The sequence below is a fragment of the Desulforapulum autotrophicum HRM2 genome (assembly GCF_000020365.1).
Taxonomy (GTDB): domain Bacteria; phylum Desulfobacterota; class Desulfobacteria; order Desulfobacterales; family Desulfobacteraceae; genus Desulforapulum; species Desulforapulum autotrophicum.
This window is the reverse complement of sequence record NC_012108.1, coordinates 2,421,355-2,479,025: the sequence shown is the minus strand read 5'-3', so window position 1 is coordinate 2,479,025 and position 57,671 is coordinate 2,421,355. Positions and strand designations below refer to the sequence as shown.

Annotated in this window: 51 protein-coding genes (1 of these 51 running past the window's edge); 15 read left to right on the top strand and 36 right to left on the bottom strand. The window is 50.4% G+C overall.

Annotated features, from left to right (window positions below):
• A protein-coding gene (locus tag HRM2_RS10870; RefSeq protein ID WP_015904063.1) for an acyl-CoA dehydratase activase crosses the window boundary here: on the top strand, positions 1–925 show its 3' end. It extends 3,290 nt beyond the left edge of the window; the window shows 925 of its 4,215 coding nt (coding positions 3,291–4,215); its start codon lies off the left edge, out of view; it ends in the stop codon at positions 923–925.
• Here the strand turns inward: HRM2_RS10870 and HRM2_RS10865 are convergent.
• From HRM2_RS10865 to HRM2_RS10850, 4 genes are all read right to left on the bottom strand, one after another.
• Positions 895–1,677, bottom strand: a complete 783-nt coding sequence (locus HRM2_RS10865; protein ID WP_015904062.1) for a hypothetical protein — start codon at positions 1,675–1,677, stop codon at positions 895–897. The two genes, HRM2_RS10870 and HRM2_RS10865, sit on opposite strands and share 31 nt — an antisense overlap.
• 110 nt (positions 1,678–1,787) lie before the next feature.
• Positions 1,788–4,271: a DNA internalization-related competence protein ComEC/Rec2 gene (locus tag HRM2_RS10860; RefSeq protein WP_049770436.1), complete on the bottom strand. Its 2,484-nt coding sequence runs from the start codon at positions 4,269–4,271 to the stop codon at positions 1,788–1,790.
• Between the two features lie 171 nt (positions 4,272–4,442).
• A complete protein-coding gene (murA, locus tag HRM2_RS10855; RefSeq protein WP_015904060.1) occupies positions 4,443–5,696 on the bottom strand; it encodes a UDP-N-acetylglucosamine 1-carboxyvinyltransferase in 1,254 nt (417 codons plus the stop codon).
• Between the two features lie 496 nt (positions 5,697–6,192).
• Positions 6,193–6,534, bottom strand: a complete 342-nt coding sequence (locus HRM2_RS10850; protein WP_015904059.1) for a hypothetical protein — start codon at positions 6,532–6,534, stop codon at positions 6,193–6,195.
• A 281-nt stretch (positions 6,535–6,815) separates the two neighbouring features.
• On the opposite strand from HRM2_RS10850, the gene HRM2_RS10845 reads away from it, so the two are divergent.
• The gene (locus HRM2_RS10845) at positions 6,816–7,493 is read left to right on the top strand and encodes an acetate--CoA ligase family protein (protein ID WP_015904058.1); all 678 of its coding nucleotides are present in this window, start codon (positions 6,816–6,818) and stop codon (positions 7,491–7,493) included.
• 1 nt (position 7,494) lies between these two features.
• Entirely contained in the window at positions 7,495–8,958 is a 1,464-nt protein-coding gene (locus HRM2_RS10840) for an acetate--CoA ligase family protein (RefSeq protein WP_015904057.1), read from the top strand.
• 22 nt (positions 8,959–8,980) lie between these two features.
• Here HRM2_RS10840 and glpX read toward each other — a convergent pair whose 3' ends face one another.
• From glpX to HRM2_RS10825, 3 genes are all read right to left on the bottom strand, one after another.
• Positions 8,981–9,967: a class II fructose-bisphosphatase gene (glpX, locus tag HRM2_RS10835; protein WP_015904056.1), complete on the bottom strand. Its 987-nt coding sequence runs from the start codon at positions 9,965–9,967 to the stop codon at positions 8,981–8,983.
• Positions 9,928–10,284 (bottom strand): hypothetical protein, encoded by a 357-nt coding sequence (locus HRM2_RS10830; RefSeq protein WP_041273204.1) that lies wholly within the window; start codon positions 10,282–10,284, stop codon positions 9,928–9,930. The genes glpX and HRM2_RS10830 overlap by 40 nt, the downstream gene beginning before the upstream one ends.
• Before the next feature lie 71 nt (positions 10,285–10,355).
• Positions 10,356–11,006: a LexA family transcriptional regulator gene (locus tag HRM2_RS10825; RefSeq protein WP_015904054.1), complete on the bottom strand. Its 651-nt coding sequence runs from the start codon at positions 11,004–11,006 to the stop codon at positions 10,356–10,358.
• Positions 11,007–11,056: 50 nt separating this feature from the next.
• Between HRM2_RS10825 and HRM2_RS10820 the strand changes: the two genes are divergently transcribed.
• Entirely contained in the window at positions 11,057–11,812 is a 756-nt protein-coding gene (locus HRM2_RS10820) for a flagellar basal body-associated FliL family protein (protein WP_015904053.1), read from the top strand.
• A gap of 58 nt (positions 11,813–11,870) precedes the next feature.
• On the opposite strand, the gene HRM2_RS10815 is transcribed toward HRM2_RS10820, so the two are convergent.
• Positions 11,871–13,274, bottom strand: a complete 1,404-nt coding sequence (locus tag HRM2_RS10815) for a GTPase/DUF3482 domain-containing protein (protein WP_015904052.1) — start codon at positions 13,272–13,274, stop codon at positions 11,871–11,873.
• Positions 13,271–14,926, bottom strand: coding sequence for a DUF2868 domain-containing protein (locus HRM2_RS10810; protein ID WP_015904051.1), 1,656 nt, complete (start codon positions 14,924–14,926; stop codon positions 13,271–13,273). Before HRM2_RS10810 ends, HRM2_RS10815 begins: the two co-directional genes overlap by 4 nt.
• Positions 14,927–15,245: 319 nt before the next feature.
• Here HRM2_RS10810 and HRM2_RS10805 point away from each other — a divergent pair, with 319 nt between their 5' ends.
• The gene (locus tag HRM2_RS10805; RefSeq protein WP_015904050.1) at positions 15,246–16,889 is read left to right on the top strand and encodes a fatty acid CoA ligase family protein; all 1,644 of its coding nucleotides are present in this window, start codon (positions 15,246–15,248) and stop codon (positions 16,887–16,889) included.
• A 75-nt stretch (positions 16,890–16,964) separates the two neighbouring features.
• Here HRM2_RS10805 and HRM2_RS10800 read toward each other — a convergent pair whose 3' ends face one another.
• Together HRM2_RS10800 and HRM2_RS10795 are read right to left on the bottom strand one after the other, a co-directional pair.
• Complete coding sequence (locus HRM2_RS10800; protein WP_015904049.1) at positions 16,965–18,263, bottom strand: CBS domain-containing protein; 1,299 nt, start codon at positions 18,261–18,263, stop codon at positions 16,965–16,967.
• Positions 18,260–19,096: a hypothetical protein gene (locus HRM2_RS10795; protein WP_015904048.1), complete on the bottom strand. Its 837-nt coding sequence runs from the start codon at positions 19,094–19,096 to the stop codon at positions 18,260–18,262. Before HRM2_RS10795 ends, HRM2_RS10800 begins: the two co-directional genes overlap by 4 nt.
• Positions 19,097–19,289: 193 nt before the next feature.
• On the opposite strand from HRM2_RS10795, the gene HRM2_RS10790 reads away from it, so the two are divergent.
• The 4 genes from HRM2_RS10790 to HRM2_RS10775 all read left to right on the top strand — a co-directional run bounded on the left by HRM2_RS10790 (position 19,290) and on the right by HRM2_RS10775 (position 24,404).
• Positions 19,290–19,844, top strand: coding sequence for a glycine cleavage system protein R (locus HRM2_RS10790; protein ID WP_015904047.1), 555 nt, complete (start codon positions 19,290–19,292; stop codon positions 19,842–19,844).
• A 15-nt stretch (positions 19,845–19,859) separates the two neighbouring features.
• Positions 19,860–21,233: a PFL family protein gene (locus HRM2_RS10785; protein WP_015904046.1), complete on the top strand. Its 1,374-nt coding sequence runs from the start codon at positions 19,860–19,862 to the stop codon at positions 21,231–21,233.
• 72 nt (positions 21,234–21,305) lie between these two features.
• The gene (locus HRM2_RS10780) at positions 21,306–22,472 is read left to right on the top strand and encodes an MFS transporter (protein ID WP_015904045.1); all 1,167 of its coding nucleotides are present in this window, start codon (positions 21,306–21,308) and stop codon (positions 22,470–22,472) included.
• A gap of 255 nt (positions 22,473–22,727) precedes the next feature.
• Positions 22,728–24,404 carry an IS1634 family transposase gene (locus HRM2_RS10775; protein WP_015902846.1) on the top strand — a complete coding sequence of 559 codons (1,677 nt, stop codon included), beginning with the start codon at positions 22,728–22,730 and terminating at the stop codon, positions 24,402–24,404.
• Between the two features lie 320 nt (positions 24,405–24,724).
• On the opposite strand, the gene HRM2_RS10770 is transcribed toward HRM2_RS10775, so the two are convergent.
• The 7 genes from HRM2_RS10770 to HRM2_RS10740 form a co-directional block, all read right to left on the bottom strand.
• Complete coding sequence (locus HRM2_RS10770; RefSeq protein WP_015904044.1) at positions 24,725–25,651, bottom strand: ArsA family ATPase; 927 nt, start codon at positions 25,649–25,651, stop codon at positions 24,725–24,727.
• 9 nt (positions 25,652–25,660) lie between these two features.
• Positions 25,661–25,963, bottom strand: coding sequence for a hypothetical protein (locus HRM2_RS10765; protein ID WP_015904043.1), 303 nt, complete (start codon positions 25,961–25,963; stop codon positions 25,661–25,663).
• 1 nt (position 25,964) lies between these two features.
• On the bottom strand, positions 25,965–26,396 hold the full coding sequence (locus tag HRM2_RS10760) for a hypothetical protein (protein ID WP_015904042.1): 432 nt from the start codon (positions 26,394–26,396) through the stop codon (positions 25,965–25,967).
• Positions 26,397–28,166 carry a carbon starvation CstA family protein gene (locus HRM2_RS10755; protein ID WP_015904041.1) on the bottom strand — a complete coding sequence of 590 codons (1,770 nt, stop codon included), beginning with the start codon at positions 28,164–28,166 and terminating at the stop codon, positions 26,397–26,399.
• A gap of 216 nt (positions 28,167–28,382) precedes the next feature.
• Positions 28,383–29,264: a type I methionyl aminopeptidase gene (gene map, locus HRM2_RS10750; protein ID WP_015904040.1), complete on the bottom strand. Its 882-nt coding sequence runs from the start codon at positions 29,262–29,264 to the stop codon at positions 28,383–28,385.
• Positions 29,265–29,268: 4 nt separating this feature from the next.
• A complete protein-coding gene (gene miaB, locus HRM2_RS10745) occupies positions 29,269–30,651 on the bottom strand; it encodes a tRNA (N6-isopentenyl adenosine(37)-C2)-methylthiotransferase MiaB (protein ID WP_015904039.1) in 1,383 nt (460 codons plus the stop codon).
• The gene (locus HRM2_RS10740; protein WP_015904038.1) at positions 30,641–30,850 is read right to left on the bottom strand and encodes a DUF4911 domain-containing protein; all 210 of its coding nucleotides are present in this window, start codon (positions 30,848–30,850) and stop codon (positions 30,641–30,643) included. The genes miaB and HRM2_RS10740 overlap by 11 nt, the downstream gene beginning before the upstream one ends.
• Before the next feature lie 169 nt (positions 30,851–31,019).
• Between HRM2_RS10740 and recJ the strand changes: the two genes are divergently transcribed.
• From recJ to HRM2_RS10725, 3 genes are all read left to right on the top strand, one after another.
• Positions 31,020–32,738, top strand: a complete 1,719-nt coding sequence (gene recJ / locus HRM2_RS10735; protein WP_015904037.1) for a single-stranded-DNA-specific exonuclease RecJ — start codon at positions 31,020–31,022, stop codon at positions 32,736–32,738.
• A 111-nt stretch (positions 32,739–32,849) separates the two neighbouring features.
• On the top strand, positions 32,850–33,278 hold the full coding sequence (locus tag HRM2_RS10730; RefSeq protein ID WP_015904036.1) for a hypothetical protein: 429 nt from the start codon (positions 32,850–32,852) through the stop codon (positions 33,276–33,278).
• Positions 33,279–33,595: 317 nt separating this feature from the next.
• Positions 33,596–34,171 carry a hypothetical protein gene (locus HRM2_RS10725; RefSeq protein ID WP_015904035.1) on the top strand — a complete coding sequence of 192 codons (576 nt, stop codon included), beginning with the start codon at positions 33,596–33,598 and terminating at the stop codon, positions 34,169–34,171.
• Here the strand turns inward: HRM2_RS10725 and HRM2_RS10720 are convergent.
• The 3 genes from HRM2_RS10720 to rfbD all read right to left on the bottom strand — a co-directional run bounded on the left by HRM2_RS10720 (position 34,166) and on the right by rfbD (position 38,320).
• Positions 34,166–34,798 (bottom strand): TetR/AcrR family transcriptional regulator, encoded by a 633-nt coding sequence (locus HRM2_RS10720; RefSeq protein WP_015904034.1) that lies wholly within the window; start codon positions 34,796–34,798, stop codon positions 34,166–34,168. The genes HRM2_RS10725 and HRM2_RS10720 overlap by 6 nt on opposite strands.
• Positions 34,799–34,948: 150 nt before the next feature.
• A complete protein-coding gene (locus HRM2_RS10715) occupies positions 34,949–37,381 on the bottom strand; it encodes a glycogen/starch/alpha-glucan phosphorylase (protein ID WP_015904033.1) in 2,433 nt (810 codons plus the stop codon).
• Between the two features lie 63 nt (positions 37,382–37,444).
• Positions 37,445–38,320, bottom strand: a complete 876-nt coding sequence (rfbD, locus tag HRM2_RS10710; RefSeq protein WP_015904032.1) for a dTDP-4-dehydrorhamnose reductase — start codon at positions 38,318–38,320, stop codon at positions 37,445–37,447.
• Positions 38,321–38,460: 140 nt separating this feature from the next.
• Here rfbD and HRM2_RS10705 point away from each other — a divergent pair, with 140 nt between their 5' ends.
• The 3 genes from HRM2_RS10705 (at position 38,461) to HRM2_RS10695 (ending at position 41,267) form a co-directional block, all read left to right on the top strand.
• A complete protein-coding gene (locus HRM2_RS10705; protein WP_015904031.1) occupies positions 38,461–40,350 on the top strand; it encodes a bifunctional acetyl-CoA hydrolase/transferase family protein/GNAT family N-acetyltransferase in 1,890 nt (629 codons plus the stop codon).
• A gap of 99 nt (positions 40,351–40,449) precedes the next feature.
• Positions 40,450–40,830, top strand: a complete 381-nt coding sequence (locus HRM2_RS10700; RefSeq protein WP_015904030.1) for a NifB/NifX family molybdenum-iron cluster-binding protein — start codon at positions 40,450–40,452, stop codon at positions 40,828–40,830.
• 17 nt (positions 40,831–40,847) lie between these two features.
• A complete protein-coding gene (locus HRM2_RS10695) occupies positions 40,848–41,267 on the top strand; it encodes an iron-sulfur cluster assembly scaffold protein (protein ID WP_015904029.1) in 420 nt (139 codons plus the stop codon).
• 75 nt (positions 41,268–41,342) lie between these two features.
• Here HRM2_RS10695 and HRM2_RS10690 read toward each other — a convergent pair whose 3' ends face one another.
• From HRM2_RS10690 to HRM2_RS10620, 15 genes are all read right to left on the bottom strand, one after another.
• Positions 41,343–41,888 (bottom strand): 1-acyl-sn-glycerol-3-phosphate acyltransferase, encoded by a 546-nt coding sequence (locus HRM2_RS10690; RefSeq protein ID WP_015904028.1) that lies wholly within the window; start codon positions 41,886–41,888, stop codon positions 41,343–41,345.
• A 45-nt stretch (positions 41,889–41,933) separates the two neighbouring features.
• Positions 41,934–42,797, bottom strand: coding sequence for an aminotransferase class IV (locus HRM2_RS10685; RefSeq protein WP_015904027.1), 864 nt, complete (start codon positions 42,795–42,797; stop codon positions 41,934–41,936).
• Positions 42,798–42,864: 67 nt separating this feature from the next.
• Positions 42,865–43,575: a gamma-glutamyl-gamma-aminobutyrate hydrolase family protein gene (locus HRM2_RS10680; RefSeq protein WP_015904026.1), complete on the bottom strand. Its 711-nt coding sequence runs from the start codon at positions 43,573–43,575 to the stop codon at positions 42,865–42,867.
• Between the two features lie 34 nt (positions 43,576–43,609).
• The gene (locus HRM2_RS10675) at positions 43,610–44,458 is read right to left on the bottom strand and encodes an ABC transporter permease subunit (protein ID WP_015904025.1); all 849 of its coding nucleotides are present in this window, start codon (positions 44,456–44,458) and stop codon (positions 43,610–43,612) included.
• Between the two features lie 9 nt (positions 44,459–44,467).
• A complete protein-coding gene (locus HRM2_RS10670; RefSeq protein ID WP_041273203.1) occupies positions 44,468–45,391 on the bottom strand; it encodes an ABC transporter permease subunit in 924 nt (307 codons plus the stop codon).
• Positions 45,392–45,628: 237 nt separating this feature from the next.
• Positions 45,629–47,149 carry a glutathione ABC transporter substrate-binding protein gene (locus tag HRM2_RS10665; protein ID WP_015904023.1) on the bottom strand — a complete coding sequence of 507 codons (1,521 nt, stop codon included), beginning with the start codon at positions 47,147–47,149 and terminating at the stop codon, positions 45,629–45,631.
• Positions 47,150–47,190: 41 nt separating this feature from the next.
• Entirely contained in the window at positions 47,191–49,110 is a 1,920-nt protein-coding gene (locus HRM2_RS10660) for an ABC transporter ATP-binding protein (protein ID WP_202944697.1), read from the bottom strand.
• Entirely contained in the window at positions 49,103–50,290 is a 1,188-nt protein-coding gene (iadA, locus tag HRM2_RS10655) for a beta-aspartyl-peptidase (protein ID WP_015904021.1), read from the bottom strand. Before iadA ends, HRM2_RS10660 begins: the two co-directional genes overlap by 8 nt.
• A 228-nt stretch (positions 50,291–50,518) precedes the next feature.
• Positions 50,519–51,823: a TRAP transporter large permease gene (locus HRM2_RS10650; protein WP_015904020.1), complete on the bottom strand. Its 1,305-nt coding sequence runs from the start codon at positions 51,821–51,823 to the stop codon at positions 50,519–50,521.
• Positions 51,820–52,290 (bottom strand): TRAP transporter small permease, encoded by a 471-nt coding sequence (locus HRM2_RS10645; protein WP_015904019.1) that lies wholly within the window; start codon positions 52,288–52,290, stop codon positions 51,820–51,822. The genes HRM2_RS10650 and HRM2_RS10645 overlap by 4 nt, the downstream gene beginning before the upstream one ends.
• Positions 52,290–53,339 carry a TRAP transporter substrate-binding protein gene (locus HRM2_RS10640; RefSeq protein ID WP_015904018.1) on the bottom strand — a complete coding sequence of 350 codons (1,050 nt, stop codon included), beginning with the start codon at positions 53,337–53,339 and terminating at the stop codon, positions 52,290–52,292. The genes HRM2_RS10645 and HRM2_RS10640 overlap by 1 nt, the downstream gene beginning before the upstream one ends.
• A 10-nt stretch (positions 53,340–53,349) precedes the next feature.
• Positions 53,350–54,645, bottom strand: coding sequence for a phenylacetate--CoA ligase family protein (locus HRM2_RS10635; RefSeq protein ID WP_015904017.1), 1,296 nt, complete (start codon positions 54,643–54,645; stop codon positions 53,350–53,352).
• Positions 54,645–55,205, bottom strand: a complete 561-nt coding sequence (locus HRM2_RS10630) for a 2-oxoacid:acceptor oxidoreductase family protein (RefSeq protein WP_015904016.1) — start codon at positions 55,203–55,205, stop codon at positions 54,645–54,647. Before HRM2_RS10630 ends, HRM2_RS10635 begins: the two co-directional genes overlap by 1 nt.
• Positions 55,195–57,018 (bottom strand): thiamine pyrophosphate-dependent enzyme, encoded by a 1,824-nt coding sequence (locus HRM2_RS10625; protein ID WP_015904015.1) that lies wholly within the window; start codon positions 57,016–57,018, stop codon positions 55,195–55,197. Before HRM2_RS10625 ends, HRM2_RS10630 begins: the two co-directional genes overlap by 11 nt.
• Positions 57,002–57,319 carry a DNA-binding transcriptional regulator gene (locus tag HRM2_RS10620; RefSeq protein WP_041273202.1) on the bottom strand — a complete coding sequence of 106 codons (318 nt, stop codon included), beginning with the start codon at positions 57,317–57,319 and terminating at the stop codon, positions 57,002–57,004. Before HRM2_RS10620 ends, HRM2_RS10625 begins: the two co-directional genes overlap by 17 nt.
• Positions 57,320–57,671 lie beyond the last annotated feature (352 nt).

Here is a 57,671-nt window from a genome sequence, read left to right as displayed (position 1 = left end):
GTATGCCCACCACATCAAAACCATCGTGAACCGGGCAGGCAACGGTATGGAAAAAGCCGGAATCTACAGGGGAGAACTCTCGTTCATTGATGTCAGCATAAAGGCTGGGATCAACTGCTACTTTGCGCACATGTTCGCAGGCCTCCTAAGAAGCGCAGGGTGCAAGATAAGACCCTATGAAACAGTCAAAGGTGCTACGGACAAGGCCCTTTCAAAGGCCATTGAAATACTGGTCCCTGCCTTTGAAGGCAAACGCACAAAGGAGGACGCCCTTGCCGAGGCAGTGAGCCTTCTTGCCTGGGTGGACGTAAAAAAAGAGCAACGGCCAAAGGTTGCCGTTTTTGGTGATTTCTACGTCCGGGACAACAATGTAATGAACCAGGATCTTGTCCATTACATTGAGGCAAACGGCGGAGAAGTTGTCACCACCCCCTACTACAGGTTTGCCAAGATGATCGCAGAGCCCTATTTTAAAAAATGGTTTAACGAGGGCAAATACATGAGTCTGATTTCAACGCGGGCACTTCTTGCAACAATGAAAAAAATGGAGAAACGCTATTACCGCTACTTTCAGCCCCTTTTAAATGAGCCTGAAATCGAGTATACCGACAATTTTAAACAGGTGCTTGAGGACTATGGTGTTCTGCCCGAGCACACGGGTGAATCCATGGACAACCTGCTCAAGATCCATTACATCACAAAGGAGCACCCAGATCTTGCCCTGTTTGTCCAAACCAACCCCTCCTACTGCTGTCCCGGCCTTGTCACCGAAGCCATGGCCGCAGCCATTGAGAGGAAAACAGGCGTTCCGGTTCTGAGCCTCACCTACGATGCCCTTGGCGGAAACAAGAATCGGGTCATCATCCCCTTTCTTGCCTATTCCGGGAAACGGGACTACTCCCAGACCTTGAGAAAATCAGTCTGAATCATGGTGGGCAGGTATCGTTCAAGACCGGGGTGCTTTTCAAGAAGGCTTCTCTGAAACTTGATGCGCTGGGTACAAAGAAGACTATACCTGTCCACCGACCGTCTGTAATTCAAGTAATAGGCATCATAGTTCTTAAGTTCCAGGGGACTTTTCGCATCAATGTATTCAAAATTGTCAAAGGTATAATTCAAAAGACTCTTAAAATCGGCAAGATATTCTTCGAGCCCCTTTAGATAGGCCGTTACAATGGGATTGATAAAAAAGTCCTCAATAAAAAGAAAATCCCTGAACCCTTCTTTTTCAAGGCTCGCTTTGTAATACTGAATAAAGGAGGTGAATCGTTCAACATCGTTTTTGTTCCTAATTATCTTCACCTGGACGATACCGATGAAAGAGAGGGCCTCCCCAATGGCCGTGCGTTTTGATATCACCTTGCTCATGGACTCAAGTTCCTTGATGGCCTCGTCAAGGGCAATGGTAGATGCCATGAGTTCTTCGCTCATCTGGATCATCTGTCGTTCCTCAGGCGTATGGCGGGCCATGGCAAGGTAGGCCTTTTCCTTGGAAAAAAGATAAAACTCACCCGTGCAGACAATAAAGAAACAAAGATAAAAAACCGTTACTAATACAATTTTCTTTTTAAGGCTTGATTCTGAATTCGCCCGAATAAAGAAATATGGTGCTGTAACCGGAGCAAACAAAACAACAATAACCGCCCACAGCTGGCCCTTATTTTGAATAACCGGCATGGCCGGATCATGGTCTCTGCCCTTGCCAGAACAAAATTTAAAACTCTCCAGCGGGTGATGCTTTGGTGGGCATTTCACATATAAAGATATGAGCAACAATAATGATGCTGTCAGGGAGAACAGGAAGTAGAGATAAAACAAAATTTATTTCCTTTTGAGGTCATGATTTCACAACAACTGCCCGTGGAGATGATCTGAACGGCACCTGCAAGGCCTGTTTCAAACAAACGGTACCCACGCCTTGTGTAGCGTTCAATAACCGCGGCATGGGGAAAACCATACCGGTTTTTAAAACCACAGGATATGATTACACTCTTGGGCCGGACTTGATCAAGGAAAAAACCACCACTGGAACTTGAACTTCCATGGTGGGGAGATACAAGAACGGTGGATAAAAGCCTTTTCCCCCTTACCCTGACAATTTCTTTTTCAGCATCATTCATGATATCCCCGGGAAAAAGAACGGATATATTACCATGGGTTAATTTTGACACAATGGAGTTATTATTGGCATTTTCTGATCTTTGGCCCAGTGGGTATAAAAATTCCAACTGTGCATCACCAAGGTTGAGGCGCTCAAGCCCAGGCACAATTTCGACCCTGATTCTGCGGTGCTCGACCACAGCCATGAGATCCCGATAATTGTCCTTCTTTCCCGCTTCTGAATTTTTAATAAACCGACCGACCTTAAAATTGTCCATGATGTAAATCAGACCGTTCATGTGGTCTGACTCAGGATGGGTGAGCACAACGGCATCCAGGGTTAATATCTTTCGAAACCATAGAAACGGTGCAACAATGCGTTCGCCGGTATCAAAGGTTGAAAACCTGGAAAAACCGCCGCCGTCGATCAGCACCCTCTTTCCTTGGGGCGCTTCGATCAGCGCGGCACTCCCCTGTCCCACATCAAGGACAAAGACATTTACATTTTTATTGAAAAAACGGTCCAATATCAGGAAATATTCCCTGGCAGAAAAGATAACAAAGGCCGCAACCACAAGCAAAACCCCTCTTTTCTTCATATTTTTGAACACCATGAAAAGTCCGAAACAAAACAGATAGTAACATGAAATTTCAACAAAATCCGGCGTCACTGCATGGGACCAGGCCATGGAAAGGGCAGAAACCCACCCTAAAAAATCAATGCAAAACCCGAGAATAAAACCTGCCAGGGCCACCAGAAGGGCTGACAACCCCACGAAAAAAGGGTAGACAAAAAGAGCAAGCAGCCCAAGGGGTAGAGCCAGAAAGCCTGCCCCTGGAATGAGAATCAGGTTGGTGAAAATGCCTGCAAACGAAATTTGGTTAAAATAATGCATCACCAGGGGTTGGGTGCCAAGAATGGCAAACAAGGAGACCGCCATGAACATTCCAACCCTCTTGATTGCCCTGTTGAAAAAAGAACCACCTGTGTCTGTATCTGCGGTCAGTTTCTTCACAACGGCCATTCCCCCCAGGATAAAGAGAACCGCAAAAAAAGAAAGTTGAAAGGATATGGAAAAAAGCGCACCCGGCCAAATTATCAGGATAGCGATGAAGGCAGCTGCAAGGGCATTTACCGTATCAGCCTCCTTTTCAACGGCAAGGCAGACCATCACCATGGCGACCATGGTGAACGCCCTCTGGGTGGAGGGAGAAAACCCTGAAAGCAGCGCATAAAAGATCAGGGGTACCAGGGTAAAGACTGCGGCAAGTTTCCGGGCAACCCCTGAAATCACGAGCAAAGGAAAAACAGAGAACAGGCGGTTGAAAAGATTAAACGAGACAAGGGCAACAATCGAGAGGTGAAGACCTGAAATAGCAAGAATATGATTGGCCCCGGCCCGTGAAAAGAGATTTCCCAGGTCCTGATCGATCCATTGCCGATTCCCTGTAACAAGGGCCGTTAAAACTGCTGCCGCGTTCTGATTTTCAACATTTTGTCTGATATGACGGCCAAACTGCCTGCGACACGCTTGAATCAGATTGACGGCAAGGCAGATGGGCTGAAACTTGCGTGACTGGGGCAACCGGACAAGGGCATTACCCTTTACCCAACCCGTACAGTAAATGCCCTTTAACCCCATATATCCCCTGTAATCAAACCCACCGGGGTTGTTAAAATTACGGATTTCCCTTAGAGGTGAACTGCACCCTATGCAGTCATTGAACGCCAGGGCAGTTAAAAGATCCGGGCATGGGGAATAGACCGAAAGCCGCAGTTTTCCCACAGCTGCTTTTGCCGTTGACCGGGTCGTTCCGGCTTGTTCAACCCTGAGCTCAAACCGGATACGACGGTTTGAAGATACTGGAACCGAAGCGATCCGGCCTTGGACCCACACTGCTTTTTGATCACAAAAATTTACAATATGATTTTCTGAAAAAACCGGCCACACGGTGAATTGAATCAGACAATGGCCCACTGCAAAAAAAAGAACCGCTGGAACGATTCCCAGGGGCAGTTCGTGTAACACACGCATCACAAGAACCGTGAAAAGAAGGGCACAGCAGAAAATTTCCACACCCTTGCTTCCAGGAATTAGCCTGCCAATTGCAATACCACAGCCAAGGGCAAGGCCAACTGGCACAAGCGGGGGAAGGGAGAAGGGTGTCAAGGGTTTGCCATGAGTTCCTCCCGGGCCTATTGTTTAAACAAAAACCATCCCATCTGCGGCGTTACTGCAAAAGGCTGGGACCTTATATACAGTAGAACACTCCGGTTTTAGAATTTATAGCGCCTTGTATATGGGCAAGGTTTCGCCCAAACACAGATTCTCAGGCAGCCTTTATTTAACCCGTTTGATATCTGCTCCCAAGGCTGAAAATTTTTTCTCCAGAGCCTCATACCCCCGGTCAATGTGATACACCCGGTGGATGGTGGTCACCCCCCTGGCAACCAGCCCTGCAATAACAAGGGAAGCACTGGCCCTCAGGTCCGATGCCATGACTTCAGCCCCACTAAGGGCATTCACACCACGGACCATGGCATAGTTTCCCCCGGATATGGAGATGTCTGCGCCCATTCGCTGGAGTTCGTTGACATGCATGAACCGATTTTCAAAAATCGTCTCATGGATCACGCTGTTGCCCTGGGAAATGGCCATAAGCACCATGAACTGGGCCTGCATATCCGTGGGAAAGCCTGGATAGGGAAGGGTTTTTATGTCTGTGCTCAATATTGACTTTCCCCCTGACACCTTCACCCCATGGTCTATAATCTCCACAAGGGCACCGGTCTGGCGAAGTTTGTTGATTATGCCCCCCATGTTTTCCGGCTCACACCCGGTGACAAGGACATCACCGCCCGTTGCCGCGGCAGCCACCATAAACGTTCCCGCCTCTATTCTGTCGGGAATCACATGGATGGTTGCAGGGCTCAGCCCATCAACCCCGTTGATCCGTATAACGGCCGTTCCTGCACCGGTCACCCTTGCCCCCATGAGATTGAGGGCATTGGCCAGGGCTGTAATTTCAGGCTCCCTTGCACAATTTCTCAAAACGGTGGTCCCCTTTGCAAGGGTTGCCGCCATCATAAGATTTTCAGTTCCGGTTACCGTTGGAATATCAAAATAAATTTCATTGCCCTTAAGCCGGTCTGCCTTGGCCTCAATATAACCGTTTTCTATGGTTATGGTCGCCCCAAGGGCTTTTAGCCCCTTTAGGTGCATGTCCACGGGTCTTGCGCCAATGGCACAACCGCCCGGGAGGGAAACCCTGGCATGGCCGAATCGAGCAACAAGGGGCCCCAGCACAAGGATGGAGGCACGCATCTTCCTGACAAGTTCGTAGGCCGCCTCAATTTTATGGATGCCTGAGCCGTCAATAAGGACCGTTCCCTCGCCTTCCTCACATCCTGCACCCAGATCCCTCAAAAGCATCTTGATACTTCTAACATCCACAAGGTCCGGCACATTGGTGAACGTCATTGCACCATCCACCAGGATAGATGAGGCAAGCAGGGGAAGCGCTGCATTTTTTGCACCGCTGATCCTTACCTCTCCTGTCAGGCGCTTTCCGCCTCGAATCTCTATTTTATCCATCTATAAATCAACATTCCATCATTATTTTAAAGGTTGAAAACTCAGCTTTCGAAATTGGCTGTTCACATGGGGGCACCCTTTCATTATTGTACTTTTGTAAAGCTTGGAAAGGGAGCAAGTTATTATCAAAAGCACACTATCACACGCCTGACCTCAAGCATCAAAGTTGAAGTTTGAAAGTTGAGTTAAAATTTTCATCCATGCTTGCCAAGCATATATCATCTCACCTGAAAAAATGATAGGAATCCCTGAAAATTTTATGTTTTTCATTATTTTCCGGATTAGAAAAAACGTACTTTGGCCATGCCGGGAATCCTAATTAGTGCCTGACCGAAAACCTGTGTTTGAGCGAAAAATTGCCCATATGCAAGGCGCAAGAAATTTTGAAACCGGAGCGTACTACTGTACGTGAGGATTTCAGGATTTTGCAGCAACGCCGCAGATGGGTGAGTTTTCGTTCAAACACTAATTAAAAATTGCTGTTGTTGCCATACCGTTAAATGGACATGGAAAATCCAACACAATACCCCCCCTTGTACGGGCCTGAAATAAGCGGGGTGATATGGCGAAATTCAACCTTAATTCCAAGGACCCCCTTGGGATTGATATAATCCATGTCCATGATTGATCCAGATTTCAAAAGGGGCAGCACCTCTTTCTGGGCCTTGATCACAAGCATGCCTATTCCTCCCCGGCAGATATTCAACACCTTAAACTGATATTTCCTGCCCTGGATAAGGGCTTCTAACAGATGTCCGGTATCCGAAGGTTCAATCAAACTTCTTGTACTGGTTCTCTTTTGCAACGGTTGTTTGTTTGCCGACTTTTCCAATCCCATACCCTCGTTTTAATTGTATTGCAACCCGTTTTTACCTGTCATTGATCAGGCAACCATAACATATCCATATATGGAATCTCAAAAAGAGTAAACATCCAGTTGAAATCAACACCGAGTCATTCAACAGAACATCGTTTAATTGCCCTTGACAAGGAAATGTTCCTCTGCTACCCCAAAGGGTAAAAACAAAGATCAACCGGGCACCTGTTCGTTATCATATTCCCACAGGCCGGTGGGACTGAAATCCCGACGAAGGACAGATTAAGGGAGAATCACAATCCATGGAGATCATTCAAACCGCATTAGAAGAAGGCCTTCCCGCACTTTCAGAGCATCAGTCAAAAAAAGTATTGGAAGCCTTTGGTATACCAACAACACGTGAAACCCTTGTCCACGGTTGCAAAGAGGCCGTTGTCACCGCAGAAACCATGGGTTATCCCGTTGTCTTAAAGGCATGCGCTGCCCATCTGATGCACAAGAGCGAAAAAAACTGTGTTCGGCTGAACCTGACAGGCCCGGACCAGGTCAGGGATGCCTATGATTCGATTATGGATAGCATTGACGTTGAGATTGACGGCATCCTTGTGCAGGAGGCCATCCATGGTCAGCGTGAACTGATCATGGGCATGACCCGGGATCCCCAGTTTGGGGCCTGCATCATGCTGGGAATGGGCGGAATCGCAACCGAGATCTTCAAGGATTCCGTGTTCCGGGTCGCCCCATTTGACCGTGGAGAAGCGACTGACATGGCCCGGGAATTAAAAGCTGCGGCCATGCTTGGCCGGTTTCGAGGCCAGGCCCGGGCCGACATGGACACCATCTGCAACTGCCTCATGGCCCTTGCAGCCATTGCCCTTGACCACCCTGAAATCTCAGAAATAGATATTAATCCACTGATCATCGATCCCCAGGGTAAAGTTACAGCCGTTGACGCCCTGGTGGTTTTGGGAAATCGATAAAATGATACCTTCATCCATTGAAAACAGTGAAATTTATCCCATTGCAAACCCTGGAAGCATTGCATTTTTCGGGGCCTCGAACAACCTGGCCGCCATGGGCACAACCGTACTGGGCTGCATCTGCGCCATGGGATACGCCGGAAAAATCTACCCGGTTCATCCAAAGGATCGTGAGATCAAAGGGTTTCAGGCCTTTCAAAGGGTGTCAGACCTGCCGGAGATACCGGATCTGGCATATATCGTGCTCCCCACCCCAGTTGTCGTTGAAACCCTCGAGGCCTGCGGTCAATTGGGAATTCGCCACGCAGTGATTGTTTCTGCAGGATTTAACGAGGTGGGCGGACAAGGAAAACAGCTGCAGAGCGAACTCACGGCCGTTGCAGAAAAGTATGGAATCCGGTTCCTCGGACCCAACTGCATCGGTGTGATCAACACCCACCTCAACCTCAACGCCACCTTTCTTCCCTATGAAGCGGGTAGGGGGTATATCGGCATGGCATCCCAGAGCGGCAGTTTCATCACCCAGATGTCACCCCACATGAGCCGCCTGGGCATGGGGTTCAGCACAGGATTCAGTATTGGGAATGAGGCCAATGTGGACATTGTGGACTGCATGGCATACCTGGGCGCATGTCCCAATACACGGGTGATCGCCCTTTACATTGAATCCATCCGCCGGGGAAGGGCCTTTATCGACACGGCAAGGGCCATTGTCCCGAAAAAACCCATTGTGGCATTTTATGTGGGGGGATCGGATGAAGGCAGACGGGCCGGTTTTTCCCACACGGGCGCCCTTGCCGGACCAGACCCCCTTTACAACGGCGTGTTTCGCCAAAGCGGGGTGATCCGGGCAAGCTCCATTGAAGAGCTGTTTGATTTCTGCTATGTCCTTGGGGCCTCTCCCCCGATACAGGGCAACCGGGTGATCGTTCAGACCCATTCAGGCGGTCCTGGGGCTGCGGCAGCAGATGCCTGCGGACGAAACGGTCTTCATCTTCCAGCCCTGACCGCTGCAACCCTTGAACGGTTAAAACCCCATGTGCCCCATACGGCCAGTGTGGCAAACCCTGTGGATTTAACCTTTACCAAGACACCCCTTGATTTCTTCCAGACCATTCCCCAGATACTGACGGCCGATGAAAATGCAGATGCACTGCTCATCTATTTTCTGGCAACGAGCCGGATGATCCAGGTGGTATTAGAGGCCCTTGGTGTTTCAGATGACATGTCCGGGGACAAGGCGGAAGAGATCATCATTCAGCAGGCAGATGCCATTGCTGCACTGGGCGAACAGATCAAAAAGCCGATTGTGGGATTCTCGTTCCTGGCCCGGAAGGAATCAAGCCTGATCAGGGCGCTCCAGGACCGGGGGATACCTGTACTGCCAAGCCCTGAACGGGGAGCCAGGGCCTTGGCGGCCCTGGTGAAGTACAAAAACCTCAGGGAAAAACTGACCCAGGGTTAAGGGACATGGAAATTTTTACCGGTCAGGAATCGTATTTGACCGAACTGAAACCCATGAGTTTCTCCCAGTTGTGCCTGGATTCGAGGATGCGCACGGTGCCCGTCTTTCCCCGCATGCCAATGGAATGGGTCGTGGCGCCGCCGCCCGTATATCTAACGCCGCGCAAGAAAGTGCCGCCCGAAATCCCGGTTGCGGCAAAATAGACATCATCGCCCTTTACCAGGGTGTCAGCCGTTAAAACAGTCTTCAGGTCCAGGCCAAAATCCAGAACAGCCCTTTTTTCCGATTCAAGCTGGGGATCAAACCGGCAGAGCATCTCGCCGCCAAGGGCCTTGATGGCGCAGGCGGCAAGCACGCCTTCGGGGGTGCCGCCGGTACCCATCATCAGATCCACCCCAGAATCGGGATTCACGGCCATGAGGGCGCCTGCCACATCCCCGTCTGTGTGGAGCTGTATCCTGGCACCGGTCTCCCGAATTTTCTGAATAAGCCCCTGGTGCCTGGGCTTTTCAAGGACAAAAACCACAAGATCTGAAACATCCTTGTCAAGGGCCCGGGCAATCTTGATCAGGTTTTCACCCACCGGTGCATCAAGGTCCACACACCCCTTTGCCTGGGCCGGGACAACGAGTTTTCGCATGTAGAAACTGGGACCGGGATCGAGCATGGCACCTGCCGGGGCCGCACTGACAACGGCAATGGCATTGGGTCTTCCCAGGGCAAGCAGATTGGTTCCCTCAACCGGATCAACGGCAAGATCCACCTTGAGTCCCTTGCCATTGCCGAGCCTCTCCCCGTTGTATAGCATGGGGGCCTTGTCCTTTTCCCCTTCGCCTATGATCACGGTGGCATCCATATCAAGGGTCTTGAACGAAATGCGCATGGCCTCAACCGCTGCCCTGTCCCCGTTCTCCTTATCTCCCTTGCCAAGCCAACGTCCCGAAGCAAGGGCTGCCGCTTCAGTTGCCCTTACAAGGTCAAGGGCAAGATTTCTCTGGGGTGCTTCCATTTATTTCTCCTATCTTTGAAAGGTGGTGTCATCTTTGAATTCAAGGCATGAATACCATTTTTAGTTTCTTGTGGGAACAGGATATTTTCACAGGTGTCAAAAGTTTCACCAGAAGGGTCCTTCACAGGTTCTCGTTCAAACCGGGCCCCTGCCCTTGCCATCAGGACCGTTGCCGCTAAAAAGATCACGAGGCCCACAAGGTTGGTCCATGGCATGAAGGGATTGTCACTGCCGGCCAGCAGCAACCCTGTGACCCATAAAAAACCCGTCGATGCAATTGTGGCCTGGGCTTTAATCCTTTGTCTGTCAAGTTGCATTGTCTCCTCCATATGTATTGTTTTTAACCCAATTGATGAAAAAACTAAACAAGGCGGATAAAATTTTTTAGTTACCGATACTCCCGGCAGCTCCACACCACCTTGCCGATGATCCTCACCTTTTCAACCTCGTCAAGGGATAGAAAAATCGGCTGATAATCCCTATTTTCACTGGTAAGCACCAGCTTGTTGGGATGTTTTTCAATTCTTTTTACAAGGATGGTATCCTCAATACCAAGGGCATAAATGGCACCGGCCAGGATTTCTGTCTGGGACTGGTCGATCAACACCGTGTCTCCGGCCCTTAATTCCGGCTCCATGCTGTTTCCAAAAACCTCCATGGCAACCATGGCGTTTGCCGACCCCTTCCTTGTCAGCCAGCGTGACTGAAAGGACAGATAGTCCGTCACATCCGACAGGGTTTCAAACGACCCGGAGCCGGCGGAAAGCCTTGCCTTGACCTTGGGAATGGTTTTAAATTCAATATCCTGGCTTGTCTCCACATTAAGAAAGACCCTGCCAGCCCCGGTTTCGATCCAAACGGGGTTTAAACCGAATTTGCGGTAAAGTTTTACAATCCAGCGGTCTGGAATCTCATTTTTCCTGCGGGCGTGGGTAATGCCCGACCGGTTGATGCCAAGGGCATCGGCAAGTTCCGTCTGGGACCGAATCCCGGTCACCTCAAGAATACGTGCGATTAAACCGTCAATTTTATTCATCATGAATTTCCTTTGGTTCTGTTGTTTCCTTCCATCCCACAGGTGGTGAAAAAATGCAACAAGTTTTTTTTGACTTTTTTCAGGCACTCGGGTATGAACGGTGTATGTTTGGTAAAAAAAAAGAAAAAACCGTTGAATCGGACAAAGGGCCTGACCTGAAAAAAACGGCTGAAAAAAAATCTTCAGCACCGGGGGAATCACCTGTGACAAGGGGACCCTCACCCAGGTCTCTGAAATTTCGAAAACGCCTCAAATACATCATCATTGCGATGCTTGTTCTGTGTGTCCTGGTCGGGGGCGGATTTGCCGGGTATACCTTTTTCCTGAACAAGGAAACGGGCCGGCATTATGTTGAAAAAGAGCTCGCCCATATTACCCTGCCCCCGGAAATGATGAAATTCTGCTTTCAGAACCTGCCCGACCTTTTTGATGAATTTCAGCGATTCAGTCTTGAAATGACGCGCCTTGACCGTGAAATACAGCGCATAGAAGCCATTGCCGCAGCCTATCCTGACCAGTCTTCCATTGCAGACAAGGAAAAAAAAATCTGGACCAGCGCAAGAACCCGAAGCCTTAAAAATTTTGAAAAGATTGAAAGCCGAGTCAGGCAGATATATGTAACCTTCCAGATCAATCTGGAAACCGGAACGACAAGACTTGACCAGGAACGGCCGGAACTTTTACAACAAACAACCGAAATTATAAAACCAATTCTGGCCCTGACGGACCGAATTAAAACCACCGGACAGCCCCCTGACGGTGGATGGGTCAAAAAAACCATTTATAAGATCAAACATCTGTTCATCTAACCGGCATTTTCCATGGGATTCGACTTGTGTAATTGAATCATGCCTGCCCCGTTTTATATTAGATCACCTGCCTTAACCGCCGGGCAATGGCATCAACCATGGCAATCTTGGTCTGATTCTTCTTCCCGGGTTCCCGGGTTGCCACCCTTGAATAAAATGCGTTGCAGATCTTCTTTGTTTCCTTGTCCCAGGGGGGGATGTTGACCCCAGGAGAAGAAGCCTCTTCGTTTTCTACATCCGGATAGTCCCTGCGGCCATGGGCCCAGTTGATAACGGAGCTGTAAAAGAGAAAGGCCCGGTCCAGAAGTACATACACGAGCTGGTCAGAGTTCATGGGCCGAATGGTGATCTGATCCCTGCCTAACCGTATTCCCTTGAACTTCAGCCCGGCCATGCGGCTGCCACCAAGCATTGCCGAGGCAGCACCAGCCACTCCCCCAAGGGCGGAAAAAATCCCAAAGGTCAGTCCAGCAGCAGCCGTGTCCACAATGGCTCCGGCGCCCATGCCTGCCACACCTGCCGCAACAATAACCTCCCTTGGGGTCAGACCCAGGAATTGCCATGTTTTCTCGCTGAAAAGGTCATTGTTGAGAATGGAATTTCGGGAAAGAGCCAAATTGAAAATATTATGTTTAAAGAGCTTTCGGATGTCATCGTGGGCTTTTTGTTCGATCTGCCTGACCTTGTCCAGAAATTTCTTTTCAAGGGCAACCCGCAAATCCTCGGGGCTTACCGACGGATTCAAGGTGCCGGTTATGGTGGTCGACAAAATTTCCTGGACCATGACAACCATGATCAGGGCCGTCAGATTAATACGATGGTCCCAATCCTGTTTAAATGCCTGGATCACCCTGGAAAGGCTCTCCTGCCAATCCTGGTCCACGCTTTTTAAACATTCGAGCAACTCGATGCGTTCCCGGTAGGTGACCCTGTGGGCGTTGAATTCCCGTATACTGTTAAAGGTTCGCCTGAATTCGTTTTTCCAAGACTCAAGGTAGGTGGTGTCTCCGCCCTTGCAATTGATGATAGACATGCGCGGCCGACCGGTCAGGCGCAAAATTTCCATCTCGGCCCTGTCATCTCCCCTTACCGGCCTTGACCCGTCAACCACATAGATGATACCGGCCCCCCTTGCAACAGGGCCCAGAAGTTCACACTCGTCTCTGAAATCAGGATTCTCACCATGGGCCGCAATAAAAGCCTGGACCAGCCTGTCCTGGGGACCGGTATACTTTTGGAACCAGCCAAGTGTCTGGCGCGGATTTTGAAAACCGGGGGTATCTGTAAAACGAATCACCTCGGTCTTATCGATGGTCACAGGAAAGGTCTGGCAGACAACCGTTTCTCCGGGATAGGGTCCGATCCTGACCCGGTCGTTTTCAGCCAAGGTCGACACCACCGAGGATTTTCCCTCGTTGGGATGGCCCAGGATGGCAAATTCAGGAATCTGATTTTCTTTCATGGTTGTACAAGGTCCTCCACATGGATAAGGGGGTCTCCCAGGCCATTGATCTTCATGGTCCAGATTTTCCGGTCCTGGGAATCCGGGACAGTAAAAAGATTATCCGGTCCGGGTTTTCCTATCAGCACCACCACCAGGGGTATTCTTTCGCCGCCGGCGCGAACCTTGACGATAAAGTTAAGGATCTCACGGATGGGCGGCATCCAGGCCTCCTGGAGCATGACTATTCCTGCAACGCAGTCTGCAACGGAAATGATGGCAGCGACTTCAGCGTTTGTATCAAGTCCAAAGCGCAGGATGGTGTCAACACTACGATTCAGGCGGTCTTGTACCTTTTCTTTAAATTCTTCCGTGTTGCAAACATCAAAAATATCGTCATGGACAAGGGCAAGGAAGGGCTCCGGCATCTCCTGGTTTCCAGGGGTCAGGGGTATATCCCCATCCAGGCCCCGGTCCTTGTTCATTATCGGCACCCGGTCCGAATCTTGCGGCACTTCCCGGTCAAATTCAAGCCTTGACACCTGGGAGTCAGCGGATGCCATGGCACCCCTGGGGTGCCCATGCCCCCCCCCTGAAGTTCGGAGCTCGGGGTCATCAGCAGGGGCCATGGTGACCCTGGGAGTGACCAGGCGACGGACCAGTTTCTGGACGGCCCAGCCATCAAAGGAATATTGTTTCAAACATCGCCCCTGGACCATACCTCCCATCACCAGAAGCAGAATTCGGGGCAAAAGGGCATAAAACACAACAGTCAAGCAGAGAAAAGGCCACCAGGATACAAGATCTGACGTGGCAAGATCGTAGATACCGTCCTTGAGAATCAACCGGGTGCCCTGGATCTGTTCGGCAGAGGGAAACCCCACCCCTTCAGGCACTGCCCAGGACCAGGGAAGCGCTACCATGGAAACCACCCGATGGACAAAATCAGCGCTCAAATTCAAGGTGGACTGCCAACCAAAGGCTGTATCAAAAAAAGCAACTCTCCCTAAGGTTGCCCCCAGTGCACCCAGGTTAAACCCCACCCCAAAAATCTGCATCAGAACAAACAACGGCCACAGGAACAGATGACCGTGGGCACGCCGGGATCGCCTGAAACTGCCCAAGGCTGACATCAGTGCATCCTGCTTCATCCGTGAAAGCCTGCCAAGGGTTTTCTGGAAAAGCCTGATAAGCGCCCGCTCCACAGCAAGGCCAAGCACCGGGTATATCCCGAACCCTACCCCTTTGTCCGGCCGGACGACCATCACCAAAAGTCCTGCCAGGGTAAGGAACAGAAGCAGGGTCTGGGGAACCAGAATCACCCCGAAAAAATAACTGATGTTCAACGGCATCCTTCCTGTATAGGAAAACAACGACAGACAAGCCAGGAAACCCGTCATCACTCCCCCGACAAGGAACCCACCCCGTAAAAGTCTGAATCCGCCATCAACCAGAACACCTGGAAGAGTGCCGGTATTCTGCCCCATGAAAAAAAGCCATAGACGGACAAGGGTCCGGGGCAAAGGTCGGGTTTGGGCGACAAGAGGTCCAATCTTTTCAAGGTAGAGACGCCGGTCCCTCTCTGCCAGAATCTTTTCATCCTCAATCCTGCTGTCCTGACCAAGGAGATATTCAAGATCAATGACATCACCGATTGTCCACTTTTTTTTCATATGCCTGCACTTGTGTTAAGGTTAAGCCTGATGTGATTTAATTTTTTGATCAATCTACCGTTCAATGGCCCATCGGTCAAGCCCTTAAACGCCACTGTCAGAGCCTGGCCATGTAAATCCATTGCACATGGCTGTATGCCATCCTCATCTCTTCCTTGTTTTCAATTGCAGCCTGTGTTAACAAGGTTCCTTAATAATAATCTTCCCATAGCCGGCACGGCCGAAGCAGGGTATCTGCCCTGGCCTCAACGAATTTTGAAACGCCGTCATTGACAATGCTTTGGCAAGTGTTTCATATAAAAACAGGTAAGGTAATCCCATGAATGACCATATCAACATCTCATCCTGGCTGAAACAAAGCACGGCAAGGCATCCATACAAAAGGGCCGTGGTCTATCCCGCATCAAGGGACAGCAAGGGCCGGGTTCTCTACAGTCAGCTCACCTTTTTGCAGCTGGAACAGCAGAGCGATCAACTCGCCTTTGGCCTTGAACAACGGGGCATTACCCGGGGCACCCGGACCATTCTCATGGTACCGCCCGGTATTGCGTTCTTCACCCTGATCTTTGCCATGTTCAAGGTTGGGGCAATTCCCGTTGTTGTGGATCCAGGCATGGGAATCGACCGGATGCTGTCCTGTTTTGAGCAGGGCAGGCCCGAGGCATTCATCGGCATTGAAAAGGCCCATGTCCTGAGAATCCTTAAACGCGGTTTTTTTAAAACCGTCAAGGTGTGGGTCACGGTTGGCCACAGGTGGTTCTGGAACGGCGCCACCCTGGATCAGCTCATGGTCAAGGGGAACGATCCATTTCCCGTGGCCCAGACCACGACCGACGAAACAGCAGCCATTCTCTTTACCACGGGAAGCACGGGGCCTGCCAAGGGGGTGGTTTACACCCACGGCAATTTCCACGCCCAGCTGGTCCAGATACAAGAGCACTTTAAAATCGGACCCGATGAGATCGACCTGCCCACCTTTCCCCTGTTTGCCCTGTTTGACCCGGCCCTTGGCATGACGGCCGTTATCCCCGACATGGACCCGACCAAGCCTGCCTTTGTCAACCCGGAACGGATCATTGAAGCTATCTTCAACCAGGGTGTAACCAATATGTTTGCCTCCCCAGCCCTGCTCAACCGGGTGGGCAAATTCGGCAAGGCCAATGGTATCAAACTACCATCCTTGCGCCGGGTGATCTCGGCCGGTGCCCCTGTTACTCCGGCGAACATCGAACAGTTTTCATCGATGCTTGAACCAACCGCGCAGATTCACACCCCCTATGGCGCAACCGAGTCCGTACCCATTTTATCCATTGAAAGTAACGAGATTCTCACCGAGACAAGGGCCCTTTCCGAACAGGGTTTTGGCATCTGTATCGGACGCCCCATCTGCGACACAGAAATTGCCGTCATCCAGCTCAGCGATGATCCCATCAAACACTTTTCCGAAGATCTTGTTGTGGACAACAACGAGGTGGGTGAAATCATTGTAAAGGCACCCCTTGTCACCCGCCGCTACCACAACAACCCCGAAGCCGACATGCTGTCTAAAATCAAGGATGGGGATGGGTTCTGGCATCGCATGGGAGACCTCGGGTGGAAGGATTCCAAGCAGAGGATCTGGTTCTGCGGCAGAAAGAGTCACAGGGTAGTCATGGGAAAAGACAACCTGTTTACGATTCCCTGCGAGGCGATCTTCAACAACCACGAGTCCGTATTCAGGAGCGCCCTTGTGGGCGTCGGCCCCAAACAGATGCAGACCCCCGTAATCATCATCGAGCCGATTCCAGGATTGAAAGACAAAAAACATCTTATCCAGGAACTTGAAACCCTTGCCCTGTCCCATGACCTGACAAAAGGAATCAAACATATCCTGATCCACCCGTCATTCCCCGTGGATATCCGGCACAATGCAAAAATTTTCAGGGAAAAACTTGCCGTGTGGGCCACAAAAAAACTCAGCTGACAGGGGTCCACAGTCGAGTCAAAAATTGTAAGACAACCCCATCTTGCAACGTGTGGCTCTGTCGGTGGGCACCTCTCAATCGGGCAGGAGATCGTAAAAATACATCATGACATCCGACCGGGTGACAATGCCGATAATCCTGTCGTTGTCCATGACCGGGATTCGGCCGATGTCATGCCGAATCATCAGCCTTGCCGCATCAATTGCACTTCGCTCGGCCGTGATCGAAACCACGTCCCGGCTCATGAAGGCCTTGACCGGGGATCTCATGTGGTTGGCCTTTCTGATCTTTCTAAAATCCCGGCGAGAAATCACCCCAACCATGTTATCCTGGTCGTCCACAACCGGAAGTCCTGAACAGCCAAGTTCCCGGAGAAACATGGCAACCTGGCCCACCTCGGTGTTCTGGTTAACCGTTTTAACCGGGTAGGACATGATATCGCTGAGCATCACCGAGGTCTGTTGATTGCCCTTTATCATCTCAATGAGCATCTCTTCAATCACAGCGGGATTGGTGGATTTCAGCAGGGCCGAACCTGCCCCGGGATGGCCACCGCCTCCCATGCTCCGCATGATGACACCGATATTCAGCTCATCCAGGTTGCTCCGGCCAATGACCATGCAGCGGTCCCGTTCAAGGTCACGGAAGATGCCAAAGGCTGCGTCCACATTGACGATTTCCCGATACATCTGAACCACCACCGAAAGGTTCTGCACGTGGCCTTGAATGTCCATATTTGAAATCGAAATGTTAAAATGGGAAATTTCCCTTCGCTCGGCGTTCTGAATCATTTTAAACAGGATATCCTTCTGCTTCTTGCCATAGGCCTGGCGCAAAAAGGTACCAAGGATATTCAAGTCCGCTTTTCGGTCAAGAAGGTAACCCGCAGCCCTTGCATCTTCTGCCAGGGTGGAGGGAAAGGTCAGGTTTCCCGTATCCTCATAAAGCCCCATGAGAAACAAGGTGGCCTGGATGGGTGTGATGATTTTTCTCAACCTTAAAAGTTCCCGAATCAGAAGGGTAATGGCTGCACCCATCTCTTCCCTGACCACCTCACTCGCCTTAATATCGCCCTTTACATGGTGATCCCAGAGGATTATGTGCAGGTCCTTTCGTCCCTTTAACGGCTTCATTCCCTCAAGCCGGGACCAGGAATTGGTGTCAACCACAATAAGGGTGTTGACCTCATCAAGGTCAATCTCTTTGATTGAATAAAAATTAAACAGATCCTTGTGGATGGATAGAAACGCCTTGAGATTGGGATTTATGGTTTTGGGTAGCACGGGCAACGCCCCGGGATAGATCATGCTTGCCGCCACAAGGCAGGCAAGGGCGTCAAAGTCCGTTCCCTTGTGTGTGGTGATGATTTTCATGGTTCATCCTTTTTATCATTGGGCCGAATTTCAGGTTCAGTCCCCTCCTCCACATACCCAAGCATCCGCTGCCCTCGTGTATCATCATAACCAAGGCTGTTAACGGTTCCTTCCGCTCTTTTATACTCAAGCTCAAGCTCATACTTTCTCAGTTCAGTCTGGACTTCCATGCTCTTGTGGGCAAGCCGGTACTTCATGTACATGAACCAGGCAAAGAGAACAAAAACAGCGGAAACGGCAGCCACGAAAAACCACTTGAAATCAACAATGGTTTCAATTCCCGTGCGGGCAAGAAAGGTGATGAGGTTGGGAATGATCCAGTAGAGGAACACAGCGGCAAACACCAGAAAACCAATGACAAAAATGTTAAACCGGCTGATTCTAAAAAAAAGTGCTTCAATTTTATTGCCACCTTTAGGGTGGTCCTTGTCACCAGACGCCTCCCCTGGCAATTCTTCCCCCCCCAGAAAAGCCATCACGGCCTTGAGAACAAATCCAAGGAGCAGAATCATTCCCACCGGAATACCCACAGCCCCAGAGAACCATGCCCTGAAGGGAAAGGGGATATCCTTTGACACAAGTTTTACCCGATAGTTTTCAAAGGGACCAAAGGTATTTTCAAAGTAATATTTATTAAAATTAGTCATGGTCGCCCCCTTGACCTCGTAAACCACCTCATTGTTTGCATCAATAACCTGCATATAGGATTGATGGCCCGAACGCATGGTGGCAAGGACAAAAACTTCAAGTTCCACAACAAAAAAAGCAACAATGACAATCACCAGCAACACTTTGTGCTCCTGGAGAAGCTCTGTCCAGCTCTTAAATCCCATTGATTTTTTTCGTCCCCCTCTATATTCATACAATTGGAGTCCAACGCAAAAACGCTGGTATTATAATCACTGCCTGCTGAAACATCAATATTTTAATGGGTCCCGTCAGGGACTAAACCATGATTTTGGTTTACCTTCACCATGAAATATACTATGAACACCCTTTTAAATGAAGAATCAGGAGTATACATTTATGGACAAATTAATCATCACAGTCCTTGGAAAGGACAGACCAGGAATTATTGCGGCCACGGCAAAGAGCCTCTTCGACCTTAACTGCAACCTTGAAAACGTAAACCAGGTCATTCTCCAGAACCAGTTTTCCGGCATTTTCATTGTTCTGCCCCCACCGGAACTTAGCCTAAATACCGTCAAAACAACCCTTGAAAAGGACCTGGCAGACACAGGGATTTATATCCATGTGAATCTTGCCGACACGGCCCCCAACGGTAATGGAAAAGGTGAGGGAGAAAATTTTATCATAACCACCATCGGACCGGACCAGAAGGGACTTGTGGCAAAATTCACAAGAATTATTGCCGATGCAAATGTGAATGTCACAAACCTCAGGGCCGTATTCAAGGGAGGTGACACTCCCGGGGCCAACATCATGGTCTACGAAGTGCTGATCACCCCTGATACCGATCAGAAGGCCCTTTTTTCCGCTCTAAGGGACAAGGCCGCAGGTCTTGGGCTGGACGTCAGTATTCAGCACAAGAACATCTTCCAGGCCATTAACAAAATTTAGGATAAGGTGCGAACCATGTTTAACGAACAAGAGATCCTTTCCACCATTGAAATGGTCAAGAACGAACATCTTGACGTCCGGGCAGTGACCCTTGGCATTAACCTCTTTGACTGCGTGAGCCACGACCTTTCAGTGTTTAAACACAAAATCAGAGAAAAAATCGTCACCCGGGCCGAAGCCCTTGTACCTGTGTGCAACACCATTGGTGAAAAGTATGGCATACAGGTGGTAAATAAGCGCATCTCCACAAGCCCCATCGCCCTTGTGGGCGCCCCATTCAATGCCGAGCAGATGGTTGAGATCGCCATCTGCCTCAACGACATTGCCAAGGAGGTCGACATCGACTTCATGGGCGGATTCTCAGCCCTTGTGGAAAAAGGAATCGCAACCGGAGACCGATCCCTCATGGATGCCCTGCCCCGGGCCCTGGCCGAAACCCAGCGCATCTGCGCTTCGGTCAACGTTGCCACATCAAGGAGCGGCATCAACATGGATGCCGTGCTGGACATGGCAAAGGTTATTAAAAAGGCAGCGACACTAACGGCCCAGGATGACGGCATTGCCTGCGCAAAGCTGTGCGTGTTTGCCAACATCCCCCAGGATATGCCGTTCATGGCGGGCGCCTACCTGGGTGTTGGTGTTGCAGATTCCGTTATCAACGTGGGGGTCAGTGGCCCGGGGGTTGTTAAGAAAGCCATTGAAAGAGCCCTTGAGGCACGACCAAATCTCACCCTGGGCCGCATCGCCGAGGTGATAAAAACCACGGCCTGCAAGGTGACACGGGTTGGAGAACTCATCGGCCGGGAGGTTGCGGACAACCTTGGCACCCGGTTCGGGGTGGTGGACCTCTCCCTTGCCCCTACGCCAACAGTGGGTGACAGCATCGGCGAAATATTCCAGGCCCTGGGACTCACCAGCATCGGTGTTCCAGGCTCAACAGCGGCCCTTGCCATGCTCAACGATGCCGTGAAAAAAGGCGGGGCCTTTGCAAGTTCCCATGTGGGCGGCTTGAGCGGTGCCTTTATTCCAGTGTGCGAAGATCTCAACATTGCCGAGGCCGCAGAAAAAGGATACCTCACCATTGAAAAACTTGAAGCCATGACCTGTGTATGCTCGGTAGGGCTTGACATGGTACCGGTTCCCGGGGATATTTCAGAAGAAACCCTGGCCGGCATTATGGCCGATGAAATGGCCATCGGCATGATCAACAACAAGACCACGGCCACCCGGATCATTCCTGTTCCCGGAAAAAAGGCAGGGGATAGCGTCTTTTTTGGCGGACTTCTGGGTGCGGCAAAAATAATGAAAGTACCCCATGCCACAAACCAGGACTCGTTTGTTCGCCACGGGGGAAGAATTCCCGCCCCCATCCACAGCCTGAAAAATTAGACAGGGCTTAAAATTACCGGGATTGAAAAAAGATCCAGCCCCAAGGCCGGAGGAACAAGAGATGAACAAAAAATGACCGAAAACACAAAACTGAACGTCAAGGTGGTTGCAGCCCTGACACTTGTCCACTTTACCGGGGACTTTTACAGCTCGTTCACAAGTCCCCTTCTTCCAGTGTATGTGGACAAGCTTGCCCTGTCCATGGCCCAGGTGGGATTATTAACAGGAATGATACGACTCCTGGCCTTTGTGGTCCAACCCTGCGTGGGATACCTGGCTGACCGTTACCAGACCCGAGCGTTTATTCTCTGGGGAGTGTTCCTGACAGTTACCTGTATCCCCTTTTCCGGCATCGCCCCTAACTTTTATGTGTTGATGGCGGTTCTGGCGGCAGGTTCAGCCGGGTCATCCATGTTTCACCCTTCGGTCACGGGCATGCTTCCCCTTTATTCCGGCCCGAGAAGGGGGTTGTGCATGTCCATATTCAACACAGGTGGTACCCTGTCCTTTGCCATCGGCCCCGTGTTCATCTCCTGGTATGTGGGTCGATTCAGCCTTGAGGCCATGCCCTGGACAATGGTATTGGGATTGATGAGCATTCTCTTCTGCCTCCGGGCCATCCCCATGCCCGTGAGCGAAGGAATGCAGAATTCAGGTTTCTGGGGTTCGCTCAACGAAAGCCTGGGCCATGTTTGGAAACCCATTTCCTTGATCTGGATCGTCATGGTACTCAGGGCCGTTGCAGGCCAGTCGTTTATAACGTTTATGCCAATTTTTCTGGTGCAGAAAGGATATGATCTCATCTCGGTGGGGTTTATCGTTTCCCTGTTTATTCTTGCCGGTACAGTGAGCGGCCTTCTTTCAGGCTCCCTGTCGGACAGCATGGGTTTCAAACGGATTTTCTTTGTCACCCATCTGCTCATGACCCCGGCACTGCTGGCCTACCTCTTTATGCCGGGGGCCTTTGTCTATGCCGGCGCGTTCATCGGCGGTTTTTTTGCCCTGGCAACCATGCCCCTGGGGGTGCTCATGGCCCAGAGGCTTGCGCCCAAAGGAAGATCCATGGTTTCAAGCCTGATGATGGGGCTTGCCTACGGCCTTGGCGGTCTTTTCTCACCCCTGGTGGGCAAGCTTGCCGATATCTACTCCATTGAGACCGTCCTGTTCTGGACCGCCTTTGTGCCGCTCATCACCCTCATCCCCATTGTCAAATTTCCACAACTTGAAAAAGAGGCCTAAAACAGGTGGTGCCTCTCCCCATCTCCGGGCGGACACAACAAAGCACAAAACTCGACAGTAGTAGCTCACATTCGACACCCCCAACAGAAAAAAAGGACTATTTTTTGATGACTGTTTTTCTACATGATAAAAGTAAGTTATTCAAATCGCCCTAAGATAAATAATTTTTATTTACTGAATGTAATTTACCCTAGATTTTTCTAATTTGTTTTATTATAATTTGCCAAAATGAAAAACAATACATTGAGGCAATGCATGAAAGAATTACCAGAAATAGATGGGTTTACCGTTCAACATCTTCCAATCATTTCTTCATATGCCCGGAAAATAGGGATAATTGATATAATAAACACCCTGGTCCCCACTGAAATGGGGATTGATGCCGGGACAGTTATTCTTGGAATGGTACTCGATACCTTGACCGGAAGAAGCCCCTTGTACAGACTGAATACATTTTTTAAAAATCAGGACACCGAGCTTCTTTTGGGAAAAAAGACAGACCCCCGAAAATTTTCTGATTATACCGTTGGACGTGTATTGGACAGGATATACGAATACGGTGCAATGAAGGTTTTTTCAGAGATTTCCCTACGAGCCTTAGATTATTTCAACATAGACCGTAGCCATGTAAGTTTTGATACAACCTCGGTAACTGTCCAGGGGGACTACCCTTTGTATTCCAAAGATGCCGATAACAGTAAGACCATGACGATCACCTACGGCCACAGCAAGGACCACAGGCCTGATTTGAAGCAGTTCTTGGTTAAAATGCTCTGTGTTGATCGCACCATTCCGGTATTTGGTCAAACTGAAGATGGAAATGCATCAGACAAAACCATCAACAACGAGGTGCTTTCATCCATATCAAAATACATGGCGGAAAATGGAATCAAGAAAGAAGGATTTATTTACATTGCTGATTCCGCAATGGTTACCCGAAAAAACATGGAAAAGATCGGAGACGGAATTCGGTTTATCAGCCGTCTGCCTGCAACCTACAAGGAGTGTTCCCGCCTGATCCAAAAAAGCATCGTTGAGGACAATTGGACTGATCTTGGGAAATTGTCTGATACCACGGAAACCCAAAACCGACCGGCCGCTGTGTATAAAGCATGTGAATCGGAAGCGATCTTGTATGGTCGATCATACAGGGCGGTTGTGGTTCATTCAAGCGCCCACGATAAAAGACGGCAAAATCGAATTGATCGAGAGCTGAAGAATGAGCATACAGAACTTTCGAAAAGAATCAAAATCTTGTCAAAGCAGGAGTTCTTCTGCCATGCGGATGCTGAGAAAGCTGCTATAGAGATGAGCGAAGCAAAACATGTTTTTTATAAACCCGTCACCCAGGTTGTTGAAATCCCGAAATATAAACGGGGACGGCCCAAAAAAGACGGCTCCCGGGCATTGGACAAAATGATGTACAGTATCTCTTGTGAATTGGCCGAGACCGATGCTGTGGAAAATCTCAAAAAAGAAACTGGATGTTTTGTCCTGTTGTGCAATGTGGACAGGGACGGCCAGAAAGGATACAGTTCCTACGATATCCTCCGGACGTACAAAGATCAATATGGGATCGAGCAAAACTTTGGTTTCATAAAGAACACACCGATCGTGAATTCGATTTTTCTAAAAAAAGCTGAACGTATAGAGGTGCTGGCCCTTGTTCTTCTCCTGTCTCTTTTGATCTGGCGTCTTATCGAATATAACATGAGACGATATGCGAAAAAAGAGAACAAGGATCTTCCCGGCTGGAATAAAAGAAGAACTTTCAAACCCACCTCGTTTATGCTGATGATAAGTTTTCAGTATCTGATGATTTTAAAAATCGGGAATCACAGACGACTGAACAGACCCTTATCCACGAAGCAATTAGAATATTTAAAGGCGTTGGGCCTGAAGTCTCAAATATTCACAACTCCCGGCGGATAATCAATACCCCAAAAAAATGGTGGAGATTTATACTCTATGGTGCGGAATGTGAGGTAGTAGGTAGGCGGGAACGGGTGTTACTCTGAACGGGTTAAATGGCAACGGTGGGCATGGACGCCCAAGGAGTTGCCATTTTCCTCGGAGCAGGCCATGGACGGTCTGCGAGAATGAGAGAAGGGTAACACCCGTTCCCGCCTGCCGGTCGAAACGAGTTTCATATAAAAACCGGCACGGCCGGAGAGAGGGATCTGCTCTGGCAACAACGAAAGATGAAACGCCTTTGTTTGCTGTGTTTTGGAGGTGTTACATATAAAAAAAGGTTACAGCAATTTTGACCCGGTTACCCTTTCAACAAGGGTGGATGCGTCAACTTCCCAGGAATCAACAAATTGATTCAGGGTGTCAATCCCGGTGAGGGAGTCCGCCGAACTGGGTAGAGACAGCGGCCTTGAACCGGCAATGGAAAACCCGGGCAAGCCCCTGGTGTCATCAACCCTGTTCCACACAACACTCTTGACTGGGATGTTGTTTTTGCCAAGATCACTGACGATGCGCTCTGTTTCGGAAATTGAAAGACTGTCATTGTTCAGCACCACGGAAAGGGTTGTGGTGGCAGGATTCCGAAACAAGGCTTCAAGGTCCATGTACTCCTGTTTAAGGGTCATGATGCGATTCAGGATCTTATCCCGCCCATGTTCTTTGTTCCCATAACGAACTGTTGAAACGATCTTCTTTTTTTTGTTGATCTCGTTTCGCAGCTTTTCAAGCTCCTGGATCCAGATCCGGGAAAGGGTCGGCAGGAGAAAAAATTTCACGGAAATGGCCGTTGGAGGCATATCAATGATGAGGTAATCAAGGTCGGGAAAGCCCTGCATGATCTCGGTCAAGGCCCGGACAAGGGCGTGTTCCTCAAGGCCCGGGGAAAATTTTAAAACATTGAAATACCCGTCAAGGTTAAAGGCCGTGAGATAGGAATAGTTTCTTTTCAGGGAATCCCTTGTTTCCTTTAAAAAAAGCTGAATCATACGTTCACGGTCAATCTCGGCGGCAAGCAGTCCCGGCAAGATCGCCCGGGGCGTGTGGCCCAGGCGTGTCTTAAAAATATCTGAAAGGTTGTGGGCCGCATCAAAGCTTGCCACCATCACCTTTTTCCCGACCCTTGCCAGCACCATGGCAGAGATGGCCGAAACCGTTGATTTGCCGGTTCCACCCTTGCCCATGTAAAACACAAGTGAGGTTTTATTCACAGGACACCATCATGATACGTCAAAGGTGGAAAAAAGATGGGACAAGGGTTCGTTGGCCGTGTCTATCTTTTCGGTCATCAGGAGAATCTCTCTTTCCATGAGGGGTAAAAGTGACAGGGAAATCTGCATGGGAGGGGAAGGAATGCCCACAAAGGCTCCCTGGACAAGAAGGGCAAAAACGTGCTCAAGCTCTTCAAGCTCTGCCTCAATGGCATCAACGGCCTTGCCCCTTGCCACCTCGTCTGCAATTTTATAAATTGAGACAAGGTTTTTTTTCGCTTTCAAGACAAGGTCTTTAAACGGTATTTTCATCTCATTTCACCCTGAAAATTCTTTGATCAAAGGCGATACGCCTTTGGGAAGGATAGTAGTAATAAACCGCGTAGAGCCCCATGAGAATAATTGCAGAACCATGGAATTTTTCGAACTCCGCCACCACGACAAACATAGTCCACCAAGGGGTCAACTGGGATACCAGCAACAGGCGCTGTTGAAACTTGAAAAATCGGTCCGCCTGGGCGCCATGGCGATCCTTGAGGGAATGGGCAAACAGGGTTCTCATCATCAAGGGAGCGGCAAAACAAGTCACGGCACAAATGACCAGCAACAAAACCTGACCCCCTTTCTCCATATGCCACAAAGGGATAATTTCCTTTGTCCTGGCCATCCCGGAAACAACAAGCCCGGCCAGGGCCGGACCTGTCATAAGGTAGTAGGTTTTCTTCAATCCATCAACCTGTGTCATTTAACTGGCATCGCCATCAACCGACGTTAATTCCAGATCCTCGGTTTCCAGATCCTCAATTTCACCGTTGATGCTGAAAAACTTCAGGGTGCCCTCAATGGAAATCCACACGGCAATAACAAGAATGATGGCGTTGACCGTCTGGAGAAGCAGATTGTGCTGGGTACCAAATTTTGTCTGGTTGAGAACCAATGCCCAGATGGTCATGAATACCATGAAAACAGAAGGTATTCCAGCGACAACCCACTTGATTCCGCCCCTGCCCTTGAGATAAACCGTGATGATGATCAAGGCCAGGGCCGCCAGGGTCTGGTTGACTGCGCCAAAAAGAGGCCACAGTTTTAAGGCGCCTTTGCCGCCGGCACCCGTTGCAAAGGCAAGGGCCAGGGCCGTTATAACTGCGATAAAAGTGGCGATATATTTACCCGTGAGAAAATCCATGCGGACGCTGGTGAAAAGTTCGGAAATGATGTAACGCTGGATCCGTGTTGCCGTGTCAAGGGTTGTTCCTGCAAAGGATGCCACAAACACACCCATTACCACCAGGGCAATTTTAAAAGAGATACCGGTTGCAGCAATCATGTTGGCTGCGCCATTGACAAAGGCGGCAACTTTAGAACCCAGACCTGCGGCTGCAGCCCAGGACGAATAATGGGTTGACCAGGCGGCGATTCCCGTGAGGGTCTCACCGGTTTTGGTGGTATACCCCATGCCGATGCCGGCGGCTACAGCAATGATTACAAGGGTGGCAAGGGATCCTTCCATGAGCATGGAACCATACCCCACAAACAGCGAGTCTGTCTCGCTTCTCACCTGCTTGGACGAGGTACCGCTGGATACCAGGGAGTGAAATCCAGAGATGGCGCCGCAGGCAATGGTGATAAACAAAAAGGGCCACATGGGTGGAGCCTGGGCAGGTGACATCTGGACTGCCGGGGCAACGATTTCAAGATTTCCGGAGAATGCCGAGGCAAATACGCCTGCAATCAATAATGCCATGGCCACAAGGAGTTGGTGTGAATTGATGAAATCCCTGGGCTGGAGAAGGGTGGTCACGGGCAGGGTTGATGCAATAAAGGCATAGATCAAAAGAAGGATGGTCCATACGCCCGTGGCTGGAATTCCGGCCACGTCGGGCATCGTAATAGGCAGGTAGGCCCCTATGGCAACGGTCACATACATGGCAACCACGGCAATGATCGACCAGAGGACAATGCCCTTTCCCTTTTGATAGATCAGATAGCCAAGGTAGACGGCAATGGGGATTTCAAACCATACGGGCAGGACGGCTGCAGGGTACATGGCAAATACAACGGCAATGACAAGGCCGAAAATGGCTATCACAATCCATAATTCCAGGAACACCAGGATAAAAAAGAGGAATTTGGTTCGGTTATTGACATATTTGGCAGTGTAATCGGCAATGGATTTACCCTGGTTACGCATGGAAATGATCAGCGAACCAAAATCATGGACAGCACCCATGAAAATGCTGCCCACAAACACCCAGATAAGGGCCGGGACCCACCCCCATATGATGGCAACCGCGGGTCCCACAATGGGTCCAGTGCCTGCGATGGAGGTAAAATGATGACCGAAGATCACCTCCTTGTTGGTGGGAACATAGTCAATCCCGTCCTCCATGGAAACTGAAGGCGCAGACGAAGTCCCAGACAGCTTAAAAATTTTTTCGCCAATAAACCGTCCATAGAGCTTGTACATCAACAGATAACCGGCAAATGATGCGACCATGATCAACAAAGCACTCATTTAACACCCCTCTTTTTGTCATCCGCGGCACTTGGGCCGCATGGGTTATATTAGTTATCGCAACTATTATAAGGATAGTCAGCTGCTTTTAATAACTACCTGAAATCAAAAAAGTCAAGTGCTAAGGGGCCAGGTTTTATAATTTAAACTAAATTACTTGCCTTTTGGTCCATCAATCGCAACAAATCCACCAAACCCAAGCAAATGTCAATCGCACTAGTAAGGCGTAAGGCTTTCCCAACCGGTTTCAGTGACAACAATGGTCTGCTCAAACTGGGCCGACAGGGAACCGTCGTTGGTTACTGCCGTCCAATTGTCATCAAGGATATGCAGATCCCTTGCCCCAAGGTTGATCATGGGTTCAATGGTAAAGACCATGCCCGGCACAAGTTCGATACCCTGGTTCTTTCGGCCGAAATGGAGCACCTGGGGATGTTCATGGAAATCAAGACCCACGCCGTGGCCGACAAACTCGCGAACGACCGAGCATCCCTGGGATTCGGCATGGGTCTGAATGGCATAGCCGATATCGCCCAGATGGGAACCCGGCCGTACAGTATCAATGGATCGCCTTAAACACTCCAGGGCAACAGATACCACCTTTTTTGCATCAGGTCCCGGGGTACCGACGAAAAAGGTCTTGTTTGCATCGGCATAATAGCCGTCGAGGATGGGGGTGATGTCCACATTCACGATATCCCCGTCCCTGAGCACCCGATCCCCGGGAATGCCATGGCAGATAACCTCATTGACCGATACGCAAACACTCTTTGGAAATCCACGATAGTTGAGGGGAGCGGCAATGGCCCCACCCTTTCTGGTTTCGTCCTCAACCAGGGTATTGATTTCGTCCGTGGTGATGCCCGGGGCAATCATGGCGGCAACCTTGTCCATGATAGACAAAAGAAGAACTCCAGACTTACGGATGCCTTCGATCTGGTTGGGCTCTTTGAGAATAATGCCGTACCTGCGTTTGTAGGACTCTTTCAGGGTCAGCACCTGATCCTTGTCCATGCAGCAGTTTTTATACTTTTTTCCGCTTCCGCAGGGACAGGGAGCGTTCCTGCCGATCCGCCTGCTTTTTCCTTGGGTCTTCATCTATTTATCTCCCTTGCACTGCCCACAGGGAATGGGGGTAGGCATACTTTATTTTGACATCCAGGATCTCTCCAGGACAAACATTGTTTCCATAAAAATGGACAATTTTTCCCGATTCGGTTCTACCCGTCATCTGGGGAAAATCAGACGGATTTTCACCCTCATCGTGTCTCTTTTTCTGACTTAGTCCCTCCACAAGGACCTGCTCCCAGGCACCGACCAGGGCCTGGTTCTTTTGATGGGTCATCTCGTCCTGGAATTGGATGAGCTCGTTGAGTCGCTCCATCTTTTCAGCATCTTCGACCCCATCTGAAAATTTTGAGGCAGGTGCCTGGGGCCTGTCCGAGTAGGCAAAGGCAAATATGCCGTCAAACTCAACCCGTCGCACAAGGTCCATTGTTTCGTCAAAATCAGCCCGGGTTTCAGAGGGAAACCCAATAATCATGTCTGAAGAAAGGGCAATTGACGGACAATTTTTCCTGAGTTTTCCAACCCGTTCAAGATATTGTTCCTTTGTATACCCACGGTTCATTTTTTTCAATATCCGATTTGATCCAGACTGAACAGGAAGGTGAAGCTGATTGCACACCTTGTCAATATCCCTGATGGCATAAATCAAATCGTCTGAAAGATCCTTGGGATGGGAGGTGGCAAATCGAATTCTTTCAATGCCTGAAACCCGGGAAATCTGTTCGAGCAGATCCGAAAAAGAACAAATCTGCTCTTTTTGGCCGTAGGAGTTGACATTCTGACCGAGCAGGGTCACCTCTTTTACCCCGGCATCGGCAAGAATACTGATCTCCTCAACAATGCTCTCCGGGGTACGGCTTCGCTCCCGTCCCCTTACATAGGGGACCACGCAATAGGTGCAGAAATTGTCACACCCCTGCATGATGGTGACAAACCGTGACACCTTATCGTTGTCAATAAATGAAAAATCAGGCATGGCCTCGTAAATGGCCGGTGAATCTTCAACGTCCGTGATCTGCCCCCTGCCATTGAGGACGTTCATAATATGGCCTCCCAGCCGGGAAAAGGCCTGGGTCCCGAGAACAATATCAATGCAGGCGTTGCGCTTGAATACCTCTTCCGCTTCCTGCTGGGCCACGCACCCGGTCATGATGGTTATCAAATGGGGCTTTGCTTTTTTCAGGGGAGGCACCCGGCCCAGAAAGCTGAAGGCCTTTTCCTGGGCCTTCTCACGGATCGAACAGGTATTGCAGACAATGATGTCAGCCCTGTGCAGATCATTGGTCTTCACATATCCAAGGCCGCCGAGTATGAAAAAAAGCCTTTCAGTATCATAGGTATTCATCTGACACCCGATGGTGTATATGTAGGCATATCCCTTGGGATTTTCCGTATGGATCTTTTCTTTAAACGTCACTGATCATGATATCCTTTTTCAAATCTTCCATCACGGCAAACGCCTCGGAAGAACAGCCGGGGGAGATGGCAAGCCGAACAAGACCTGCGGTTGAATCAAGGGTGGTCAAAACGGCAAGATTGTCATATCCCTCAAAGATAAACTTGAGAAACCCGATCCTGCTCTTTTCCATCCGGTACAATTTATGAACGGTCTGCATTCAAAGCCCCTTTGAATTAATAAATTACAACCTTTATCTATATCATCTTTGGAGAACATCTTTCAACCCGTAATTTAAAGGATGTTGCAATTCCAGCAGAAAGAATCGATCGGGTATAGAATAATTTGACATTTTCCCACGTCCTAATATATGGTTAAAATTTTATTGGATGGGTATGGAAACAGAGTGGAAAGAAAAAAAATCGAACTCAGCCACTGTTGCAGGACTTGAAAAGGCCCTGGGATGCCATCGAATTGTTGCAACCCTTCTTGCAAATAGGGGTGTAAAAACCCCGGAAGCCGCACTGGCCTTCCTTACTCCAACCATGGAAACCCTTACCAGTCCCTTTTCCCTCAAGGATATGGACAGGGCCGTGGAACGGATTATCCTGGCCATTGAAAACAATGAACGAATACTTATTTTTGGCGATTTTGATGCAGACGGAATCACTGCAACAGCTGTTCTCAACGATTTTCTGACCCATGTCAATGGAGAAATTTCCTGGTATATCCCCCACAGAAGCAAAGAGGGATATGGGCTCAAGGTTGAGCACATTGCCATGGCAACCGAACAGCAGATCGATCTTATCGTCACAGTGGACTGCGGTTCTGACAGCTTTGAAGCCGTTGACCTTGCACGCCTGGAGGATATTGACGTCATTGTTACCGACCACCACGAGGTGCCGGACCCCGCCCCACGGGCCCTTGCCATTGTGAACCCCAAACAAAAGTGCTGCCATTCAGGTCTTGACCACCTTGCCGGAGTGGGGGTCGCCTTTTACCTTGTTATTGCCCTGAGAATGGAAATGCGCAAAAGAGGAATGTGGCAGCGGTTCACAGAGCCCAACCTGCTGGCAAGTTGCGACCTTGTGGCCCTTGGAACCATTGCCGATATGGTACCCCTGACCGCTGAGAACAGGGTCCTAACCATTGCCGGCATAGAGGTGATGCGAAGGGGGAAACGACCCGGGCTATCTGCCCTTTTTGACGTCGCAAGGATCGATGTGGCCCTTATTGACTCGGATGACATTGCCTTCAGGATCGCGCCACGGATCAACGCCGCGGGAAGAATGGCCCACGCCAGGATCTGCATTGACCTTCTGTGCTCAAGGGACCCCAGGGGAGCCGAACAAAAGGCAGACCTCCTGGACCAGCTCAACAAAAAGCGCCAGCAGACAGAACAAAGCATAGTTGCCGACATTGAACGGCGGATTTCACGACAAAACGGCGCACCCTGTAAAGATGCCCTGGTGATGTGGGATTCGTCGTGGCACCCTGGGGTTCTCGGCATTGTTGCATCAAAGATTTCCCGAAAATACGTCTGCCCAGTCGTGCTCATATCCACGGCAAACTCACCTGCCACAGGATCCTGCAGAAGCATCAACAACATCAACATCCACAGTGCCCTTGGGCAATGCAGTGACTTTCTTGAACGATTCGGGGGCCATGCCATGGCAGCCGGGCTCACAATCCAGGAAAAAAATATGGCTGCGTTTTCCCATCACTTTGAGAATACCATAAGATCCATTGTTCATGGAGAACCCCGAAAACGGATTCTGGAACTTGATTGCGCCCTTGAGATCGATACAGTCACAAAGGAGCTTATTGAGGCCATTGACAGTTTGAGACCTTTTGGAATGGGCAATCCCGAGCCACTGTTCTACTGCAAAGATATAAAAGTAACCCATTCGACCATCATCGGAATGCGCCACAGAAAGATGGAACTTGCAAAACAAACTAACGCTTCCGGCCCTTGCATCAGTGCCGTCCATTTCAACATTGATGATTTGGATTGTCTGCCCGACCACTTTGAACAAATTGCATTCCGAATACGAATGAACCGTTTTAACGGCAGGTTTTCTCCGCAAATTATTATTGAGGCATCATGATTTTTATCTTGAAACACTATCGAATTTTAGCTTATAAATAAAAAGATAAGTGTCAATGAGCATGAATAGAACGAACCAATCATTTAACGCAGATATATAGAAGGATATTCCATGGGCAAGTCATTCAGTGTAGGAAACCGGGAATCAAAGCTGCTTTCGAAAATTGAATCCTCCAAAACACGGGAAAGAGACCGTGCCATAAGTGCTGTAAGGGACAATATTGAATCCTTCAGTAACAAGGTCTCCATGCGGCTTGTGGAGACAGGGCTTGTGGAAACAGTCAGTAAAAATGCCATCCAGGAACAGATTGCAAAATGCCTTGAAACCCTGTGCAGGGCAGAGGTGTTTGACATTGATTTTAAAATCGCCCCGTTCCGAACCCTTGTGGCAAGCCCCAACGTGGTAAGTCTATACCTTACCGCCTACATTGTGGAGACCCTCATCAACCACAAGGATGTCATTGATATTTTTGGCAGCGATGAGGATATTTACTTTTGCATACAAAAAGAGACGGCCGCTCTCATGGAAAAATCCCGCTAGGATTTTCACCGGGATCACCTTCGGGATGGCCTGTTTAACCGTGCAGAACCAGTTCTTACGGCAACACCATCCCAGGTCATCCTCTGTTTTATCTCCCCCGGTATCCTCCTTTCAAACACGCCTTTTTAGCTCATTTTCGCCATTTCCTTATTGACTTATCAAATAAGTGCTGTAAAGTATCTGTATGCGATTCTTTAAAAGAATATGCTTAACCCCATGAATCTTTATCAATCCACTAAAAGAAATTCAATCAAGAACAAGCCAATATTTTAAAATCTACACACGGGGTTATTTAAACAGATAGTTCAGGAGGAAATATGAGCGATTTTTTAAAAAACCTGAGAAGCACGCATCGGGGGGCACCCCCAAGACCTTCCGGACCTACCAGAAAGGAGATCGGAGATCGATACGGCTTGGGAAGCGAGCGTAGAAAAATGACTGACCGGAGGGGTCCATTCCCCCCCCAAAGCCAATACAAGGAGACCGATGAAACAACAGAATACCTGCCCATCATAAAAGAAAGTATTGCCACCATGGCAGCAAGCCTGGAGCGAATGGCAGAGAATCAGGAGAGTCTCATACAGGCACAGATCAAACAGCACGAGTCTGTCGGTACTTTTTTTGAGAATCTCAATCAGATTCTGATGGATAGGGTTGTGCCTACCCTGGACGCTGCAAGTCAATCAAAACCCATTCAAAAGGGAACAACGAGCTATGCCTCTGGAACCCATCACACCAAGGATGAGGTGATTGAGATAATCCGCGACATGCGTAAAAAGCGGTCAACCTTTGCAGAAATTGCCCAGGCTCTCATGGACAAGGGCATACCGACCTTCTCAGGAAGGGGTGACTGGCATGCCCAGACCATCCATAGACTCTGCAAGGAGTCATAGATTTCTCAAACCCGCAACAATAAGGTCAAAGGCTGTCTCAAGGGTCTGCTTTACAAAATCTTTTTCATTGTTGAGCAGACGCTTGCTGTCCACCCAGAGAACTACGCCCGAATAGGTCGCCCAGATGATATCAGCAAGGGCAACCGGATGTTTGTCAACAAACACACCCTGATCAATGCCTTCCTGCACGATGGAGGTGATAGCCCCCAATGCATCTCCAGATGCCTCCTTGATCTGCTGCAGAACCTCGCCGGACAAATTCTTCAGGGTTTCCCCGGCCTGGAGGTGAAACAGGTTGATCAACACCATGGCATCATACTCGTAGACATTGATAAAGGCGTCCCGCAGGGCATAAATTTTTGCCTCGGGACTCATGTTTCTTTCATCCACGTAATCCCGTATCTGCCGGGTGAGGTATTTGAGGATATCAATGGAAAGGGAGGTGTGAAGTTCCTCCTTATTTTTAAAATAAAGATACAGGGTGCCCGGACTCAACTCAGCCTCGCCTGCAATCTCCTCCATGGTTGCCCGGTTAAACCCCTTGGCAGAGAATACAAGCTTTGCAGCCTCCATTATCTGTCTGCGACGTTCTTCTTTTTCTCTAATTTTGCGCTCATGAATTCCCATGTGTTTCCCCGTCATACTTTGAATGCAATTTAGTCCGTACAAATTGATTTATTAAATACATCTATAGGTTGAAAATCGCAAGTAAAACTTTGAGAAAACAAGCAAGCAAAGAGAATTTTCTTGAAAATCACATTAAAAGAGCTCGATCCTTCAGGGAAAAGGCTTGATTTTCCAGATATCATCCGCATATTCACGGATTGCCCTGTCACTTGAAAAATATCCGGTCCTTGCCGTATTTAAAATAGATCGTTCCGCCCATTGCTTTTTATTGCAGTAATCTGTCACCACCTGGTTCTGGGTTTCAACGTAGGCAGAAAAATCTGCCATGTTAAAATAGTAATCCCCGAAATCTACCACAGCATCATGGAGCCTTTTAAAAATGCCCGGGTCTTTTTTACAGAAGAGATCCGAACGGATGACATTCATGACCCGCATCAGATCTGGATTATTCTCAATGTAATCCCTGGGGTTGTAATGTTTTCTCATGGCCGCTATTTCATCGACCTTGAGACCAAAAATATAGAGATTTTCCAGGCCGACCCTCTCGGCTATCTCAACAGTTGCACCGTCAAGGGTGCCAACAGTTAAAGCACCGTTCATGGCAAATTTCATATTGCCCGTTCCAGAAGCTTCCATGCCTGCACACGAGATCTGTTCACTCACATCCGCCCCAGGAATGAGTGCCTCGGCAAGGGAGACCCTGTAATCTGGAATAAAGACCACTCTTATCCAGGGACTTACTTCAGGATCATTGTTTATCACATCTGCAACCCCATGGATCAAACGGATGGTAAGCTTTGCATTGACGTACCCAGGAGCTGCTTTACCGGCAAAAATAAAAGTTCTTGGTGCCCCGGGAATTTGTTTGTCCTCTTTTATTTTCAGATAGGTGTGAACAATGTTTAAAACATTGAGAAACTGGCGTTTGTATTCATGGATTCTTTTGGCATGAATGTCAAAGATAGAGTCAGGATCAACTTCCACATAGGTTGTTTCGCCTATAATTTCAGCGAGATCAATCTTGTTTGCCCGTTTCACCTGGGCAAATCGCTCAAGAAACACACTGTCATGGACCAGGGGTTCAAGCCGTTTTAACTGGTCAAGGTCAGAAATCCAGCCATCCCCAATGGCCTCAGTGATCAGTCCTGAAAGGCCGGGATTTGCCGAGAGAATCCACCGTCTGGGGGTGACACCGTTGGTCTTGTTGTTGAACCGTTCAGGCCAGAGCCGGTAAAAATCAGGAACAAGATTGTTTTTGACAAGTTCAGAATGAATCCGTGCAACCCCGTTCACGGAATGGCTGCCGATGATGGCAAGGTTTGCCATCAAAATCCGCTGCTCACCCCCCTCCCTGATGATCGACATGGATTTTACCAGGCGGGTATTGTTTGGAAACCGCTGCTTGACAAGTTCTATAAACCGTCGGTTGATTTCATAGATAATCTGGAGATGACGCGGGATCACCCTTTTAAGAATCGATACTGGCCAGGTTTCAAGGGCTTCAGGTAGAAGGGTGTGGTTAGTATAGCCAAGGGTTTTCGTGGTGATTTTCCAGGCCGGGTCCCATTCAAGACCATGAACATCCACCAGAACCCGCATGAGTTCAGCCACGGTCAGAGCAGGATGGGTGTCGTTCAGCTGGATGGCCACCTTGTCGGGGAATTGATCAAACCCTTCATGGTCCTTCAAATAAATGCGAATAATATCCTGAACAGAGCAGGCCACCAGGAAATATTCCTGCACAAGCCGTAACTCCCTGCCGGCCGCCATGGAATCCGATGGGTAAAGGATCTTTGAGATGGATTCAAACTGTATCTTCTCCTCAACAGCCCTGAAATAATCCCCCTCGTTAAAGACCTGCATGTCAAAATCTTCACTTGCCCAGGCGGAAAAAAGCCGAAGCCGGTTGACCGTTCGTCCGCCAAAGCCTGCAATGGGAATGTCATGGACCCGTCCAAGGATAAGTTTCCAGTCCACCCACATGGGGTTGTATTCACCTTCCCTGTCCTCGGTTCCCTGAATTCTGCCGTATACGGGAACCATGCAGCGCACATCCGAGCGGGCAAGCAACCAGGGTGACGATCGGTTGGGCCAGAAATCTGGGTTTTCCCGCTGCTCTCCTGCCATTATGGTCTGCTTGAAAAGCCCATAATCATAGTTGATGCCATAGCCGAAGCCCGGCATATCAAGGGTGGCAAGAGAATCAAGGTAACAGGCGGCAAGGCGGCCTAAGCCCCCATTGCCAAGGGCCGGATCGTGCTCCTCGTTAAGGAGATCGTCAAGGTCGATGTTCATGGTTTTGAGAATATCCCTGCACTCTTTCTCGATTCCAAGATTCAACAGGTTGTTGGACAGCAACCGCCCTGGCAGAAACTCAATGGAAAGGTAGTGCATTCTTTTGGCATCGGCCTTCGTGTATCTATCCTCGGTCTCCATGGTGATATCGATGAGCAGCATTCTCACCACAGATGAGACAGCATTAAAAAGATCCTTTTGACTGGCATCTTCAATTTTTTTGCCCCGAACATAACGAAGATACTGACCCATGGCGGCTTTAAATCCGGAAAGGTCAATTTTATTCATGGGTGTCACCCCCCTATATTTTATGGATAAAAGAGATCGAAAAAAGAGGCTCTATTCCAACAATTAAGAGCACTCATCGAGCAGTTCCTGTCGAAATCTTGATACAAAAAGATCCACCCCATGGCGCCAGCCAGTCATACGATTCATATTTTTCTGTTTAAGCCGTGCATTGTCGAGAATCGAGTTGAAAGGCCTGGTTGCAGGCAGGGGATACTCCTGTGTGGTGCAGGCAATGATATTGTGACTTACATCCATTTTTTTCAAAAAGTAAGTGGCAAATTCATACCAGGAGCAATATCCCTCAGCCGTTGCATGGAAGATGCCACGGCCATCTGCCTCAACAAGACGTTCAAGCTGAAGGGCCAGCCTCAGGGTCCAGGTGGGAGATCCGAACTGATCGTCCACGACCCGGATGGTTTTCTCGGGGTTACCAAGGGTAAGTTTCAATATGGTCTTGATAAAATTGTTACCTTGGGCGCCATAGAGCCAGGCGGTCCGGACGATAATCTGTTTTTCCAGAAGGGCTGCCACACGTTTCTCTCCCTCGAGCTTGGATGCACCATACACGTTCAGCGGCGCAGTGGGATCTGTTTCAGCATAGGTCAGGGGAGGTTCTTTTTTACCGTCAAACACGTAGTCTGTTGAGATATGAACCATGAGGGCGTCAACGGTCCGGCAGGAACGGGCCAGATTTTCAGCACCAACGGCATTGACATGGAAGGCATGGTCCCGATTGTCTTCACAGCCGTCCACATTGGTGTAAGCCGCACAGTTGATAACCACCTCGGGCGCAAGTTCCCTGATGGTTCGTTCAACAAGATCAGGGTCGGAGATATCTAGGTCACGGCTCCCAAAAGATTGAACACTATGATTTTTATTAAAAACCCTGGTGCAGTCCTGTCCCAGTTGCCCTGTACCGCCGCAAATTAAAATTCGCATATGCCTCGTCCCTTTTCCCCATGGAAATTTTTAAAAAACAAGTGTAGACTCTTTTAACCGGCCACACAAGTGTTTTGTATGGGTTTTGATTGACCTTAAAGGGTTTTGTTGTATACTTATCAAAAACACAAGGAGGCACCATGGCAAAACCGATTTATTGGGCCGATGGCTATGTGGATAAACTGTGTGATGCAAAGGATGCCATCTCAAAGATACGTCCTGGGCAGCGGGTTTTCATCTCTTCGTCCTGCGGTGAACCCCAGCACCTTGTAAAGGAATTATCAAATCTTTCGTCACGGTTTACCGACCTTGAAATCGTAAGGTTGCTCTCCCTTGAGAGCACGCCCATCACCCTCATTGCAAACCGCTCCCACTCCCAGCAGTTCAACATCCGTTCGTTTTACCTTGGGTCGGCGAAACCAAAATTGATCAGCAAAAATGCACGATTCATCACCCCCATCAACCTTTCCCAGATTCCTAGACTGTTCAAGACCCGGCGGTTTCCCATTAATGCGGCCCTGATACAGGTATCGCCACCGGATGACTTCGGATGGATGAGCCTTGGCATCTCCGTTGACATCAGCAAGGCAGCAGCTGAATCAGCAGACCTTGTAATCGCCCAGGTAAACCCACGCATGCCCAGGGTGCTTGGCCAGAGTTTCATCCATGTCAACGATGTGGATCACATTGTGGAACACGAAGAGGAACTGCTCAGCATCCAGGAGATGCCTGAAATTGAATCCGCCAACACCATTGCCCGCCACATTTCCCGGGTAATTGAGGACGGTTCAACGCTCCAGACAAGCCTTGGGGCGACCATCAATGCGACCCTTCTATGCCTTGCCGATAAAAACGATCTTGGCATTCACACCCAGTACCTCACCGACGGCATCATGCGACTTGTGTCCATGGGGGTGGTTACCAACAGGGCCAAGGGGTTTAACGACGGCAAACTCGTGGCAAGTTCCGCCGTTGGTTCCACCACGTTTTACGATTTCCTCGACGACAACCCTGCCATTGAGTTTCACCCCTCAGACTATGTCAACGATCCCAGGGTTATCTCCCGCCACAGCAACATGGTCTCCATGAACACGGCCATGGCCATCGACCTCACGGGCCAGGTTGCGGCCGATGCACTTCCCTACAACAACTTTACCGGTGTCAACGGCATGCTTGACTTTATCAGGGGAACGGCCATGTCTCCCAACGGCAAATCCGTGCTCATGCTGACAGCTACAGCAGACCAGGGCAAGGAGAGCAGGATCGTTCCGTTCCTTGAGGATACAGCAGTTGTCGTACCCAGGGGGGACGTTCAATATGTGGTAACTGAATTCGGGATTGTAAACCTCTTTGGCAAAAGCATCCAGGAGAGGGCACTGGCTCTAATCAGCATTGCCCACCCCGATTTCAGGGATTATCTGTTTGAGCAGGCAAAGAAACGGGACTTCATTGACATCAGCCGAAAACTCAAGGAATCCATACGGGGGGTCTACCCCCTCAAGCTTGAAGAGGTTGTCAAAATCAACAACATCCCTGTCACATTCCGGCCAGCAAAAACCGTTGATGAACGAAGAATCCAGGAGCACTACTACACCATGAACCGAAAAGATGTAATCTCCCGGTTCTTCCATGAAAAGAAAAGCTTTGTCCACGATCAAATCGAAGGGACATTTGAGATCGATTATATCAACGATCTGACCATTGTGGCCATCGTAGGAGAGGTGGGATTCGGTAAAGTTATTGCCGTTGGCGAGTATTTGAGGAATCCCGTTGTAAACATGGCTGAAATTGCCTTTTCCGTATCAACGGAATGGCAGGGTAAAGGCATTGCAAGGCTGCTGCAGACAAAACTTGCCGAAGCCGCCCGACTTAACGGCATAAAGGGTCTTGTGGCTTATACCTCCCCCCAGAACCGCGGCATGATCAGACTGTTTAACACCCTGCCCTATGAGGTGAGCACAGAGTATGATGAGGATATGCTCATTCTGAGCTGTCTTTTCTCGACACCAAAGGAAAAAGAGGCCCAGTAGCAACTTGACAGCAGCCAAAATCAGCACTATTTTGCATCTATTTTCAAGCAGACAGTTATGATAAACGCAGCAGACCAACAGATGCAACAAGGAGTTAGAATGAAGGCAGTTTTTCCGACAAACAGTGAACTTGGACTTAACGGTGCGGTTTACGGCCATTTTGGATCGGCCCCTTTTTTTGTACTCGTGGATACAGAATCAAGTAAACATGAGGTCATGGTCAACCATGACAAGGACCATCTCCACGGACACTGTCAGCCGTTAAAGGCCCTTGGCGACATAAAAGCGGACGTCATCGTTGTCGGCGGCATCGGCAAAGGCGCCCTGAACAAACTTGCGGCAGCCAAAATAAAGGTTCACCGGGCCGTTGAAGGCACCGTCGCACACAACCTGGACCTTCTTAAAACTGGTGCTCTTTCTGAATTCACCATTGACCAGACATGCAGCGGTCACACCATAGACGGAAGCTGCGCACACTAGGGAGGCTAAAAATTAAAGTGGAAACCGTATCAGCGACAGACACCAAGGAAAACGTCAGGGCAATGCTCTCAGAGTCAGGTTATTCAGACACGGCCATTGATTATTACATCAAACAGCCAAACATGGGAAGCCTTGCCGATGCCAACCAGATCAGCGAACTCACAGGCCAGTGCGGCGATACCATGAAGGTCTATCTTAAAATGACCGATAATATCATTGAGGATGCCAAGATTCAGGTTTTGGGCTGCCCGGGTGCCATATCTGCCGCCATGGTTGCCATGGAGATGATCAAGGGTATGACCATTAAAGAGGCCCGAAAGATAACTGACCGGGATATTTTCAGACGCCTTGTCGAAATTCCGGACCAGAAGCAGCACTGCATCCGGCTTGCCGTTAAAACCATGAACAAGGCTTTTGACGAGATCTCACCCCTGTAAATAAAATATCCCACCATGGTACCCAGGAAATTTAAGCCTGGGTCCCGTGGTGAGATTCATTGCCCAGTTTCGGGCTTACTCCCCCAGTGGAATTTTATACCCCACCGTGTCGTAAAGTTTCTGCATGCGCTTAAGATCCTCGTCCATGGAATCACTTGGACGAAAGCTGCCCACACAGATGCAATGCTTTCCGGCCGTATCAAAATACCAGCATAGGACCGAAGCGTTTGCCTGGCGGGCAATGTGCCAGAAACCGGTCTTCAGTTTTGAGCCGGAGCTGCGGGTTCCCTGGGGGACAATACAGACGCTGAAAGATTTGTTCCGGTTGAATTCAGACACAATACTTGTAACAATGCCTCCAGGGGCGCTTCGGGTCACCGGAATGGCATGGTTGAGCTTCAAAAACCAGGACAGGGGCCAGAAGAAAGCTTCCTTCTTGATAAAGGTGTAGGAACGCTTCTGTAAAAGGTGCATGCCGACCATGGTCAGCACCGTGTCCTTCATGGAGGTGTGGGGAAATCCCACAAGAACATTTTTAGACTGCCAAAGCTTGCGGGCCTTGTCCCTGTCGATCTTCCATCCCAATAGCCGGTAAATCATCTTTGCCACATGAAAAAGCATTCACACCTCGTCAGCGTAATTCGTAAAATCTAAAAATATAGTCCATCAGGCGTTTGTTTGACAACGTTCAATTTCACCTTTTAAAAGGGCCTGAAGTTTTTTAGTAATCCTTCCGGGTCTGCCATCCCCAATTGGACTATGGTTGAGTTTGACGATGGGGGTTATTTCCAGGGTGGTTCCCACCACCATCATCTCCTGAACACTGGGAACGTCCTTTTCAAATATCGGTCCGAATTCCAGGGGGATGTTCTCCCGTTCACAAAATTCAACAATCACTTTCCGGGTAATGCCGCCAAGGATATAGTTTGACAGGGGCGCCGTTACCAGAACATTGTCCATCACTGCCATGAAGTTGGAATGGGTACCTTCGAGCAGCACCCCATCCCTTATGAAAATAGCTTCCTTGGCATTTTGTTCAACGGCGGCCTGGTTGGCGAGGACATTGGCCGTAAGAGCGGTTGTTTTCATGTCGCACCGGGCCCAGCGCTGGTCGGCCACGGTGATGGCATTGATGCCCTGGGCCTTGATTTTCTCCCCGTTTAAAGCGTCAAATTTTGAGGCAAAGGCATAGACTGTGGGCTCAGGAGTATTGAGGGGAAAGGCATGGGAACGGGTCGCCTCGCCCCGTGTCACCTGGAAATAGACAGTGGCGTCACCGGACAAAAGTCCATTTTTTTCAAGCAACACCTGGGCAATTTGCACAAACTCAGAGAAATCAGTCCGTGAAAGCTTTAAATGCCTTGCTCCATGGCTGAGACGGGCAATGTGATCTTTCGGTCTGAAAAGGACCCCCTGGTAGCTTCTGATCACCTCATAAAGTCCGTCTGCAAACAAAAAACCACGGTCGTCCGGTGAGATAGACACCGCTTCCTTGTCCATGAAACTTCCATTAAAATATACTGTTTTCATTCTTACCTGCCTAAGCAATTTGATTATTCCGGTTTACCCCTGCCCAACCCCGGGCAGGGATCCGCTTTCAAGGTTTGCAGCGATCCACAAGGGATTCAAACAGACCCAGCATGTCATTATTTTTCTGCATCATCAGTTCCGGATGCCACTGGACAAGGTCGATGGGAAGCCTTGTGTGTTCGGCCGCCTCAACCACGCCGTCGGGGGCCCGTGCCGTCACCACAAGATCCCTTCCAGGGGTGTCGATCGCCTGGTGGTGACGGGAATTGACCCGGATGCGCCCCCCCAAAAGATCGTGGAGCCTGGAGCCCGCCTCAAGGTTCACCCAGTGGTCGGTATCAAAGGTGATGACCTTCTGCATGTGGCGGAGGGTTGAATCGGGAAACCGAGTGGGAATATCCTGGAAGAGCGTCCCCCCAAGGGCCACGTTGATGACCTGGCTCCCCCTGCAGATTCCGAGGATGGGTCGTTCAAGGGCCATGGCCGCCCTGAAAACCGAAAGTTGAAAATCGTCCAGGGGCCGGTCCGTCTCTCCGAGTCGGGGTGACGGGGCCTGGCCGTAGAGCCCGGGATCCACATCACTGCCGCCGGGCAGCACAAAGCCACGGCAGAGATGGACCAGGTCTGAAATGGCCTCAACATCCCTTGTAAACGGCAGCACAAGGGGGATGCCTCCAGCCTTTTCTATGGCGCTGGTATAAGCCAGGGGAACGGTGGATGCCGGCATTTTAAACCGGTTTAAATAAGTATTGGCAACCATGCCGATCATGGGTTTCATAAAAAATTCACCATTTAAATTATAAGGAATGGGTCTACTTGGTTTTAGGGTCCAGGGCAGCCCGTAACCCATCGCCGAACAGGTTGAAAAACAGAACCGTCAGAAAGATGGCAATGCCCGGAAAAATGGTCATGTGGTCGGCCACACCTATATAGTCACGGCTTTCGGCCAGCATGGCCCCCCATTCAGGCGTTGGGGGCTGGGCTCCAAGACCCAGGAAGCTCAGGCTTGCCGCCGTGATGATGGAGGTCCCGATGCGCATGGTAAAATAGATGATCACGCCGCTCAGGGTGCCGGGCAGGATATGGACAAACATGATCCGTCGTTTGGAGGCACCCACACTTTTGGCCGCCCTTACATAGAGACTCTCTTTCAATGCCAGGGTACTGCCCCGTACAATGCGTGCAAAGGTGGGCATTGAAAACACGGACACGGCTACAACAACATTGACCAGTCCCGGCCCCAGGATTGCCACAATGGCAATGGCCAGCAAAATGCCGGGAAAGGCAAACAGAACGTCCGAGGTCCGCATGATCAACCCGTCGAGAAAGCCGCCGAAGAATCCGGACACCAGCCCCAGAGTCACCCCCACAAGGGCACCCACAAAAACGGAGGTGAAGCCCACGGCAAGGGATATCCGTGATCCGTAGATGATCCGGCTTAAAATATCACGGCCATAGAGGTCAGTTCCTGCTGGATGGGACAGACTTGGCGGCATCATGGAAAGGCTGTAATCGGTCAGAAAAGGGTCATGGGGTGCAACCACCGGGGCAAATACAGCCGCCAGCACCAGGAGCACGATAAAGACACCTGCCACCATGGCTGTGTACCGCCGTTTGAACTTGTGCCAGAAAATGGCAAAGGGGGTTATTTTTTCAGTCATAAAATTCTTTTACTCATACCGGATTTCCGGGTTGATAAGGGCATAGACCATGTCCACAACAAGGTTGATAAAGACAAAATGAAACGAATAGAGCAGCAGCAGGGCCTGGAGCACGGGATAGTCCCTGACGGCTACGGCCTCGATCATGTACCGCCCGAGCCCTGGCCAGGCAAACACCGTCTCGACCACAACCGATCCGCCAAGGAGAAAACCAAACTGAAGACCGACCATGGTAATGACCGGAATCAGGGCGTTTCTGAATGCGTGCTTCCACATGACAAGGGTTTCAGTCACACCCTTGGCCCTGGCCGTTGAAATGTACTCTTCGCCAAGCACATCAAGAAAGGCAGACAGGGTAAACCGTGCCATGATGGCGGCAACCGTGGCCCCAAGGGTAAACGAGGGCAGGATCAATTCGGAAAATTTACCGGTATACCCTGCCACGGGCAGCCACCCCAGGTGAACGGAAAACAGCTGGATAGCCAGAAGCCCCAGCCAGAACTGAGGCACGGAAATGCCCGACACCGAAACCATCATGGCCGTGTAATCCTGCCACTTACCGCTGTAGATGGCGGCAACAGCGCCAAAGAAGATGCCAATGACCACCGACCATGCCATGCCGGCAAAGGCAAGGTACATGGTCGGCAGGTATCGAAGCTTTAACTCGTCAAACACGGTCAGGTTGGTTCGAAGGCTGATGCCAAGATCCCCCCTGACAAGCTTGCCCATATAGGTCAGATATTGCACGGGCAAAGGCCGGTCGAGGCCCAGCTCTGTTCGGAGCATCTCAATGGTGGCCTCGTCCGCATCATCTCCGGCCATCATCCGGGCAGGATCCCCGGGCAGCAGATGCACAAAGGCAAAGGCCAGCACAGAAACCACAAACAGCACCGGAAGGATGGCCATACATCGTTTGAAAAAATATTTTAACATGAACTCTGCTTTTTTAGATGAAACTCTTCTCGGGCCGGCAGACGGAAACGGGGAGTACCCTCCGCTCATTTTCGCAGCCCGTCCTGGGCTGCTCCGAGGGAAACGGCAGCTCCTTCAGCGTCCATGCTGACCGCTGCCGTTTAATCCGCTGCGGGCAATACCCGTTCCCGCCCGCCTATGCTATCGAATTTCTATCTTCGTTGAGGCCGGAGCCATACTTCGCTCCGGCCATGCTGGTTAGTCAACAAGTTCTGCCTCTTCAACGGAGAAAGCACCGTCGGGCATGGGATAGATCCCTTTGAGCTTTTTGGACTTGGCCGCCACCATGGTATCAACAAACAGATATCCCCAGGGAGCCTTGTCCCACACATAATCCTGGAGGTCTGCATAGGCTTTTTTTCTTATGTCGGGATTGGCCGAGGCAAGCCCTGCCGTGATGAAACCATCCACTTTTTTGTCGGAAAAGAAACCAAAATTTGACATGGCCGGAGGAAAGGCTTCGGTTGAGATCAAGGGCCTTGTGCCCCAGTCTGCATCCCCGGTGGAGGCAGACCATCCGCCAAAGGCGATGAAAGGAAGCGGCTTGGCATCGTCCACCCTGTATCCCTCAAGCTTGTTGTAAAAACTTGCCACATCCATGGACTGGAGACTGCCAGTGATGCCGATCTTCTTGAGCTGCTGCTGGGCCATCTCAGTTGCCCTTAAGCGGTTGGAGGCGTTGGGTGTTAAAAAGACCACCTCAAACCCGTTCTCATACCCTGCCTCTTTCATGAGGGCCTTTGCCTTTTCAAGATCATGGGGCCAGACAGCCTGTTTTTTATAAAACTGGAGGTTGGGGGGAATGATGGAATCGGCCTCAGAGGCTGCACCGCCCCAGGCGATCTTAATGATGGCCTCCTTGTCAAGGGCGTAATTGACGGCCTGGCGAACCCTGATATCAGCAAAGGGTTTAAACTGGGTGTTCATGATCAGGTAACGGGCAATAATCGAAGGCTGTTTAATGATGTCAATATTGGCATCACGTTCGGCAATCTTCAACAGTTCTGCAGGCATGGGATAAATATAGTGGGCCTGGCCGGCCCTGAGCATGGCAAGCCTGGAACCGCTTTCAGGGATGGGTCGAAAGGTGATGGTATCCACCTTGACATCTCCCCGCCAGTAATCTGGATTTTTCTTGATCGTTACAAAGTTGCCTGACACCCACTGGTCAAAGATAAAAGGCCCCGTGCCAACGGGATGCTTGCTCACCTCGTCCCCGTATGTTTCAAGGGCTTTAGGGCTCAGGATCAGGGATCCGGGGTGGGCAATGGCGTTAACAAAGGCGCCAAAGGGTTCTTTAAGGTTGAACTGCACGGTGTAGTCGTCAAGGACCATAAGGGATTCCACGGGTTTCATCAGGCTTGAGCGTTTGTATTTACCAGTCATCATGCGCTCAATATTAACCTTTACCGCATGGGCGTTAAAGTCCGCCCCGTCATGGAACTTAATGCCCTTTCTGAGCTTAAAGGTAAACTGGGTGGCAGCCTCGTTAAAGGTGTAGCTCTCAGCCAGCAGGGGAACAATGTTAAGGTTTTTGTCAAAGCCCATAAGTCCCTGGCAGATGGCCCGCTCAATGGCTCCAGAATAGGTATCTGAGGTGTCATGGGGGTCAAGGGATTTAACCGTGGACTCAGATGCGTAAATAATGTCCCGGGTTTCGGCAAAGCTCGGGGCTGCAAGCAATAATAACGCAAGCAGGGTGAAAAATGTCTTTTTCATTCAGTATCTCCTTTTTGGTTTGTCAGTTTAATTGATTCTATTTACAGGGTTGACACCAGGTCTGCAACAAAATGACCTGGTGTTACTTCATTTAACATTATTTTCCGGGGCGGTTCACTAATCTTTCTCACGGGAGAAGGAATTTCTCCGGTGAGCATACCAAAATCCGTTCTTTTCATTGGATCTGCAATGGGGATGGCAGACAACAGTTTCCGGGTATAGGGGTGCCTGGGGTCCTCAAAAATATGCTGCCGGGTGCCCATCTCAACGATCTGGCCAAGGTACATCACCGCCACCCGGTGGCTCACCCGTTCGATCACGGCCATGTCATGGGAGATGAACATATAGGACAGGTTCATCTCCTTTTGGAGTCTGAGCATGAGGTTGAGAACAACGGCCTGGATGGAAACATCCAGGGCCGACACCGCCTCGTCGGCAATGATCACCTTGGGTTTTGTGGAAAGGGCCCTGGCAATGGCAATTCGCTGGCGCTGGCCCCCTGAAAACTCATGGGGGTAAAGGCTTGCATGGTGGGCCGGAATCCCCACCCGCTCAAGCAGTTTTCCCACCCGGGCCTGCCGGGATCGTTTGTCACCGATACCATGGATCACCATGGGTTCGCCAATGGAGGTGCCAATGGTCTGCCTGGGGTTTAACGAGGCAAACGGATCCTGGAAAATAAACTGGATATCCTGGCGCAACGCCTGCATCTCCTGGTTGGAAATCGCCATGACATTTCTTTTCTGAAACAGCACCTCACCCGTGGCCGGAACCAGTTTTAAGAGGGCATACCCCGTGGTTGACTTGCCGCAGCCTGATTCCCCCACGATGCCCAGGGTTTCACCGGGATAGATTTTAAAGCTCACATCTTCAACGGCATGGACCAGGTGGGTGGTTTTGCCAAAAAAATTCTTTTTTGACACAAAGCGTGTGAACAGGTTGTTCACCTCAAGAATGGGATCGGCGGTATGGTCTGCCGTGTCGATTTCCTCTTCCCGGGGCAGGGGCTCTCCCTTGGCCCGGTTCAACTCCTTTTCCATCTCAAGTACGGGCAGGGTCGCCGGGTTTTTCCTTCCCCGCATGCAGCCAAGGGTGGGAACCGCCTTTAACAGCGCCCGGGTGTATGGGTGGGCCGGTCTTGCAAATATGGAAAACACGTCATTTTCTTCGACCACCCTGCCCTTGTACATGACCACCACCCGGTCGGCAAGTTCGGCCACAACACCCATGTCATGGGTGATGAAAATCACCGACATCTGAAATTTTTCCTGGAGAGAGCGGATAAGTGCCAATATCTGTGCCTGGATGGTCACATCAAGGGCCGTTGTGGGTTCATCTGCAATTAAAAGCTGGGGATTACAGGCCAGGGCCATGGCCGTCATCACCCGCTGGCGCATCCCCCCTGACATCTGGTGGGGGTACTCGCTGAATCGTCGTCTGGCGTCGGGTATCCGCACAAGCTCCAGAAGATCAACCACCCTTTTTTGCACCTCTTGTCTGGGAAACTCCTGGTGGGTAAGAAGGGCTTCGGAAAGCTGATTGCCAATGGTAAACAGCGGATTAAGGGAAGTCATGGGCTCCTGGAAGATCATGGACATGTCAAACCCCCTGATCTTTCTGGCCTCGCCCTTGGAAAGGAGGGTAATATCCTGGACACTGTTATCCCTTTTCCGTAACATAATCTTACCGGAATCGGTTCTGACATTGCTTAACAGATGCATGACCCTTCGCATGGTAACCGTCTTGCCGGATCCTGATTCTCCCACAATGGCAAGGGTTTCTCCCTTTTTTACGGAAAAAGAAACCTTGTGGAGCACCTGGATGAATCCCTCGTAGGTTGGAAAACTCAGGCTCAGATCCTGAACTGAGAGAATCTCATCTTCATTCAAGGCCGTGGCCAGTCCAGGGGAACGATCCCCTGGGGATTTCTCGTCCTGGGAACGGGATGTCAAATTATTCAAAATACCCTTTTTTTTCAAGCTTACCGTTGTTCATCATAATCTGGCCCTTTGCAACAACATCCCGGATCCCAAGGTCATCTGGATCAAGGACAAGGATGTCAGCATGGGCATTCACCTGTATGGCTCCTTTTTTCCCGGTCAGGCCATAGATCCTGGCTGGGGTTGTGGTCAAGGGTTTCAGGGCCCTTTCAAGTGCCATGCCCCTTGTTTTTACAAGGTGTCTGAGTTCAACCAGCAACGATTCAGGCGTACCGATACCCATTCCAAGAATCCGACTTCTATCCTTGTTCCATATGGGCAGAGAGCCCCCGGCATCCGAGCTGAAAGTCACCTGATCAAACAGACGGTGTTCATCGGCAATCACGGAAAAATCAGCTGCACAAAGTTTTTCCGACGATTGATTTTCAGGGTCGTCCACGGGGATGGTTGCCATACAGGTGGCGTCAATCACCGTCCCTCGTTCAGCAAGGGCAAGGGCCTGGTCCGTGGCCTTGCTGTTTTTCCGGTTAATGTGGGTGGGAATGAAGATGTCCGGCCGGACAGCATGGTGTTCAACCACCTCAAAAATTAAATCCAGTGCATCCGGGTTAACGCCTACATGGACAGTGATTATCCCGGGCTTGTCCGCCACAAGGGCCGCAACCCTCACATCCGAGGCAAGGCGGGCAAGGTCATGGGCATCAAAATGGGGTCCCCGCTGGTCGGCCATGGCAAGTTTCACTCCGATGACAGGGTCAAGGTAGACCAGATCCCGGCCAACTGTTCCACACACAGTGGGGGACGGCAGCCAATAGGAACCCGTAAGCATATAGGCGGTCATACCTTCGGCATTGAACGCCCGGGTCTTGGCGTAGAGACTCTCCACCGTTCGGGTCAGACTGTCTGTTCCCAAAAGCCCCACGGCCGTTGTCACGCCATTGGCAATGTTCATGGAGAGCTGCATTTCAGGAGTCCGGGTATGAAAGCCCCCTTCTCCCCCGCCCCCGGTAAAATGCTGGTGCCCGTCAATAAATCCCGGCACGACCACCATGCCAAGGGCATCAATGACCCTTATTTCCCCTGGCACCCTTTTGGGATCAATGGTCTCTTCAATGGCAATGATTTGATTGCCGCCAATAAGCAGATCCTTTTTCCCCAGGGACTCCGGGGCAAAAAGCGCTCCATTTCTGATTAATATCATCTACCTTAAATTCTCCTCCACAGTGCAGTCAAATCAATTACAGGGCCTTGGACCTGGCTGCCACCTTACCTTAAAATCGGTGAATCGGTCAATATGTAAGGGTCATGGAAATTTTAAAATGTGCCAGACCAACGCCGGATTTTTGCCTGGTTTCAAGGCGCATCAATGGGAGCATATTGAAATATGTGCGCATTAACGTAACGCAGAAGTTACCTTGTCAGTTGCCAGCTACCCCAAAAAACCGGGCAGAAAGGTCACAAGGGCAGGAAAGAGAATCAGCAGCAGAATGGTGATCATGTAGGCGGGAAGAAACAGGGCCACGCCCTTGAACACATCCTTGAGGGGGATATCACCTGCAACGCCTGCCACCACATAGGTGGTGGCCCCAACGGGTGGGGTAACGGCTCCAAGGGTAGTGACAACGGTGATGGTGACGGCAAACCACACCGGGTCATACCCCATCTGAATGGCCAGGGGGAAAAAAATGGGGATGGTGATCAGCAAAAGAGCCAGGGCGTCCATAATGGCCCCGCCCAGGGTATAAATCAAACAGATGCAGGCCATGACGGCCCAGGCCGGAAATTCCAGGGCCGCAACCCCGGCTGCAAGGTCAAAGGGGATACGCGTAACGGCAAGAAACCGTCCAAAGATCATGGCACCGGCGATGAGCATGATCACCATGCACGAGATCCTGAGGGTGTCAAGCACGGCCCGTTTAAAATTGGCAAAGGAAAGGGTCCTGCCCACAACGGCAATGACCAGGGCAAAAAAAGCCCCGGCAGCTCCAGCTTCGGACGGGGTAAAAAAACCCACCCACAACCCGACCATGACAAGGCCGAACAGCAGAAGCATCTCCCCTGCCCCGGACAATGAAGCCACACGATCCCTAATCGGTTTTTTCTCAACCACAGGGCCCCATTCCGGAAAAAGCCGGCAGACAAACCGAACAGTAGTGAGAAAAAAAACGGTCAGGATTACACCTGCCCCGATGCCCCCGTAAAACAGCCGTGCGATGGACTGTTCGGTGGCAAGTCCGATGATGATGAGCACCACGCTTGGCGGAATAACCACCCCAAGGGTGGATCCGCAGGCAATGGCACCGGAGCTCAAGATGGTCGAGTACCCGTATTTTCTCATTTCAGGCAGGGCCACCGTACTCATGGTGGCGGCCGTTGCCGTGTTCGATCCGCAGATGGCGGCAAAGGCGCTGCACGCCATGATGGTGGCCATGGCAAGGCCGCCCCGGATATGGCCGGTCCAGTAGTGGGCTGCCCGGTACAACCGCTGGTTGACACCCGAGTAAAAAGCAATCTGGCCCATGAAGATAAACAGCGGAATCACGGTGAGCCCGTACTTGGAGGCCACAGACCAGAAAACCGAGCCTGCCATGTTCATACCGGCATTAAGGTTGATCACGTGGGAGAACCCTAGAAAACCCACCATGGCCATGGAAAACCCCACGGGCATTCCCAGAAAAAAAAGCACACATAAAAGCACGACGATGCCAACGACGCCAACAAAGGTAAGGCTCACGAAGATTCTCCAAAGGCTGTCAACAGTTCATACACAAGCAGCAGGACAAGAACTGCCACCCCAAAGGCCAGGACCAGGACCACCGGATAATAGGGAATTCTCAGGGTTTCCGACACCTCGTTCACCGCCTTGAGGTTGAGCCCTGTCCGTGCAAGCTGAACCCCGAGAAAGGAAAAAAGCGCAATGCTTGCAATGTTGCTTACTGCCCTTGCCACCTGCTGCACCTTTCTGGGAAAGGCATCAAACAGAATGCTCACGTAGAGATGCTCTTTTTTTGAATGGGAAAAAGAAAGACTCAACCCGAACACGGCAGCCCCCAGGAACCCCATGATCTCGAAGGTTCCCCGGATGGGCATGCCGGCCTGGCGGCCGACAATATTTGCCGTTGTCAAAACGACCATCACGACCAGAAAGGTTCCGGCAATCAAGGTCTGAATGGTGGTAAGTCCTGCCAGTACTCGCTTCATCACTCACCTTTTGTATGCTGGTCAACAAGATGCTGGATGGTATCCACAATGGCTTTACCATCAAACCCTTTTTCCGAAGCCGTAGTGATCCATCGCTGGGTAATCGGTGCAAGGGCCTTGTTCCAGGTGGCGGCGGAGGCATCATCAAGTTCGACAAATTCAACCCCGTGGGTCTTTTTAGACCATTCAACGGCGTCGTTCACGTGATTGTCCATGTAGGTTCCCGTCCACACGGCCTGCTCCCTTGACAGGTTCTCCATCACGGTCTTAACCGCCTGGGGCAAGGCGTTCCACCGGTCAAGATTCATGACCACGGCAAAGGGGTAGACCACCGTGTTTGTCAGCGTTGCATAGGGGCATTCCTCAGCAAACTTAAGGTCTTTCATCACCTCAAGGGAGGAAAAAAGCCCCTGAACCACACCCTTTTGAAGGGCCTCGGGGGTTGCAGACATGGGCATACCGATCTGGTTGGCACCCCAGATTTTAAGGATTTCAGCAGCCCCACCAGACGCCCTTAAATCCATTCCCTTGAGATCCCCAAGGGTTGCCACCCGTTTTCTTGACATGATGTTGGCCGGTGCCGTGGTGAACAAGGCCAGCACCTTGACCTTGTCAAAGGCCTTGGGTTTATAAGCGTTGAACAGATCGGTCAGCACAAGGCTTCCCACCTTGGAATCAGGAATGCCAAGGGGAAGGCTCACGGCGTTGGTCACGGTGAAACGGCCCGGCTGGTAGGCCATGCAAAGGCAACCAATATCGGCCTGGCCCGAGATCACTCCGTCCATCATCTCCTTTGGCCCGAGAAGGGTCCCGCCGGGAAAGGTGTTGATCCTGACAGCATTGTCTGTCCGTGTTTCAACCACGGTTTTCCACTGTTCCATCTGAACACAGGGGAAGGTGGGTGCCGGGGGAAAATTGGCATAGTTGAGGGAAATGGTTTTTGCCGACACCGGGGGGATGGAGACAAAAACAACCGCAATCACGGCCAGAAAAGCAATGGCGACCGTTCCCAGGGCTGATCCAATAACAGGCTTAAGCGCTCTTTTCATTTTTTCTCCTTTAACGGCTGTTGCCGTTTCTGTTATCAAAAACCCGCTGGCTTTTTTTCTGGGTCCTTGGAAGGGAATGGTAATCGGTTATCTCAACCGCTGCCCGGACAAGGAGTTTTCGCCTCACCCGGTCCGATATCATTGCGACAAGGGCCGCGTCGTCATTGCTGGATGCAAATTCCGACCGTTCAACCCGGATGGTCATCATGTCCCGGCCGTTTTCCTGGTGATCGAGGATGACCTGGTATTCGCTGCCCACCTCTGGAACAGGATCAAGGATCAGGTCGATCTGCTGGGGATAGATATTAACGGCCCGGTAGATGAACATGTCATCACTGCGGCCCTGGATCCTGTCGTGGCGGGGAAACGCCAACCCACAGGGGCAGTCGCCTGGAAGTAACCGGGTGATATCATGGGTGCGGTACCGGATCAGGGGGCTTGCCTCCTTTTGAAGGGAGGTAATCACAAGCTCACCGAACTCACCTTCGGGAACGGGCTTCAAGGTATCAGGATCAATGATCTCGTAAATGAAAAGGTCATTCCAATAATGCATACCCTGGTGGGCCTTACATTCAATCCCGGTGCCCGGTCCGTAAAGCTCGGTCAGGCCATAGATGTCGTGGATTTCACTGACATTGAGAAGTTCGCCAATGTGGGCACGCATGGCATTGCTGTGACGCTCGGCACCCAGTATGATACGCTTGAGGTTAATCTTGGACCTGAGGTCCCTTTTTTTAACCTCTTCTGCCATGAGAAGGGCCATGGATGCGGTCGAGCAGAACACGGTGCTCTGCATATCAACCAGCATCTCCACATGCATATCGGTATTCACAGGCCCCATGGGAATCGCCATGGCGCCAAAACGTTCACACCCCAGCTGAAAACCCGCCCCGGCTGTCCACAATCCGTACCCCACGGCAATGTGAACCCGGTCACGGGTTGTCATGCCCGAAAGTTCATAGCAGCGGGCAAACATGTCGGCCCAGGTATCAATGTCTCGCTGGGTGTAGCACATGACCTTACGTTTACCGGTTGTGCCCGACGAACCGTGGATTCTCACCACCTGATCCTCGGGTACGGATCTCAACGGCAGCGGGTAATCATCCTGGAGATCCATTTTTTCAAGAAACGGCAACGACTCAAGATCCTTTAAGGATTGAACATCCCCCGGTTCGATTCCGGCGGCCTTAAAGGTTCTCTGATACACCCTTGAATGGGTTACCCCGTGGTTGACAGTCCACTTCAGACCGTCAAGTTGAATTTTTTCAATGTCCTCTTTGGTTAACCCCTGTGGAATAAACCCCATCACCCCTCCTTTCTGATGTTGTTGTAACCTGTTTCAACGGCCAGGAGGGCCTTAGATCTCACGATCTCGTCCTTTAACGAAAATATTTTTTCAACCTGGGCCTTGACTGCTTCAAGGGAACATACCGGCACCATCCCAATGGCGGCGCCAAGCATGTATAGATTAAATGAACGAACATTGTCGTCCGCCTCTGCCATTTTCTCCCCGTCCATTGCAGTGAAATTTTCCCCTTCTCCAGCAAGGTCAGGAGAATTAACCAGGGCCTGACCACCCGGTTTGAGATACCCCCTGTGCTGGGGATAATTTTCCTGTTTCAATGTCAGTAAAAGATCCGCATTCCCAGGCCGGATCAAGGGACTGGTAAATGTGCCGACCTTTAAGTGGGAAATTACCGTCCCGCCCCGCTGGGCCATGCCATGGGTCTCAGAGGTGAGCACCCTTTTGTTCTCATCCATGCAGGCCTGGGCAAGCACCCGTGTCACAAAGAGCACACCCTGGCCTCCCACGCCGCTGATTACGATCTGATAGTTCATCTGATTTTCCATTGAGTTAATTGACATGGACGATGGACCCCTTGGGGCAGACCGAGATGCATACGCCACAGCCCGTGCAAAGGGCAAGGTCAATGTCCACACGTTTGTTTTCACTGTCAAGGACAAGGGCCGGGCACTCAAAGTGTGAGACACAATAGCCGCACCCGTCGCAGTCATCGGTCACTTCAACCTTTGTGTACCGGGCGATTTTTTCAGTTTTGGAAAGGTTGAGCACACAGGGCGATCTTGAGATCAGCACACTGGGACCATGGACCTTTGAATGGGCAATGGCCTCCTTGATCTCCAGGATAAACCCCTTGATATCCATGGGGTCTGCTGTCCGGCAATAGGTGATACCGCACCCCTTTACGAGCATTTCAATACTGATCGATCCCACCTCACAGCCTGAGATATCGACCCCGGTTGCAGGGGTGGGTTGATTGCCCGTCATTGCAGTGGTACGGTTGTCAAGGATCACAACAACAATGGGAACCTTTTGAACCACTGCATCAATGAGCGGTGGCACCCCTGCATGGAAAAAGGTGGAATCGCCAATGGTGGCAACAATGGGAGGTCGTTTTTCTTCGCTATAGGCGTGGGCAAAACCTGCAGCCTGGCTGATGGCGGCTCCCATGCACAGGACCGTGTCAACGGCCATAAGGTTCATGCCAAGGGTGTAGCAGCCGATATCGCTGGTGTAGATTCCCTTGGGTGCGGCCTTTTTAATGGCAAAAAAACTTGCCCGGTGGGGGCAGCCGGCACACAGGGTCGGCCGTCTTCCAGGGACAGGCTCCAGCAGGTGGGAGAGGGATTTAACACCTGTAAACTCGGCAATGATGGTTTCCATGATTTCAGGCAGCAGCTCGCCTGTCCGGGGAACATGACCGCTCTCCTTTCCTTTGACCTTATCCCTTCTTGCAAGCTGCATCTCAATGATACCCCTTGTCTCCTCAAGCACCAGGATGTCGGTGTGGCGTTCAAGGATCTCATCCATAAAGGCCGTGTGCAACGGATAGGGCTGCAACACCTGATACAGGGCCACCTTGTCTCCCACGCCAAGATCGGCAACAATATCCCTGGCATGGGCGCAGCTGACGCCGGCCACCACAATTGCCTTTTCAGGGGTGCCACAATCAGGGTTGAGCCGGACCGGGGCGGTTTCGGCCCAGGCTGCGATGCCTTCAAGCTTTATCTCAAGCTCCTTGTGGAGTTTCAGCCGAAACTTGGGGGTTGCGGCCCATCGGCCAGGATCTTTTTCAAAATGTGCCTCAGCTGTTCCAGGGGTGATCGTCCTTAGTTCAATGTCCTGGCGGGCGTGGCACACCCTTGTGGTGGGCCGCACCATCACCGGAATTTCAAAGGCTTCCGACAGCCTGAACCCCATGCCCACCATATCCCTTGCCTGCTCCGGGGAATCCGGATCAAGGACCGGCACCTTGGCCGCCATGGCATAAAGCCTGGAATCCTGTTCGGTCTGGGACGAATGGGGACCGGGATCATCTGCACTGATCACCAGGAATCCACCCTTGACGCCCAAATAGGCCCCGCTCATGAACGGATCTGAAGCCACGTTAAGACCGACCTGTTTCATGGCCACAACACTTCTCAGGCCGGCAATGCTTGCAGTGTAGGCAATCTCAAAGGCCACCTTCTCGTTTATGGCCCACTGCACATGGAGGGATTCAAGACTCTCTGATTTTTTAAGGACAGCAACGGCCGGAAGGATCTCGGATGCCGGGGTCCCAGGATAGCCAGTCGCCATCCGGCAGCCGTTCTCGCAAAGCCCCCTTGCCAGGGCTTGATTCCCCAGCACAAGGGAGCGTTCATTTTCTTGTGTCAATCTTTTCTCCTTTATCGACAGCCTTTACAGCCTGTCGTAAAATTTTGAAGACAATCGAATTCTTTTTTTTCAAAATCTTGGATCCCCGCGTAATCTTGCAGAGGCTGATACCATATTTTTCAGCAATCTTACGCTGGGTCATCCCTCGATCAAGATCGGTCAACAGTTTCCAGCGCAGCGACAAATCTGCAAGCTCACCCGGAGTGAAGATCTCCTGGAAAAACAGATCCAGCTCCTCCAGATTATCGGACTGTCGTGCAATCGCCACAACAGCCTTTAACAGCTCTTTTTCAACCTTCATGGCTCTCCTCTGCCCTGTAAATGTTTCTTCGTGCAGAAACATACACCACCCAAATAAATTTGCAAGGTTTTTTCCATGGGCCAAAAGGGTCAGACCCGGCAAAATCTAACGGTCATGGAAAAATACCAGGTGAAACAGGTCAATCGCCATTTAAAATATTTTTGTTGATTTAACGATCGCATATCAAACGGGTAAACAGGACAGCAAGGGGCTGCATTTTTAAATATTGTAACAATTTTGGAACGGTGGTATTTTTAATTAGTGCCTGACCGAAAACCCATATTTGGATGGCTCAAAGAGCAGCGATACTCATAAAATTTCCCAGATGCAAGGCGCGGACAAAGCTGAAACC

Bases quoted from the DNA above. Each gene is read 5' to 3' on its own strand.
- HRM2_RS10865 (WP_015904062.1), bottom strand. From the start codon at position 1,677: ATGCCGGTTATTCAAAATAAGGGCCAGCTGTGGGCGGTTATTGTTGTT.
- murA (WP_015904060.1), bottom strand. From the start codon at position 5,696: ATGGATAAAATAGAGATTCGAGGCGGAAAGCGCCTGACAGGAGAGGTA.
- HRM2_RS10850 (WP_015904059.1), bottom strand. From the start codon at position 6,534: ATGGGATTGGAAAAGTCGGCAAACAAACAACCGTTGCAAAAGAGAACC.
- HRM2_RS10845 (WP_015904058.1), top strand. From the start codon at position 6,816: ATGGAGATCATTCAAACCGCATTAGAAGAAGGCCTTCCCGCACTTTCA.
- HRM2_RS10840 (WP_015904057.1), top strand. From the start codon at position 7,495: ATGATACCTTCATCCATTGAAAACAGTGAAATTTATCCCATTGCAAAC.
- glpX (WP_015904056.1), bottom strand. From the start codon at position 9,967: ATGGAAGCACCCCAGAGAAATCTTGCCCTTGACCTTGTAAGGGCAACT.
- HRM2_RS10830 (WP_041273204.1), bottom strand. From the start codon at position 10,284: ATGCAACTTGACAGACAAAGGATTAAAGCCCAGGCCACAATTGCATCG.
- HRM2_RS10825 (WP_015904054.1), bottom strand. From the start codon at position 11,006: ATGATGAATAAAATTGACGGTTTAATCGCACGTATTCTTGAGGTGACC.
- HRM2_RS10820 (WP_015904053.1), top strand. From the start codon at position 11,057: ATGCAACAAGTTTTTTTTGACTTTTTTCAGGCACTCGGGTATGAACGG.
- HRM2_RS10815 (WP_015904052.1), bottom strand. From the start codon at position 13,274: ATGAAAGAAAATCAGATTCCTGAATTTGCCATCCTGGGCCATCCCAAC.
- HRM2_RS10810 (WP_015904051.1), bottom strand. From the start codon at position 14,926: ATGAAAAAAAAGTGGACAATCGGTGATGTCATTGATCTTGAATATCTC.
- HRM2_RS10805 (WP_015904050.1), top strand. From the start codon at position 15,246: ATGAATGACCATATCAACATCTCATCCTGGCTGAAACAAAGCACGGCA.
- HRM2_RS10800 (WP_015904049.1), bottom strand. From the start codon at position 18,263: ATGAAAATCATCACCACACACAAGGGAACGGACTTTGACGCCCTTGCC.
- HRM2_RS10795 (WP_015904048.1), bottom strand. From the start codon at position 19,096: ATGGGATTTAAGAGCTGGACAGAGCTTCTCCAGGAGCACAAAGTGTTG.
- HRM2_RS10790 (WP_015904047.1), top strand. From the start codon at position 19,290: ATGGACAAATTAATCATCACAGTCCTTGGAAAGGACAGACCAGGAATT.
- HRM2_RS10785 (WP_015904046.1), top strand. From the start codon at position 19,860: ATGTTTAACGAACAAGAGATCCTTTCCACCATTGAAATGGTCAAGAAC.
- HRM2_RS10780 (WP_015904045.1), top strand. From the start codon at position 21,306: ATGACCGAAAACACAAAACTGAACGTCAAGGTGGTTGCAGCCCTGACA.
- HRM2_RS10775 (WP_015902846.1), top strand. From the start codon at position 22,728: ATGAAAGAATTACCAGAAATAGATGGGTTTACCGTTCAACATCTTCCA.
- HRM2_RS10765 (WP_015904043.1), bottom strand. From the start codon at position 25,963: ATGAAAATACCGTTTAAAGACCTTGTCTTGAAAGCGAAAAAAAACCTT.
- HRM2_RS10760 (WP_015904042.1), bottom strand. From the start codon at position 26,396: ATGACACAGGTTGATGGATTGAAGAAAACCTACTACCTTATGACAGGT.
- HRM2_RS10755 (WP_015904041.1), bottom strand. From the start codon at position 28,166: ATGAGTGCTTTGTTGATCATGGTCGCATCATTTGCCGGTTATCTGTTG.
- map (WP_015904040.1), bottom strand. From the start codon at position 29,264: ATGAAGACCCAAGGAAAAAGCAGGCGGATCGGCAGGAACGCTCCCTGT.
- HRM2_RS10740 (WP_015904038.1), bottom strand. From the start codon at position 30,850: ATGCAGACCGTTCATAAATTGTACCGGATGGAAAAGAGCAGGATCGGG.
- recJ (WP_015904037.1), top strand. From the start codon at position 31,020: ATGGGTATGGAAACAGAGTGGAAAGAAAAAAAATCGAACTCAGCCACT.
- HRM2_RS10730 (WP_015904036.1), top strand. From the start codon at position 32,850: ATGGGCAAGTCATTCAGTGTAGGAAACCGGGAATCAAAGCTGCTTTCG.
- HRM2_RS10725 (WP_015904035.1), top strand. From the start codon at position 33,596: ATGAGCGATTTTTTAAAAAACCTGAGAAGCACGCATCGGGGGGCACCC.
- HRM2_RS10720 (WP_015904034.1), bottom strand. From the start codon at position 34,798: ATGGGAATTCATGAGCGCAAAATTAGAGAAAAAGAAGAACGTCGCAGA.
- HRM2_RS10715 (WP_015904033.1), bottom strand. From the start codon at position 37,381: ATGAATAAAATTGACCTTTCCGGATTTAAAGCCGCCATGGGTCAGTAT.
- rfbD (WP_015904032.1), bottom strand. From the start codon at position 38,320: ATGCGAATTTTAATTTGCGGCGGTACAGGGCAACTGGGACAGGACTGC.
- HRM2_RS10705 (WP_015904031.1), top strand. From the start codon at position 38,461: ATGGCAAAACCGATTTATTGGGCCGATGGCTATGTGGATAAACTGTGT.
- HRM2_RS10700 (WP_015904030.1), top strand. From the start codon at position 40,450: ATGAAGGCAGTTTTTCCGACAAACAGTGAACTTGGACTTAACGGTGCG.
- HRM2_RS10690 (WP_015904028.1), bottom strand. From the start codon at position 41,888: ATGCTTTTTCATGTGGCAAAGATGATTTACCGGCTATTGGGATGGAAG.
- HRM2_RS10685 (WP_015904027.1), bottom strand. From the start codon at position 42,797: ATGAAAACAGTATATTTTAATGGAAGTTTCATGGACAAGGAAGCGGTG.
- HRM2_RS10680 (WP_015904026.1), bottom strand. From the start codon at position 43,575: ATGAAACCCATGATCGGCATGGTTGCCAATACTTATTTAAACCGGTTT.
- HRM2_RS10675 (WP_015904025.1), bottom strand. From the start codon at position 44,458: ATGACTGAAAAAATAACCCCCTTTGCCATTTTCTGGCACAAGTTCAAA.
- HRM2_RS10670 (WP_041273203.1), bottom strand. From the start codon at position 45,391: ATGTTAAAATATTTTTTCAAACGATGTATGGCCATCCTTCCGGTGCTG.
- HRM2_RS10665 (WP_015904023.1), bottom strand. From the start codon at position 47,149: ATGAAAAAGACATTTTTCACCCTGCTTGCGTTATTATTGCTTGCAGCC.
- iadA (WP_015904021.1), bottom strand. From the start codon at position 50,290: ATGATATTAATCAGAAATGGAGCGCTTTTTGCCCCGGAGTCCCTGGGG.
- HRM2_RS10645 (WP_015904019.1), bottom strand. From the start codon at position 52,290: ATGAAGCGAGTACTGGCAGGACTTACCACCATTCAGACCTTGATTGCC.
- HRM2_RS10640 (WP_015904018.1), bottom strand. From the start codon at position 53,339: ATGAAAAGAGCGCTTAAGCCTGTTATTGGATCAGCCCTGGGAACGGTC.
- HRM2_RS10635 (WP_015904017.1), bottom strand. From the start codon at position 54,645: ATGGGGTTTATTCCACAGGGGTTAACCAAAGAGGACATTGAAAAAATT.
- HRM2_RS10630 (WP_015904016.1), bottom strand. From the start codon at position 55,205: ATGTCAATTAACTCAATGGAAAATCAGATGAACTATCAGATCGTAATC.
- HRM2_RS10620 (WP_041273202.1), bottom strand. From the start codon at position 57,319: ATGAAGGTTGAAAAAGAGCTGTTAAAGGCTGTTGTGGCGATTGCACGA.